Genomic DNA, 54,016 nt, shown 5'->3' with positions numbered 1-54,016 from the left:
GCGGGAAACGGACTGAGCCGGCTACCGGCCGACCGGTTCCGCCGGGGCTGGGATCCGGCCGCCTTCTCCCTCCTGGCGCTGCACTGCCGTGTCCTCGCCGAGCGCGGCGAGCAGCGTGTCGGCGGTATCGACGTTGCCCCGCCGCGCCGCGGTGAGCAACGCGTGGTGCGCGAGGTCCGGATCGGCGCCCGGCGGGATCACCAGCAGCGTCAGCCGGCGGCGCGCGCCGAGCCCGATCACGGTCAGGGTGGCGGCGTGCTGCGACCGAAACCCCTCGAGCCGGACGTCGCCGTGCTCGTCCCCGGACCGCAGCCGGCGTCGGACGGGCGGCCAGGCCGCGAGGTGGTAGGTGACCCGTTCGATCCGGCCCAGCCGGGCGGTCAGGGCGGGAAGCAGCGACGGCAGTTCGGCGGCCAGGTCCGGGGACCGGGGCCACCAGGCGCCGTCGACCCAGCCGGTGGCGGGTGCTTCCGGCTTGAGCCGCAGCCGCGGCGCGTGCCGGTGGGGTTCTTCGGCCGCCTGGGCGACGCGCATGGCGTGGGTGGTGTGCGGGACCGACTTCATGCCGGTGCTCCCGTCCCCGGCCGGAGGGCACCGGCCGGACTTGGGGCCGAGAACGACGCGGGCTTGAGCACCGGCGTGCGAAATGCTCTCGGACGTCTTCGATCCTGCTTCGGAGAAGCGGTGTTCCGTTCCGCGGGGCCGGTCGCGGGTCCACAGTGCCCTGTCCTTTTCGCACAGGACACTGCGGAGTTCCGGGGCGGCCGGCGGGTGAGGGGCTCAGCCGGAGAGCTTCACCTGGTTGCCGGCCGCGGTCACGCCACGGGCGAACCACGCGGTCTGCTCGGCCGGACGGCGTCCGGCCGGGTGAGGACGGCGCCGGTCAGGGTGCCCCGGCCGTCGTCGAGGCACTGCCGTCGGCGCTGACGGCGATGCCTTCGGCATTGACACTGGGAGTCCAGGCGAGCTCGTCGGTGGCGGCCGTCTTCAGGTGGTGATCGGGCCGGTGCGGGAGCTGTGTCATGCCTCCACGGTGGTCCGCCCGTGCCGCGCCGCCTAGAGTCGCGGGACCCTTGTCCGGGGGTCGTTCGGCGCGGCGGGCGTAGGCTCGTGTGGTGGATGACAGCCCGCAGCGCGCTCTGCCCGTCATCACGGTCTTCCTGGTCGACGACCACGAACTCGTGCGGCGCGGGGTCGCCGAACTCGTCGGCGACGAACCCGACCTGACGGTCGTCGGGCAGGCCTCGTCGGTGGCCGAAGCCCTGGCCAGGGTGCCCGCGCTGCGCCCGGACGTGGCGGTGCTGGACGTCCGGCTCCCCGACGGCAGCGGCGTGCAGCTGTGCCGCGACCTGCGCGCGGCGCTACCCGGTCTGCGGTGCCTGATGCTCACCTCCTTCACGGACGAGGGTTCGATGGTCGCCGCGGTGCTGGCCGGCGCCGAAGGGTATGTGATCAAGGACGTCAAGGGGCTGCAGCTGGTCGACGCGATCCGTCGGGTGGGGTCGGGTGAGACGCTGCTGGACGGCCGGGCAGTGGCCGCGCTGGTGGCCGAGCTGCGTGCGAAGACGGGGGCACCGGGTCCGCTGGCGGGGTTGAGCGAGCAGGAGCTGGTGCTGCTGGACCTGCTGGGGGAGAGCCTCACCAATCGGGAGATCGCCGAGCGGATGTTCCTGGCCGAGAAGACCGTCAAGAACTACGTGTCCCGGCTGCTGGCGAAGCTCGGGCTGGAGCGGCGGTCGCAGGCGGCGGTCCTGGTCACCGGGATCCACGGCGGGCAACGGCGTCCAGGCGGTTAACGACCGAACGGGTGCGCGTCGCTGATGACGACGTCTTCGAGCTGCGTCCGCTCGAGGGACGGCACGGCGGTGCCGTGGCCGAGGCGCAGCATGATCTGCGGCCAGAGCCCGCCGCCGAGCAGCCCGCGAAGTTCACGCCGGGTCGCCGGAATCGCCATCGCCCGGGTGGAGAGCGCCGCCGACAGCCCGGCGGCCGTGGCGGTGAGCAGGATCCGCTGCAGGGCCTGGCCGGCCTGGAGCCGGGCCAGGGTGGTGTCGCGCAGCGTGCCGATGACCACGACCAGCCGGCCGGGGTCGACGTCGAGGTCGGTTCCGCCGCCGGGACCGGGCGTGGCCGGCGGGACTTCCGTGCGGCGCATGATGGTGCGCAGCTGGGGCACCTGGTCGTCGGTGATGGTGGCCAGCCAGGCGCGTTCCACTTCGGCGGCCCGCCGGAGCTGCCGCTGCACGGCGTCGGGGATGACGGCGGCGGTGAACGGGCGCCGGTTGCTCTGCCGGTCGGCGATGGCCGCCACGAGTGCCCGGTCTTCCGGGGCGATCGTCTCGTAGCCGTTCGGCCGCACCACGGCGAGCAGGTCGGGCCGGTCCGCGGTGGGGAACAGGCGCGTATCGGCGTGGCTGCCCTGCGCCTTGATCGCCAGCCGGAGGTTCAGCAGGGCGGCTCCGCAGTCGAGGAGCCGGTCCCGCTGCCGGCTGTCGGTGCCGGTGGTGAGGGAATCCGAATACAGCTCGACGGCGTCCGGCGTGCACTGGAACCGCCACGGCCGCGCGTTCAACAGGGGCGGCGGCGCCGTGGCCGCGAGGAGCACGGATCGCATCTGGCTCGCGTTGAGATGCCCGACGGGCATGACACCGGTCTTCATGGACGGCTCCGCTCTCCGCGATCCTGGCTTGCGTCTCCACCGTTCGCCCGGGCGGCGGTCCGGCCAAGTGCCGAACGGCCTTCACCCGGCGGCGATGGTCGTCGGTTGCGAACCCGGTCCGGTTCACGCCGGATCCCGCCGCGGACCGGGCAGCTGTGTCACTGTGGAGCCATGCCCGCGGAACCGACGTCGGGCCGGGACCGGATGGACGCGCTGCCGGCGGCGGTCCTCGCCTTCTCCGCCGGTCTGGAGCTCGAGACCACGCTGCGCCGGATCGTCGCCGCGGCCACCGCGCTGGTCGGCGCCCGGTACGGCACGCTGGCCCTGCTCGACGAAGACGGCCGGACCACCGGGTTCGCCGCGGCCGGCGTCGACGACGGCACCCCGGTGCCGGCCGTCCTCGACGTCCCGCTCCTGGTCCGGGGCGCAGTCCTCGGCCGGCTGTCCCTCGGCGGCGAGCGGCCATTCACCGCCGACGACGAACGGGCGATCGACGCGCTGGCGGCGGCGGCCGGGATCGCGGTGGACAACGCACGGCTCTACGAGGAGAGCCGGGGCAGGCAACGGTGGCTGGAAGCCACCGGGGAGATCTCCGCCGAACTGCTGGGCGGCACCGAGGTCCGCGAGGTGCTGCGCCTGGTGGCGACCCGGGCCGCCGAGCTGACCGGCGCCGACCACGCCCTCATCGCGCTGCCGGAGTCGCCCGGTGGAGCGCTCGCCGTCACGGTGTGCGCCGGCCCCGACGCCGAGGTGCTGACCGGCCGCCGGATCCCGCTCGACGGGTCGACTTCGGGCGCCGTACTGCGTGACCACGTCCCGCGCAGCGTGCCGAGCCTGGCCTACGGCCTGGGTGTGGGCCTCGGGCCGGCGCTGGTGGTGCGCTTGCGCTCCGGCGAGTCCACCGCGGGCGTGCTCGTGGCGATCCGCGCTCCCGGCGCGGCGCTGTTCGACGAGCACGAACTGCAGCTGGTGTCCGCCTTCGCCGACCAGGCCGCGCTGGCGCTGCGGGACGCCGAAAGCCAGGCCGCCCGCCGCGAGCTGGACGTGGCGGTGGACCGGGACCGGATCGCCCGAGACCTGCACGACCACGTCATCCAGCGGCTGTTCGCGGTCGGCCTGGGGATCGAGGGCACCCGCCGCCGGGCGGACTCGCCAGCGGTCACCGCCCGGCTCACCCGGCACATCGACCAGCTCCAGGACGTCATCGAGGAGATCCGCAGCGCGATCTTCGCCCTGCACGGCCGGCCGGGAGCCGGCCGTGGCCTGCGGGCGCGCCTGCAGGACGCGGTCACCGACGGATGCGCCGACTCCGCCATCCGCACCACGGTCCGGCTGTCGGGAGCGTTCGACCGGGTGCCCGTCGGGCTGGCCGAACACGCCGAGGCGGTGGTGCGCGAAGCGGTCAGCAACGTCGTGCGGCACGCGCGTGCGGCGGAGCTGGCGGTCACCGTGTCCCTGGAGGAGGAGCTGGTCGTCGAGGTCTCGGACACCGGGATCGGGATGCCGGAAGCCGTGGCGCGCAGCGGGCTGCGCAACCTCGCGCAGCGTGCCGCGGAGGCGGGCGGGTCGTTGCGGCTCGAACGCCCGGACGGCGGCGGCACGTGTCTCACGTGGACGGTTCCGGTGCCGTGAGGCGCCGGTGCGGGTGTTCCGGCGAGCGGTGCTGGAAGGACAGGATCGCGGGGTTGCGGATCGTGCCGTCCCGGACTTCGATGGCGCGCCACACGGTTTCCTGATCGTCCCATGTGGAGTGTCCGGAAAGGACTGTACGCAGGTGGGGGAGCAGGGCTTCGCTGATCTCCCAGGTCGCGGAGTTCCACAGGTAGGACGGGCTGTGGTCGACGGCGTAGTAGGTGATGCCGTCGCCCACCGGGAAGGTCGGCCGGGTGAACGTGGTGGGTCGCGCCCAGCTGAAGCCCATGCCTTCGTCGCAGGAGACGTCGACGATCAGGCTGCCCGGGGCGAACGCGGCGAGGTCGTCCTCGATGAGGAAGGTCAGCGGCGCGTCGGTGTCCTGCAGCACGCAGTTGACGACGATGTCGTGCTCGGCGAGGAACCCGGCCAGCGGCACCCGGCCGTGGGCGGTGTGCGCGTGGCTGCGCCGGGGGTCGCCGGGGTTGTTCTTGTCGTGGTCGAAGTGGACCATCGTCGCAGAGTGGATCGGTGAGGCGACCGCGCTGAGGCCGCGGGCGGTGAGGACTTCGACGTCGTGGATGCCGTGGGCGTTCAGCGCGGTCACCGAGCCGCGTGCGGTCGCGCCGAAGCCGATCACCACCGCCCGCAGCCGGCGGCCGTAGTCGCCGGTCGAGCCGATCAGCTGCAGGGCGTGCAGGACCGAGCAGTAGCCGGCCAGTTCGTTGTTCTTGTGGAAGACGTGCAGCCCGAACGAGCCGTCACGCCGCCAGTGGTTCATCGCTTCGAAGGCGATCACGGTCAGCTGCCGGTCGATGGCCAGCTGGGTCAGCTCGGCGTCCTGCACGCAGTGCGGCCAGCCCCACAGCACCTGGCCCGGCCGGAGTCCGGCGACGTCTTCCCGCACCGGTTTGGCCAGCAGGACGACGTCGCACTCGGCGATGAGCTGTTCTCGCGTGCGCAGTCCCGCGACAGTGTTCGCCAGGTGTTCGTCGGGCACGCCGAAGGGTTCGCCGTAGCCGTGTTCGAGGTAGATGCGGTCCCGGAGATCGGCGTCGATCCGGTCGAGGTGGTGCGGGTGGATCGGCAGCCGCCGTTCGTTCTCTTTCCGAGAGTGCGCGACGACGCCGAGACTGAGCTGGTCCACGAGGGCCCCTTTGCTAGGACCCAGTCTTAACACACCCGGATCGGCCGTCGTGTACGCTGGGTGTTGTCCGAGAGCATTTCGTGCGCAAGTGGTCGAACCTGCGCCGTCCTCGGCCCCAATCCGGCGCTGCCAGCGGCCGGGGGCGGGAGCAACCGGCCTGCCGTCGGACCCCAAAACCACTCTCACCGAAGTGTGGCCGCGCTGAAGCCCGGGCACGTCGACTGGTTGCCCCGCATCGGTGCCCTGTCCGTCGCCCGGCCGTCGCCGCTCGCGTACCCGACGCCGCCCTCCGGCGGCACACCCGAAAGGAACTTCCGATCAGTACTCCCACCATGGACAGCTCGTTGTTCAGCCATCCCATCGCGGAGCAGCCTCGTCCCGGAACGCTCACCACACCGCAGGACAGCCGGTACGGGAGCTTGTTCCGCCAGCCGGTGTACACCCCGGCCCCTGCCACCGAAGACGAGGGCGAACACGCCCCGCGCCGTCGACCTGCCGCACCCGGCAACCGGGCGCACGACCCGTCCGGCCGCCGCACCCGCCGCTGACATCGGAAGAAGGTCAGACATGGACTTCGTGTCCCGTTACGAACAGCGAGTGAACCTCGTGGAGAACACGGTGAAGGAGAACTCGCCGCTGTCCGCCGAAGAAGCCCGCGCACTGGCGATCCGGCTGCTGCGGACGCTCGAAGAGATCCCCGAGAAGATGCGGTGACCGCACCGCGGTAGCCGGTGGTACCGCAGGAATCACCGAGACCAGGTCATGGTGACACTGGTGCCCTCGGTTCCCTTGTCGATCGTGGCGTGGTCGGCCAGCGTGTGGATCAGCGGGAGGCCACGGCCGTGCAGCACACCGTGGCGCGCGGCGGGTTGCCACCGGCCGTGGTCGGCGACGGTCACGGTGAGCCTCTGGTCGCGGCTGCGGGCGAGCAGCGAAAAGGTGCCGAGCTGCCCGGGGTAGGCGTGCACGACGACGTTGGCCATGGCCTCGTAGACCGCCAGCTGCAGTTCGGGAATCCGATCGGGACGCAGGCCGGCACGGGCGGCCCAGGCGGCGATCTCCTTACGCAAGAGGGCGAGCTGCGCCGGGTTCGCCGGTGCGGCGGGATGGCAAAGATCCGAGACGTCGGATTCGCTCGCGGCGGAGCCGGGAATGCTTTCGTCACCGGAATCGCCGGCTGGGGCACTCGGGGTGGGCATCGCGGATCAGCTGGCCGGGTAGGGCGTGCCCGGAGCGGGGACAGCGCCCTCCGTTATCGGCGCCATGTGTCCTTCTTCCGCGAGTGAGGCTGGTGCTTAGCTGCCCTTGGTCGGGATACCCAGCGATTCACTGTTCAAACGTCTGTGACCCACGGCTCGACAACAGCGTGGGCCGCTGCCGTGGCTGGGTGGAGTTCAGCCCGTGGGCGATGCTGAAGTCACAGATCAGGGGGCTGCCCGCCCCCGCTGGCCCGCGTGCTGCCCCGGATGACCGCCCGTGAGGCCGTCGGCGTCGAGCGGGACGGTGGCCGGCCCGGTGACCCGCGCGGGCGGCAGCGAACGGCAAGCAGCCGCTGGGCGCTGCCGGCCTGGATGGTCAGCTCAGGGGCATCGGCGGGAGACCACCACGGCGGGACCCGGCCGCAGTGGGCCGGGCATGGGATGGATCTCCGCGGGCGAGCAGGAACACCGGACACCGGCTACGCCCGTGTGCGAATACCGGCACTATGGTTCACCCTGGCGGCGGATGGGCATTTCTGCTCGTCGAGCAGGAAGGGGCGATGACCATGTCGCGCGCGGTGCTGGACGCGATCGCCGCCGACCCGGCGTTCGAGGCGACGGCGGCCCCGTACCTGGTGCTCGACCCGGACCTGCGGATCCACGCCGCGAACGCCGCCTACACCGAGGCGACCCTGACCGCGGCTACCGAGCTGGCCGGCACGTACCTGTTCGACGCCTTCCCGGACAACCCCGCCGACGCGGAAGCCGACGGTGTCGCCAACCTGTCCGGTTCGCTGGAACGGGTGCTGCGCCGCGGCCGCCGTGACTACATGGGGCTGCAACGCTACGACGTCCCCGACCCCGAGGACCGGTCCCGGTTCGTGCCGAAGGTGTGGGCGCCGCTGAACGTGCCGCCGCGGGACGCCGACGGACGGATCACGGGAATCCTGCACCACGTCGAGGACGTCACGGACCTCGACGCGGCGCTCGCCTGCGGCGGACCGGAAGGCTGGTCGCCGGACGAACCCCGCCGGTTATACGAGGTCATGCAGCTCGCGACGCGGTTGCGCCACGCCCACGGCGAGGTGCGGCGGGAGAACCGGCATCTGCGCGAGGCGCTGCGCACCCGCGGCGTCATCGAGCAGGCGAAGGGTGTCCTGATCGGTCAACGCGGCTGCGGCCCCGACGAGGCGTTCGCGATCCTCGTACGGCTGTCCCAGGACACCAACACCAAGCTCTACGACGTCGCTCAAGCCCTGCTGGACAGCGTCATCCGCGGGGACTAGCCGCGCCCTCGGCCGGACGAGCTCAGGAGCAGACCGCGGACGCTGGATGGCCCGACGCGATTTCGCTTAAGACCGGGGACGATGCAGTCGCCGGTTACGTGAGGTCGTCGGCGCGCCGGCGATCGGCGCTTGCCGCGGATCGGTGGCCGGCGGCCTTGCGACGGTGTTCCTGCGCGGCAGCGCCGTGGCCGTGGGCGGCCTCTTCGTGTCGCTCGGCGGCGCGATCGTGCGCTTGTGCCGCGCGTCGCAGGGCGGTCTGCAGGCGGGCACGCGCGGCCCGTTCCCGCTGCTGCGCCGCCTGGAGCGCAGAATCCGCCCTCTGCTTCCCAGCGTCGGCGTCGCCGGAACGCCGGCGGGCGGCGAGGTCTGCTCGCCGCCGGCGGAGGTCGCCCACGCGCTCCGCGGCGAGGCGCGCGGCCTCCGCGGCGACCGCGCCAGGATCGACCGAGGCGTCCACCCGACGACGATCCCACGTTTCCCGGCGCGGTGTCAGCAGCCGGGGCGAACGCGGTGCGACCTGGGCTTTGCCGCCGGGCGCACTGACACGTCTGCCCTGTTCGCGGCGAGTTACCCGGGTATTTACCGGCGAGTAGGAGTCGGGTGGGAGACATCCGGCCGAAGGGAGCACCATGACCAGCGCAGCACGCCCGGCCGGACCCGTGGGCGGGCAGCCCGTTCCCGCGAACGCGGCTCCGGCAGGCCCGCCGGCGAGGGATCTCGGTACGGCGGCTTCCGGACACGCCACGGGCGCAGAGACAAGCGTTGCGCTACATCACGTTCCTCGCGACCGACTCGCTCGCGAGCACGGCCTGGGAAGCAGCTCAACGGGGGAAGTTCCGCTGCGGCGGTCAACGCGGGTCGATGACCCGGTGCGAGCGGCGTTCCAGTTCCTTCGGGTCGCGGCCGAGCGTGCTGCTCCAGTGATGAGCACCGGCGCACAAACGCCGGGCGCGGTCCCGCTTCCGCTCAGCGAAGGCTTGGGGGGAGACCTGCGAGCGGAAGCGGGAGACTGAGGCCGGTACGGGGGTCGCCTCGCGGCGAAAGGCACTACACGGCTCCTGCGTGACCGGTATTCCGTGAAGGCAAGGGGTGAGGCCCGGGGACACCGCCGTACCGACACCCAGTACAACGCCGCGCCGTCACCGGTGTTCCCGGGCCGGGCCGCCCGTCCCCGTGACCTCCATCGCGTTTCGGACTTCGGCCGCTCGCGCGGAGTGCCTTGGCGGCCGCGTGGCTCGACCTGGTCTCCGGCCGGGCAGGGCTCGCAACTCCGGCGGCAAGAATCCTCCTCGCAGAAGGTGAAGGGCGCGCCCAGCACTTTGCCGGTGTACCGCCCGCTCCGCCGCCAACCAGCCGGACGGGGCACCAGGACGAACGCGCTCTCCGGCCGCGCGGAATGCGCCGCGGTGAGATGGTCCACGCCGCGGTCACCGGGGGTGGTCGCCGACGCCTTCGCCGCGCGGTTCGGCCCGTTGCGTCGCCGGCACGGGTGAACCTGGGACCACGGACGGCGGCCGTGGCCGTTTGGTCGCGGGCCCGCCGGGTACGGCGGTGGCTTGGCAGTCCGACGATCGAGGAGGTCGCTGTGGACCAGGATCAGGTAAGTGCCGTGCTGGCGACGGAAGGCCCGTTCGCGTCGGTGTTCCTCGAGGATTCGCACGACACCGAGGACGCGGGACGGCAGCTCGACCTGAAGCTGCGGGAGATCGCCGGGCGGCTGGGCGAGCAGGGCGTGGCCGAGGCGACGGCCGAGGCGGTCGTGAGCGCGATCCGGGACGGTGAGCGGCCGGTGGGCCGGGGAGGCCGCGGGGTGGTGGCCGCCGGTGGGCGTGTCCTGCTGGACCGGCGGCTCGCGGATGCGCCGCCGGCCCAGGTCGCCCGCGTCTCGGCGCTGCCCTATCTGCTGCCGTTTCTCTCGCACGGTTCGGCGGAGATCCCCTACCTGCTGGTGACCGTGGACAACCGGGGCGCGGATCTGGTGACCTACGACCGCGAGGGCCGGGAGGTCGCCACCGAGACGGTGACGGGTGAGGACGCGCCGCTGCACAAGGTGCGCGGCGGTGGGATGGCGCACCGCAACATGCAGGCCAACGTCGAGGAAACCCGCAGCCACAACCTGGAGGACGTCGCCGAGCGGGTCGCGGCGGTGCACCCGGGGCTGGTGCTGCTGGTGGGTGAGCAGCAGGCGCGCCGGGCGCTGCACGCGAAGCTGCCGGAGGCGGTCCAGGACGTCACCCGCGAACTGGAGGCCGGCAGCCGGGCGGCGGGGTCCTCGCGGGAGGACCTGGAGCAGGAGATCCGGACCGTGCTGGCCGATCAGCGGCTGAAGGAGCTGGACGAGCTCGCGGAGCGGTTCCGCATCGGGCTGGGCCGGGAGGACGGGCTCGCGGCGACCGGGCTCGCCGAGGTCGTCCGGGCGCTGGCCGAGGCCAAGGTGGACACGTTGCTGATCGGCGATCCCGGCGACGCCGAAGTCTGGGTCGGCCGCGACGCCGGCGAGATCGCGCTCGACCGCGGCGGGTTGACGGCCTTCGGGGTCGAAGACGGCCGGAAGCAGCGCGCGGACGAAGCACTGCCGTGGGCGGCGTTCGTCTCGGGCGCGTCGGTGACGGTCATGGACGAGCGGGTCGACCTGAAGGAGGGGATCGGCGCTCTCCTGCGGCACACCTGATCGTCCGGCCGGCTCAGTCCGGCGGCTCCTCGTGGGGCGGCGCCTGCCCCCGGACCTTCCTGTCCCAGCGGGTGCGGCAGGCCTACGAAAGCCTGGCCCAGCCGTGGCGACTGGCTGCCGAGCCGGCGATCGTCCCGGCGTCGGTGGTGGCGCTCCGGCGCGGCGTACTCGGTCGGTGCCTGGCCGCGGCTGTGCTGCCGGCGGAGGTGGGCATGGACGTCGCGGTACCGGGTACAGGTCACCGAAACGACCCTTGAGGAGGCGGGTATGACCGAGGACCAGCACAGCCGGGAAACCGCGGAGCAACACCCCGGCCCGGAAGAACAGCGGGGGCAGGAACAGCCACACCCGGGTTCGGGTGAAGCCATGGACCCCGCACCGGATCACGGTGAGGAGTCCTACCGCGGCAGCGGACGGCTCGAGGGGCGCCGGGCGGTGATCACCGGCGGCGATTCCGGGATCGGCCGGGCGGTGGCGATCGCGTTCGCCCGGGAGGGCGCGGACCTGGTGCTGTCGTACCTGAAGGAGGAGCAGGGCGACGCCGAGCGCACGGCGGAGCTGGTGCGCGAGGCGGGCCGGCGGGTGGTGCTGGTGCCCGGGGACGTCCGCGACGAGCAGCACTGCGCGAAGATCATCGAGACGGCGGTGTCCGAACTCGGCGGCATCGACGTGCTGGTGAACAACGCCGCCTACCAGATGGCGCAGGAGGAGGGGCTGCTCGGGATTTCGACCGAGCAGTTCGACCGGGTGCTGAAGACCAACCTGTACGCGATGTTCTGGTTGTGCAAGGCAGCCGTGCCGCACATGGACCGGGGGTCGGCGATCATCAACACCTCGTCGATCCAGGCGTTCCAGCCGTCGCCGGAGCTGCTGGACTACGCCACGACCAAGGCGGGGATCGTGAACTTCACCAAGGGGCTGGCGCAGGACCTGGCCGAGAAGGGGATCCGGGTGAACTCGGTGGCGCCGGGTCCGGTGTGGACGCCGCTGATCCCGGCCACCATGCCCGAGGAGAAGGTGGACTCCTTCGGCGAGCAGACCCCGATGGGCCGGGCCGGGCAGCCGGCCGAGCTCGCTCCGGCGTTCGTGTTCTTCGCGTCGCAGGAGTCCAGCTACGTCACCGGCGAGGTCCTCGGTGTCACGGGCGGCCAGCCGCTGACCTGACCGGGAACCGCTTCCGCTCGGCGAAGGGTGGGGGAGACCTGCGAGCGGAAGCGGTGGCTGAAGAGCCGGTACGGGGGTCGCCTCTCGGCGAGTGGCGCGACCCGGCTCCGGGGTGAACCGGTGGTCCGGGAGGGCGGAAGGGGTGAGGCCCGGGGGACTCCGCCGTACCGACATCCGTTACAACGTCCGGCGGGGCGCGGTGTTCCCCGCTGACGACGCCGGCCGGCGTGACGTGCGTCGCTCACGAGTCTCGGTGGCGTTCGCCGGCCGGGGCGAGGGCGCGCTCGTCGGCCCAGGTGGTGAGCACCGGTTCGATCGCCGCATACACGTCGGGGTCCAGGGGGAGGCCGAGGTGGGTGCTGTGGACTTCGACGTGGGTGGCGCAAGGGTCGAGGGAGGATTGCCACGGCACGATCGCGTCGCGGCGGGAGAACACCGACAGCGCGGGGACGTCGGCGGGCAGCGGGGCCGCGAGGGCGGCCACGTTGTCGTCGCGGCAGCGGCCGGTGAGGCAGTCGGCGGTCAGGAGCCCGGGCAGCCCGGCGGCGGAGAGCCGGGTGAGCAGGCGGGCGGCGCCGAGGACGACGGGGTGGGCGCCGAGCGGGTCCACTCGGGCTCATGGTTCCTCCGCGCGGATCGGCGACCGTCAGCCGCGCATACCCCGGCCCGTTCCCGACAACCCCCACGATCCTGGCGTTGTTTCCGCCGGGCGGCCGCGGGTACTTGCGGCGGATGGCAGGAAGACGCGACGAACTCCAGCGGATCGCGGCGGAGAACTTCGGCTGGTCGCAGCTGACCGGCGAGCAGCTGGCCGCGATGGAGCACGTGATGGCCGGCCACGACGTGCTGGCCGTGCTGCCCACCGGGGCCGGCAAGTCCGCGATCTACCAGGTGCCCGCCCTGCTGCTGGACGGCCCGACCCTGGTGGTCTCGCCGCTGATCGCGCTGCAGAACGACCAGATCGAGGGCATCGAGGAGAGCCGTGCCCCGGCCGCGGTCGCGCTGAACTCAGCGCAACGCGCGGCCGAGCGCAAGCACGCCTGGGAGGCGCTGCTGACGGGTCAGGCCGAGTACCTGTTCCTGTCTCCGGAGCAGCTGGCCTCCGACGAGGTGCTCGACGCGGTCGCCGAGCTGGGGGTCTCGTTGTTCGTGGTGGACGAAGCGCACTGCGTCTCGGCGTGGGGCCACGACTTCCGGCCGGACTACCTGCGCCTGGCGCCGGTGATCGACCGGCTCGGGCACCCGCGGGTGATCGCGCTGACGGCGACCGCGGCGCTGCCGGTCCGCACCGACATCGTCGCCCGGCTGGGGCTGCGCGACCACCGGGAGGTGCTCGCGAGCTTCGACCGGCCCAACCTGCGCCTCGGCGTCGACCCGCTGCCGAACGACGACGACCGGCACCAGGCCGTGATCACCCGGACGCGCGCGCTCACCGCGGACCCCGCCACCCGCCCCGGGCTGGTGTACGTCACCAGCCGCAAGGACGCCGAAACCTACGCCCAAGAGCTCGCCGCGGAGGGCGTCCGCGTGGCGGCCTACCACGCTGGGATGAAGGCGGCCGACCGCGAACGGGTCCACGAGCGGTTCTCCGGCGGCGACCTCGACGTGGTGGTGGCCACCTCGGCGTTCGGCATGGGGATCGACAAGGCCGACCTGCGGTTCGCGCTGCACGCGGCGGCACCCGAGTCTCTCGACACGTACTACCAGCAGATCGGCCGCGCCGGCCGGGACGGGGAACCGGCGGAAATCACGCTCTACCACCGGCCGCGCGACCTGGGCCGGCAGAAGTTCCTCACCGCGGCGAAGGCGCCCGAGCAGGCGCTGGCCGAGGTCGCCACCACCCTCGCCGGACACGACGAGCCCCTGAAGCCCGCCGAGCTCGGCAAGCAGGTGGACGTCTCGGCCGCCCAGCGCACGCGGGCGGTGAACCTGCTGGAGCAGACGGGGGCGGTCGGCGTCACCGCCGACGGCCGCCTCGAATACCAGGACGCCGAGGTGGACCCGGGCGAGGCCGTCGAACGGGGTGTCGAGGTTGCCGAAGCCCATCAGCGGCTGATCCGGTCGCGGATCGAGATGATGCGCGGCTACGCCGAGACCACCGGGTGCCGCCGTCAATTCCTCCTGGGCTACTTCGGCGAGCAGCTGGAGCAACCGTGCGGCAACTGCGACACGTGCATCGCCGGCACCGCCGAAGCGGCGTCATCCGACAGTGTCACCTTTCCGGTCAACAGCGGGGTCGAGCACGCGGAGTGGGGCCGCGGCGTCGTGATGTCCGCGGACGGCGACACGGTGGTCGTCGTGTTCGACGACCACGGCTACAAGACGCTGTCGGCGCCCGCGGTTCTCGAGCACGGCCTGCTCACCGCGGTCGACGGGGATTGACCGGCGGCCGCGCGGGTAGCCGGAGGCCATGACGGACGACGGCGGACCGGCCGGCAGTCCGCGAACGAAGGCGGTGCGCGATGACCGACTACCTGGCCGTCTACCTGCGCGACCAGCTCGCCCTCGGCGTCACCTGGCGGGCTCTGGCGCGTCGCGCCCGCGACAACAACAAGGGTACCGAGCTCGGTGCGGCGTTGGCGGAGGTCGCCGACGGGATCGCGGAGGACGTGCGCACGTTCGAGGCGATCATGCGCACGCTCGGGGTGCGGCCCAACCGGGCCAAGCTCGTCCTGGCGGCGGCCGGGGAGCGGTTGGGGCGGCTCAAGCGCAACGGCCGGTGGGTGTCGTACTCGCCGTTGAGCCGGTTCGTGGAGCTGGAGGGGCTCGCGATGGGGATCGAGGGCAAGAAGATCCTGTGGCACACGCTGGGCGAGCTGGCCGGGTTGCGGGAACGGCTGCCGGGTACGGACTTCGACGAGCTGCTCGCTCGCGCCGCCCGGCAGCGGCAGACCTTGGAGCCGTTCCGGCGTGAGGCCGGTATGCGAGCGTTCGCAGCAAGGACGTGACCTTCGGCCGCGGCCGGTGGTCACGGCCGCGGTCGCCACCGGGTCCAGGACCGGCGGTCCGTGCGCTCACCGGTCGCGGCGGCGCAGCGGTGGCACCGGAGCAGCCGCTGGTCGGTCGTGTCGGCCAGCCAGCGGGCGTCCGGCCACCGCACGTGCGGGAAGCGCCGCAACCCGGCCTTGCGCAACGGGATCCCGCACAGGGTCTGGTTGGTGCCGATCCGCCAGGCGTGCACGGACCCGCGGGGTGCGCGCACGCCTTCCTCGTCGAGCCACTGGTCCGATGCGGCCACGGCCGGGTCGCGGCGGCCGGCCATTCAGGGCCGGCCGCGCTTGGGGGTCTGCCCGGCGACGCCGTGCCGCAGCGGGGTGGTCCCGTCGGCCGACGTCGCTTCGCCGACGGGTGAGCCGGCGGCGGTGTCGCTCGACGGCGGCGCGGCCGCGGGATCCCCGGGAGCCGGCTCGGCCCCGTGTTCGAGTTCGTCGAGGCGGGCGCGCAGAACCTGCAGCACTGGTACCCGCTGGCCGTGCCGGTCCTCGTGCTCGACGAGGGTCCGGAGCTGTCCTTCGTCCAGGGAGCGGATGCGGTGGCGCAGCGCGCCGAGCGGGGTCTGGTCGTAGTCGGGCAGGGGCAGTTCGGTCATCGTCGTTCCTTTCACCGGCCGCGGGGGTCGTCGGTTTCGCCCTGGTCGTCGGGCTGGGTGGCACTGGCGGCGACTTCGAACGGGGATGGCGCGTCTTTCGGGTGGCCCTTGGTGATGTGCGCTTCGGCCCGCATCCGCTCGATCATGTGCGGGTAGTGCAGTTCGAACGCGGGGCGCTCGGAGCGGATGCGGGGCAGCTCGAGGAAGTTGTGCCGCGGCGGCGGGCTGGTGGTCGCCCATTCGAGCGAGTTGCCGTAACCCCAGGGGTCGTCCACGTCCACCGGTTCGCCGTAGCGATAGGTCTTCACGACGTTCCAGATGAACGGCAGCACCGACAGGCCCAGCAGGAACGCGCCGATGGTGGAGACTGTGTGCATCCAGGTGAAGTTGTCGCTGGAGAGGTAGTCGGCGTAGCGGCGGGGCATGCCCGCGTCGCCGAGCCAGTGCTGGATGAGGAAGGTGGTGTGGAAGCCGATGAAGGTGGTCCAGAAGTGCCATTTGGCGAGTCCTTCGTCGAGCATCCGGCCGGTGATCTTGGGGAACCAGAAGTAGATGCCGGCGAAGGTGGCGAAGACGATGGTGCCGAAGAGTACGTAGTGGAAGTGGGCGACGACGAAGTAGCTGTCGTGGACGTGGAAGTCCAGCGGTGGTGAGGCGAGGATGACCCCGGTAAGCCCGCCGAGGAGGAAGGTGACGAGGAACCCGACCGACCACAGCATCGGTGATTCGAAGCTCAGCTGCCCTTTCCACATGGTGCCGATCCAGTTGAAGAACTTGATCCCGGTCGGCACGGCGATCAGGAACGTCATGAAGGAGAAGAAGGGCAGCAGGACCGCCCCGGTGGCGAACATGTGGTGGGCCCACACGGCCACCGAGAGTGCGGTGATCCCGATGGTGGCGAACACCATCGTCTTGTAGCCGAAGAGGGGTTTGCGGCTGAAGACGGGAATGATTTCGGTGACGATCCCGAAGTAGGGCAGGGCGACCACGTAGACCTCGGGGTGGCCGAAGAACCAGAAGAGGTGCTGCCACAGGATCGCGCCGCCGTTTTCGGGGTCGAACACGTGCGCGCCGAGGTGCCGGTCGGCCAGCAGCGCGAACAGCGCGGCGGTGAGGATCGGGAAGGCGAGCAGGATCAGCACCGAGGTGAACAGGATGTTCCAGGTGAAGATCGGCATCCGCCACATGAGCATCCCGGGGCAGCGCAGGCACACCACGGTCGTGATCATGTTGACCGCGCCGAGGATGGTGCCGAGCCCGGTGACGATGAGGCCGGCGATCCAGAGGTCGCCGCCGACGCCGGGGGAGTGGATGGCGTTGGACAGTGGGGTGTAGGCGGTCCAGCCGAAGTCGGGTGGGCCGCCGGGGGTGGCGTAGGCGGAGAGGACGACCAGGCCGCCGAAGAGGTAGAGCCAGTAGGAGAAGGCGTTGAGCCGGGGGAAGGCGACGTCGGGTGAGCCGATCTGCAGGGGCAGGACGAAGTTGGCGAAGCCGAAGAGGTTGGGGGTGGCGTAGAGCAGCAGCATGATCGTGCCGTGCATGGTGAAGAGCTGGTTGTACTGCTCCGGGGAGAGGAACTGCAGGCCGGGGCGGGCCAGTTCGCCCCGCATGAGCAACGCTGTCAGGCCGCCGATCAGGAAGAAGGCGAACGACGTGGTCAGGTAGAGCACGCCGATGGTCTTGTGGTCGGTGGTCCGGATCGTCTTGAGGATCGCCGAGCCGCGTGGGGCGCGCCAGGCCGGGCGATGCGGAATCGGCGTCGGCCGGGCGACGGTGTCGGTCACGGGAGTCCCTCCGGGAAGGTCGGCGTCAGTCGCACGTACCCGAGCCGGCCGCCGATACACCGGTATCACGGGGTTGATCCCCGCGCGTGCCGGGTAGCCGGGCCCCGATGCGCGGCGGAGGAGCGGCGATGGACCGGCTGAGTCACGAGGCGCGGCGGTTGCGGGCGATCGAACGCGGCCTGCTGGCCACCGACGCGCCTTGGGTGCGAGAGGTGTTCGGCGAAGTCACCCGGCCCCGCCGCCGGAGCTGGCTGGTCCTGTGCGCGGTACTGGACGTGCTCGCGGTGGGCCTGGTCGTGCTCGGCGTGGTCGCGGTGCTCCCGCTGGCGTTCGCCGGGTTCGTGCTGATGAACGTGGCGGCCTGCGCACACCTCGAACGCGCGCGGCGGCGACCGGTTCGCGGTGCCCGCGCAACGCCGCGCGATCAGGCCTGACGGCGGTCAGGACCGGACGCCCTGGGCGACGAAGCGTTCGACGCCTTCCCCGACAACTCCGCCGACCCCGAGGCCGACGGGGTCGAAACCTGTCCGGCTCGCCAGGCCCACCCGGCAGACCGGATGCACGCACACCCGCGGCAGCTCACCGGGCCCTGCACGCGGTGTCCCGGCTGGGCCAGGCCCACCGGGAGGCGCTGCACGAAAACCGGGAACTGCGCAAAGCCCCGCTCACCTGCGGGGCCATCGAACAGGCCAAGGAATTCTGATCGGGCAACGCGGCCGCACCGGACGACGAAGAACGCCGGGACAGCGAAGCGCGCTGAGGACGCCGTCGGCGGTGGCCACGGGGACCAAGGAGCCCCGGTCGTCGGCTTCGGCCTGCCGCGACCCGGGTAACCGGTATCGATGACGACGTCATGGCGGGAACGGCTGCGCGCAACGGGCGCGGCGGTCACCGGGCGGTTCCGGCGGGCCCGGTGGTCTGTCGCGCAGACCGCGGTCGCGGTCGGTGTCTCCTGGTTCATCGCGCACGACCTGCTCGGCCACCCGCAACCCTTCTTCGCGCCGATCGCGGCCGCCGTCTCGCTGTCGGCCAGCGACATCCTGCGGGGCCAGCGGGCGCTGCAGCTGATGAGCGGGGTGGCGCTGGGGATCTTGCTGGGCACCGGGGTGGAAGCGCTGGCCGGTACGAGCGCTCCGGCGTTCGCGCTGGCCGCGCTCCTGGCGGTGTACGGCGCCTTGGCCTTCGGCGGCGGCCCGTTCGACCAGGGCCTGATGTTCGTCAACCAGACGGCGGCGTCGGCGATCTTGATCCTCGCGCTGCACCGGCCGGGATCCGGGACCGAACGACTGGTGGACGCGCTGATCGGTGGTGGCGTCGTGGTGGTGATCGGGGTGCTGCTGGTGCCCGCCGACCCGCACCGGCTGCTCGGGAAAGCCACCGGCGACCTGTTCGCCGAATTGCGCGACGCGTTGTGCGGCCTCCGGCTCGACGGCCCGCCGTCGGCCGCCGACGACGACCGGGAACTGGCGGCCGGCCAGCGGATCCACGCGCGGCTGGCCGCACTCGACCAGGCACGGGGGACCGCCAGGCAGGTGGTGCTCGTCGCTCCGCGTCGCTGGAAGGCGCGGGCGAGCGTCCACCGCGTCATCTCCCGCAGCCGGCACTTGACGTTGCTGGCCAACGCGGTCCTCACCCTGGTCCGCGTCACCCGGGCCGCCGTCGATGCGGGAGAGGGACTGCCGCGTCCGCTGGGGGAGGCGATCGCCGAACTCGCGCGGGCCTGCGACGTCCTGGCGACCGGCGGCAGCCGGGATCGCGCGGTCGCGGCGGCCACGCGAGCACGGGACCTCCTCGACCCGGCGCGGCACGCCGGTCCCGGCTACCGCGGCGTCGCGGTGTATGCGGTACGGGCCTGCGCACGCGACCTGGTGGCCGCCGTCGGAACGTGACGGGGATTCCTCGTCAAGACGCGAGCGCGATGGCGGCGTCGGGTTCGACGACCCGGAAGCTGAAGCTTTCCTCCAGGTAGAGCGTGACCGTCTCGGCGCTGGGACTACTTCTGCTCGGCCGGGGCGCCGTTCATCATCTTGAGCATCGGCAGGCCGCCGGTGCGGGCGAAGCGGACCAGCAGTATCCCGGCGAGCAGCAGGAAAGCGATGTTCAGCCACGTCGTGTAGTTCCACGAAATCCCGCGGTCCAGCGCGGTGGCGTCCCGTGCCGTCGGGGTGAGCCCGGTGACGCCGAAGAGCAGTTCGACGGCGTAGCCGGCCACGACCATCGCGGCGTAGAACGTGCCGAGCAGCACCAGCATCATGCGGACGCCGTAGTACTTCCGGTAGATGTTGAGGATCGGCAGGATGAGCAGGTCGGCGAAGAGGAACGAGACGACGCCGCCGAAGCTGATCCCGCCGTTCCACAGCACCGCCGCCAGCGGAACGTCCCCCACCGAGCAGACGAAGGACAGGATCGCCACCACCGGCCCGATCAGCGGTCCCCACACCGCCGACAGGACGGGGTGGCCTTCGAAGAACAGGGCGTGCCACCACGAGTCCGGCACCCACGCCCCGACCGCGCCGGCGATGAGCAGCCCGGCCACCAGATCGCGCAGGATCGCCGCCCACTCCATGACGAACACGTGGGCCACGGCGGTGAAGCCCTCGCCGGACCCCAGCCGGGACAGGAACGACCCCCCGCGCCGGACGGACATGTCCATGGCCGCGTGGCCTTCCATCGACCCGGCCAGGCCCCGCTCGGCCTGTTCGCGCGCCGCATCGAGCAGCCGTCGCCGCACGAACAGGCGGAACAGCACGGCCAGCGCCACGATCATGAGGGGGCCGCCGACGAACTCGGCGACGGTGAACCGCCACCCCAGCAGCAGAGCGAGGATGACGCCGAGTTCGGCGACGAGGTTGGTGGAGCCGATTTCGAACGCCATCGCCGCGGTGAAGTGCGCGCCCTTGCGGAACAGCGAGCGGGCCAGCGCGACCGCGGCGTAGGAGCACGACGACGAGGCCGCACCCAGTCCGGCGGCGACCGCGAGGGTGCGCGGGCGGTCGTCACCGAGCAGCTCCGCGACGGTTTCCTTGCGCACCACGGCCTGCACGACCGCGGACAGCGCGAAGCCCAGGATCAGGGCCCACAGGATCTCCCAGAGCATCGAGCCCGTCATGGCCAGCGCCCGGCCGATCGCGGTCCACATCGCGTCAGTGCGACCCGGTGACGACGTGGATGACCGCGGCCGTGTCCTCGTCGCCGTGCTCGTCCTCGGTGGTCATGCTTGGGCGGTACCCGGTTCCGGCGCGCCGAAACTCATTCTCGTGCGGCATGGGTTCGACCTCCTCGTCAATCGATCCAGACGGTCTTGGCGTTGACGAAGGCGCGCGGTCCGAAGCCGGCCAGCTCGCGGCCGTAGCCGGAGTTCTTGACGCCGCCGAACGGGACCTCCGGCGTCGACTCGGTGAACTTGTTGATATAGATCATCCCGGTCTCGACTTCGGTGACGAACCGCCGCTGTTCGGCTTCGTCGCGGGTCCAGGCGCTGCCGCCGAGCCCGAAGGCCGAGTCGTTGGCGATGCGGATGGCGTCGCCGGCGTCGCGGGCGGTCCAGAGCAGCGCGACCGGGCCGAAGAACTCCTCGCGGTGGCCGGGGGAGCCGTCGGGGATGTCCGTGAGCACGGTGGGCTCGAAGTAGTGGCCGGGCCGGTCGATCGGGTGGCCGCCGGTCAGCAGGCGAGCGCCGGCCGCGACGGTGTCCGCCACCTGCTTGGCCAGCGTCTCGACGGCCTCCGGCGAGGACAGCGGGCCGAGGTCGGTGTCCTCGGCCATCGGGTCACCGATGCGCAGTCCCTCCAGTTCGGACACCAGGCGGCGGGTGAACTCCTCGGCGACCTGCTCGTGGACGATGAAGCGCTTGGCGTTGATGCACGACTGGGCGTTGTTGAGCATCCGCGAGGTGACCGCGCCGTCGACGGCGGCGTCCAGGTCGGCCGACGGCATGACGATGAAGGGGTCGCTGCCGCCGAGCTCGAGCACGCTGGGCTTGATGTTCTGCCCGGCGCGGGCACCGACCTGCCGTCCGGCGGGCTCGCTGCCGGTGAGGGTGACGGCGCGGACGCGGTCGTCGTCGATGATCGCTTCGATCTTCTTCGAACCGACGAGCAGCGTCTGGAACACGCCTTCGGCGAAGCCGGCGCGGCGCAGGACGTCCTCGATGGCCAGCGCCACCTGCGGCACGTTGGACGCGTGCTTGAGCAGGCCGACGTTGCCGGCCATCAAGGCCGGGCACGCGAAGCGGAACACCTGCCAGTACGGGAAGTTCCACGGCATCACCGCGAGCACCGGGCCGAGCGGTTCGTACCGGGTGAAGACGTTCGCGTCATCGTCACCGACGTCGTGGGGTTCGTCGGCGAGCAGGACTTCGGTGTGGTCGGCGAACCAGCGGCAGCCCTTCGCGCACTTGGCGACTTCGGCCTTGGCGGAGGCCAGCGTCTTGCCCATCTCGAGGGTGGCCAGCCGCGCGAGGGTGCCGGTTTCGGCTTCGAGGATGTCCGCGGCGCGCCGCAGCCGCTCGGCCCGCTCGGCGAACGACGTCCGCCGGTGTTCGTGGAACGCGGTGACCGCGCGGGCGATCTTGCGGTCGACCTGGTCATCGGTGAGCTCGTCGAAGGTGCGCAGGGTTTCCCCGGTGGCCGGGTTGACGGACGCGATGGCCACGGGGGCCTCCTCGGATCGGGTGCGGTTCGCGCTTCGGGTTCCCTCGGGCGTCGAGCGGAAACCGTGCGTTTCCCGGGCGTTGCCGCTCAGCCGTTCCGAAGTCGGGAACGCGAGGTCTTGTCGTGGGCCGGAAGACCACCGGGGCCCGATCGCCGATGGGAGCCCGGCGGGCACAAGGACTCTCGAAGACAGGACTTTGCGTTCTCGTGGCTGCTTCCGGTGCGTGGCTACGGTGTTTCCGACCGCAGAATTCCCGAAACCGACCGGACGTGTCCGAGGTGAGCCGTGATGACCAGAGTGATCTTTCTCCTCGCGGGTGTCGCTGCTCTTCTGCTCCTTTGGCGCGGTCTAGTCACCTTCCCGACGTACGCCGTGGTCGCGTGGGCGGCCATGAGCGTGATGATCGGCATGGGCGTCTGGCAGCGGGCCGACGATGCGCGCGGGATGACGCGGATCCCACCGCCGCGGGCGGGCGTCGCTGCCGCCGGGGCCGCGTTTCTCGCCGGTGTCCTGAGTGCCGAAATCCTGGCGTGGTCCGGGCTCGTCGTCGGTTCGGGAGTCCTGGCCGTCCTGGCGGCGGCCGGGTGGTGGGCCGGACGGCGAGTGCTGTGCCGCGGGCCGGTGGTCAGCGTCCGGACGACCGTGCCCGGCGCGGCCATCGACGAGCTGTGCCTGGTCTGGCGCCGCAGCGACGATGAACTGCGGCGCGTGCCGGACGACGACCCGGAGCGGGCAAAGCTGGCCGTGGTCCGGCAGCTCCTGCTGGAGGAGCTGGAGCGCCGCGATCCGGCGGGGTTCCGCCGGTGGCTCGACGACGGCGCGATGGCGGGCACCGACCCCCGGCCCTTCCTGCACCCGGACCACCGTTTCGCCGAACCCGGTTCCGCCGCGGCAAGCTGAGCGGCCGGCGCGATGCCGGGGCTTCGGCGCTTTCGGGTTCGCCGTGCACGAGGTGGATCGTTCCGGGCGGTTCGCCGGCGCAGGCCCAGCGGACCAGGTCGTCGGCGTCGGCGTGGGCGCGGGTGCCGGCCGTGGCGGATCGACTCCGCCGAACCGGCGTCGCCGCTCAGCAGGAGCTGTGCATGAGAAGGTCGAAGGCCCGTGTCTGGTGGGCGTTCGCTTGGCCGAGCTCGTGGTCCAGCCTGTTCAAGGCGGCGAAGTCCTGTGCGTCCATCGCCTTCAGCCAGTCGTGCATGCCTTGGTCCATCAGTTCGGTGGAGCGGCGCATCTCGGAATCGGCTTCGCGCAGGCAGCCGGGAACGGTCCGGCCGGCCAGTGCCTTCTCCAGCTCGGCATTGGTGTCGTGCACCTTCTTGAGCGCATTCCGGCACTGCGGCACGTTGGCCGGTCCGCATTCGGCCGGGATGCCGGCGATGGCCGTGCCGACCGCGTTTGCCGCGGGCGCCATGGCGGCGAGGTAGGCGCCGGCTTCGATGCCGGGGGTCCCGGTCGCTGGTGGTTCGGTGACCGGGGCCGGTGTCGTGCCGGGCGGCGCCGGGGTGCCCGGGTCGCCGCCGCACGCGGCGCTTGCGGCAGCCATTGCCGCAGCCAGGATGATCGCAGCCGATTTCCGCATGGTGCCGGCTCCTTCCGCAGCGGCGGGTGGGGTTTGGCTCAGGTGTCCAGTGGCCGGGGCGCGGCGGAGCGGGCCACGCTCGACAGGGTGAAGACGAGGGACAGGCCGATCACGAGGTTGAGGAGCGCGGTGGTGAGCCGGGCGTCGAGGCCGGTGGCCAGGCTCAGCGGCATGACCACGCCGATGGCCGTGACGAGCACCATGATCCACCCGAAGAAGACCAGGGCGCGGGGTGTGGTCACCAGGAGCAGGTGCAGCAGGCCGGTCGCGGCCAGGGCGAGGGCGGCGGCGCCGAGGGTGTAGGTCAGGGTGTTCGCGCCGCCCCAGGTTCCTTCGCCCTTCGGTGCGAGGATCGGGACGTGCACGATGCCTCGCGCGGTCAGGATTCCGACCACGGTCACGAGGACGGCCACGATGGCGCTGGCCGCTCCGCCGGCCCACAGCCGGCCGGCGTTGACGGCCGGGCGGTTTTCGACGTCGGGGTTGTTCATGGGCCTTCCTTTCCGGGTGGGTTCCGGCGACGGTCGCGCTGGAGGCGGAAGCCGACGCCGCCGGCGGCGAGCAGGACGGCGCCGGCGACTTTCCCGTCATCCCGGCAGTTTCGCCGCTGGGTGACGCCACGGGCAGGGCCACAGGGTGGCCGGTCGCGGGACTTTCGGCATCGATCGGGGACAAGGTCGTGGTGGCGTGGACGGTTCCGCATCGGAGCGCATCGTGGGTTCTGGTGACACGTTGTGGGCATCACCGCCAACCCGGCCGAGACCCGAACGTCATCCACGCAGCACCCGGCCGGGGTTCGGCGGCCGAGCTGTTCGCACTGTTCGCTCCGTCGGTCGCCGAACGCGCCGAAGCCCTCACGCACCGACCGGGATCACCGCGGCGGGGCCGACCACCGGATTCCGCGTTCGACCAGCCGGCCCAGCAGCTCGTCCAGCTCCATCCGCGGCAGGTCCGGGAACGTCAGCCGGCTGTCGTCAGCATCGGTGCTGGCGGGGGCGAGCGGGTTCGTGATCAAGGACATCAAGGGTATGGACCTGGTTTCGGCGGTCAAGGAGGTGGGGGCGGGCAAGTCTCTGCTCGACGCGCACGCGGCCGAGAACTACGTCTCCCGGCTGCTGACCAAGCTCGGGATGGAGCGGCGTACGCAGGCCGCCGTGCTGGCCGCCGAGCTGCGCAGCCAAGATCGGTGAGGACGGACCAGCCTGCTCAGTCGGCCGGGTTCTCGTCGACGTCGAGCCGGTAACCCGGTACCAGCCGGGCCTGCCCCGGAGTGAACTCGACCCAGACCGAGCCTGGCCGCAGGTCGGGGGTGCGGTCCACGACGATCCCGGCTTGCCCGTCGAACTGGCCGCTGTGCGCGTGTACGTGCAGTCCGGCGGGGAATCCGCCCGCCCGGGCCGGTCCGGGCTCGCGGGTGCGATGAGCGAAGGTCATGTCGCCCTCCTCTCCGAGGAGAATGGTGGCGGGCTGTTGCCGGCTCTTCGATGGTGCCGCTCTTCGGGGCGACGGAATCAGGGCCGAAAGCCAAGACCCGCGAGGTCGTTCCTCCCCGGCCGGCGGAGTCGTTGGGCCACGGCCCGGTGGGGGCGGTGGAACCGGTCAGAGCCGTTGCCGCGCGGCGGGCGTGCTGGTGAGCGGTCCGCAGTGGCGCGTTTGCCCGGCAGCGTGGCGGTAGCCGCCCACGGAGCTTGCTGGACCTGTCGCCCGGCGAAGCGTGTCCGAACTCCGACGGCGGCCTGTACGCCTACGCCCGGCACGAGTTCGGCGACTTCGCCGGCCGGCAGACGGTCGTGCAGTTGCCGCCCGCCGGTCTCGTGCCATTCGGTCAAGGCGGCGCCAACAGGGCCCGGAGGCGTCCTACCAGTGCCACGCAGTGGGCTGTGGCCCCCTGTCGGAGTAGGAGAACCCGACGGCCACCCCGTGATCGTTGATGTCGACCGCCTCGCTCGAGGTGTTTCCGGGCAGTGCGCCGAGGTCGTGGACGCGTCCCGACTGATCCCACAACGCAGCGTGCGAGCCGGTCGCGGTCGCCGCCACTCCGACGACCGTGCTGCGCGCATCAAGCGCGTTGCCACGACTCCACCCACCACCTTGCAGTGGAGGCAGTTCGATCGCGTTCCCCTGCTCATCCCAGCGCACTCCGCGCCGTTGATCCCACTGCTCACCGAAGGAGACCTCCCCGAGTGCCACGCCCGCGTTGTTGATCTCCTTCGCGCTTGCGGACAGCCCCCCAGCGGGAATGCCGAGCTCGGTCAGCACGCCGTCGCGGTCCCAGCGAACCGGCTGGGAGTGTGCATCAGGGCCTTCGACGTGACCAACCGTGATCCCACGGTCGTTGATGTCGAAGGCGGCGTTCCACCGGTATCCCCAGTCCGGAAGCGCGGTCCGCACACCTGACGGACTCCACCTCGACGCCCCCACCTTCCAGTTCTCGTCCGTATCGACACCAACGATCACGCCGCGCTCGTTGATCGCATTGGCCGAGCCGGAGAACCCGGTCGGCGACGAGTCCAGCTTGGTCACCTGTCCGCGCTGGTTCCACGTGACCGCATGGAACCAGCCGTCGGGGCCGACGCTCGTGCCGACCACGATCCCGTGCTCGTCCAGATCGTTGGCGGACGTGTTGATGCCGCCCAGCCCGGCGAGTTCGACGATCCGGCCGTCAGGATCCCAACGCAGGGCTCCGGTGGTGGCGTTCCCAGCATCGAACGAACCGGTCACGACACCTCGATCGTTGATGGCCCTGGCCACGGCCGACGAACCTCCGGGCGGTGGGAGCAGTTCGACGACCTTGCCGTGCCGATCCCACTTCACCGCCACAGAACCGGAGTCGACAATGTTGTAGCCGACAGCCGTCCCCTGGTTGTTGATCGCCAGGGCCTCACCCGCCACCGCCCCCGGCAGCAGCGCAAGCTGCGTCACGGGTCGTTCGGCGACCGCAGTGCCGGCGACGAATGCGGGCAGCAACGTGATCACCGCGGCCACGCTGCCGTAGCGCATGAAGGAGCGTCTCAGGCTGTTGCTCATGGTGAACTCCTCGATTGCACCGTTTCACATCGAGCGACGTTTCCGTCTCGACGCGCGCACCGACAGAGGCGGAGGGCCTTCGGCGGCAGGACGAAGTGCAGTCGCGGAACTGGCGGTGGGCACTGGCATCCGCATGGGGCACTCCTTGGAGCCGGCGCTACGGCCCGGCGGCCGTCAGGACGAGCGGATTCCCCCGTGCGGCAGCGGTTCTCGCGAACTCCCGGCCGTCTCCGCCGATGATGGGGCCCATTGGTGCCCCGACCGGTGACGTTCGGCCCCTGCCCGGCCGCGCGGCCGGTTCCACGCTGAGGATCGCGCAAGTCCGTCTCGACGGCGCGAAGGACCCCCATGCCGGTTTGCCCGGTCGTCGCCCGACGGCCGGCGACCGATCCGAGGAGAGCACGATGGCCAGACCCGGTCCGGCGACCGCCGGTTCACTCCTGGTTCCCGCTCCGGTCGGCAGGCTCGCGATCGAGCGGTTCGAACCGCTCGTCGGCGCGCAGGCCTACCACCGCCTGCTGGAGCGGTTCGCCCGCGGGCGGGAGTTGCTCGGCGACCACGTCATGTGGCACGTGAATTCGACCGCGCGCGGTGGCGGCGTGGCCGAGATGCTCCATTCGCTGCTGGCCTACGGGCGCGGTGCCGGTGTCGAGCAGCGGTGGCTGGCCGTCGCCGGCACTCGCCCCTTCTTCGCGGTGACCAAGCGGCTCCACAACAACCTCCACGGCGCGCTGGGAGACGGGCTGCCACTCGACGAGGACGCTCGCGAGGCGTACGACGCGTTCACCCGTGCCGCGGGCGAGGAGCTCGCGAACCTGATCTCGCCGGGGGACGTCGTGCTGCTGCACGACCCGCAGACGGCAGGGATGATTCCCGTCCTGACGGGGCTCGGTGTGCCCATTGTGTGGCGAAGCCACGTCGGCATCGACCACGCCACCCCGCTCGCCCGCCGGGCGTGGGAGTTCCTGCGCGGATACGTCGCCCAGGCCGACGCTTACGTCTTCTCCCGTCGCCAGCACGTCTGGGCCGGTCTGGACACGGCGAAGACGGCGCTCATCGCTCCCTCGATCGACGCTTTCTCGGCCAAGAACCAGGATCTCCCCGGAGAGCGCGTGGCCGCGATCCTCGCCGCGGCGGGAGTGCAGGACACCGTGTCCGCGGCGGACCCGGTGTTCGCCCGGCTGGACGGCGCGCCGGCCCGGGTCGAGCGCCGTGCGCAGATGACGGAAACCCGGCGGCTGCGCCCGGACGACGCGGTGGTGCTGCAGGTTTCGCGCTGGGACCGGCTCAAGGACCCGCTCGGGGTGATCGACGGGTTCGTGCGGTACGTGCTGCCCCGGACGGCCGCGCACCTCGTGCTGGCCGGCCCGTCCGCGGCGGAGGTCGCCGACGACCCCGAAGGCGCGGACGTGCTCGGCGAGGTGACGGCGTCGTTCGCCAAGCTCCCCCGGCCGGTCCAGGACCGCGTCCACCTGGCGACGCTGCCGATGGCCGACCCGGAGGAGAACGCCGCGATCGTCAACGCGTTGCAGCGCCGCGCGCAGGTGGTGGTGCAGATGTCGATCGCCGAAGGGTTCGGGCTCACGGTGGCCGAGGCCATGTGGAAAGCACGCCCGGTGGTCGCCACCCGGATCGGCGGGATCCAGGACCAGATCGAGGACGGGCACAGTGGCCGCCTCGTCGCCGCCCGCGACCTGGCTGCCTACGGCGACGCGGTGACGGACCTCCTGGCCGAACCCGCTCGCGCGGCCGAGCTGGGCGAGCGGGCCCGGGAACGGGTGCGGCGCGACTACCTGGGGACCCGGTCCTTCCTGCAGTACATCGCCCTCTACGAGCGGCTGGTGACCGGACGCGGGGTGCCGGCGGAGGTGTCGTCGCCGTCCGGATACGCGTAGCCCGACGGCCGGTCAGGGCTTCGGCATCGCGCAGGCGGGTCACCCCGAGGACCATCGACCCACCGCATGAGGACCGACGACTCTACGTACCCGTGGCTCCTCCCGCGAAACTGCCCGCATGCGGACCTACGAGATCCAGGTCGGGAACCGGAACGAGCAGCCGACCGCAGTCGCCGATGCCGTTCTGGACGTGGCGGAACTCGGGCCCTGGCTGGGCCGGCAGTACGGGGCGATCGCCGGTGTCCTGGCCGCTCATGGCACAGCGCCGGCCGGCCCGCCGTTCGCGCGTTACCGCCCGGAGCCGGGCGGCCGGTTTCACGTCGAGGCCGGCTTCCCCGTCGCCACCCCCATCGAGCCCGTCGACGGCGTCCGGCCGTCGACCCTGCCCGCGGGCCCGGTCGTGGAAACGGTCCACGTCGGGTCGTACGAGACGATGGAGCCTGCCTACGGCGCGCTCGCTTGCTGGGTGCACGAGCACGACGGTGAGCTCGCCGGCGCGGCGTGGGAGGTCTACCTGACGTCCCCGGACGCCCAGCCCGACCCCGGTACGTGGCGCACCGAAGTCGTCCAGCCGTACCGGATCCACTGAGCCGTCCCGATCCGGTGCCGCGCGAGGCGCTCTCAAGTCGCGGGAGATCGATTCCGGGGATGGTGTGGAGGCCACCGCGCACGGCAGCGACCGGCGCGTGCCAAGCCCGGACACCGAGCTCGTCCGCCGGCCTTCGGGTATTCCGCCGAAGAGACGGCAGCTGGTGGCCCGGCCCTCCCGGCGCCGGTGCGGTAGGTGCCGGAGCCCGCCGTGACGGCACGGGAACGGCAGAGCCGATGGTCTCCTGCGGGGGTGACCGAGGGCCCCCGGGCCGGTGGCGTTCGCCAGCGGCGGCGGCCAACCGGCCGCGATTTGCTGGCCACACCGGAAAATCAGCGACTCCGAAGGCCGTCGTGGCACACCGTCGCCCGCCGGCAGCGCGACCACGACGAGCCGGATGTTCCAGTGGCGCCATCGAAACGGCGCCCGAAGAAACTGAGGAGGAACCATGCAGGAGAAGCGCTGGCACGTCGAAGTGCACATCGACGAAGACGACGACGGCCGGACCCGGGCCACGGCCCGGCTCCACACCAGCGACGACACCCGGGTCTCCGGGACCGGCGTCGCGCGGCTCAACCCCGCCGACACGGACGTGCCCGAGATCGGCGACGAGCTGGCCGCGTCGCGTGCGTTGAGCGATCTGGCCCACAACCTGCTCGAATGCGCCGCCGGAGACATCGAAGCACTCACCCGCAAACCGGTCCGGCTCGACCACTGAGCTCGATGTGGTCCACCGGGGCTCGTGCGCGCTCGCGGACCGGGGCGGTGTCGCGGGGAACCGACGACGAGAGCCTGGAGGCACGGTGAGCGTGCTCGCAGGAACCCGCTCCGAGCGCACGCTGCGGACGTCGGCCCCGCGATGACCCCGACGACGCCGGCGCACTGCACCGGTGCTGTCTCGACGCGGCGAGCGGGCTCGCGCTCACCGCGGCGAGGTCGGCCCGGCTCGAGGGCCGAGCGCACGGGCGAGGACGCTCTGCCGGCACCATGGAGGACGCCCGCTGACGGTGGAGGTGAGGCGCGATGCCCTGGCCGTCCTTTCTGAAGCCGGCTCACGCGGTCGTCAACCCGATCGCCCTTCGCCGTGCCGGGCGGGCGGGTTCGCTTGCCGTCGTCATGCACAAGGGGCGCCGAAGCGGGCGCGTCCACCGCACTCCTGTCCGGGCGTTCCGCCGCGGTGACGTCGTCGCCATCGGAGCCAACTTCGGAGCAGCTTCCGAGTGGGTGAGGAACATCCTGTCCGCAGGTGGATGCGAGATCCTGCTCAGAGGTGAGCTCCTCCGGCTCACGGCGCCTCGGCTGGTGGGTATCCGCGAACTGCCACCGATCTTCCCTCGCTGGTACTACTGGGGATTGCGCTGGGTGGTCCGCACACAAGACTGCATGGTCATGGACGTCGCGGACCGGGAGTGAGTTCCGGTCGGCCCACGCCGGATTGGTGCGGAAGCTCGACCGGCGGTGCTCAGTCCAGCAGCACCGGCAGTGACTCGACACCGTACACAAGGGACAGTTTCCGGAAGGACAGCTTCTCCACCGGAACGGCGAGCCGCATCGACGGGAAGCGGCGCACCAGCGCCGGGTAGGCGGCGCGGAGCTCGCGGCGGGCGAGTTCGGCGCCGAGGCACCGGTGCATGCCGTACCCGAAGGCCAGGTGCGGGGTGGCCGGGCGGGTGGGGTCGAGGCGTTCCATCGCGGCACCGAGCACGGCGTCGCGGTCGGCGGCGCTCAGGGAGCAGAGCACGATGTCGCCCTGACTGATCGTGGTCCCGGCGATGTCGACGTCGGTGCGGGCGAATCGCGGGAACGCCAGCTGCACCACGGACAGGTAACGCAGCAGTTCCTCGACGAGCGGCTCGACGGCGTCCGCCTCGTCCCGCATCCTCGTGCACAGCACCGGATCTCTGAGCAGAGCCAGCGCCCCGAGCGCGAGCATGCTCGCGGTGGTTTCGAACCCGCCGGTCAGCAGTCCGTCGGCCAGCCCGGCGAGCTCCTCGTCGTCGATCTCGTCGCCGTGTTCGGTGACGAGTCTGCCGAGGAGCCCGTCGGTCGGTGCTGCGCGCTGTCGGTTGACCAGGTCGCGGAGGTAGGCGAGGGATTCGCCGAGCGCGCCCAGCGACGCACCGGCGCCGCCGAACACGTCGAACCGGGCGACGCTCAGCCGCTGGAAGTCACCGCGATCTTCATAGGGGACACCGAGGAGTTCGCAGATCATCAGGGACGGGATGGGCAGCGCGAACTCCTTCACGAGATCGACCGGTGCTCGCGCGGCCGCCATGCGGTCCAGCCGGTCCGCCACGATGGCGTCGATCCTCGGCGCGAGCTGGTTCAGCCGGCGCACGGTGAACTCGGGGGTGAGCAGGCGCCGCAGCCGGGTGTGGTCCGGTGGGTCGCTGAAGCCCAGGCCGCCGGGATCGCTTTCCGCGCTGATGCCGACCGTGCCGAGGTTGGCGAAGTCGTTGCTGAACGCGGCCGCGTCACCGAGTACGGCTTTCGCCTGCTCGTAGCCGGTGACCAGCCAGACGGTCACACCGAGCGGCAGCGGGAGCCTGCTGACGGGCTGTTCTTCCCGCAGCCGGCCCAGCTCGGGCACCGGGTCCAGGCCGGTCCGCCGGAGCGGGAACACGACCGAGCGGGGAAGGAAGCGCAGCCGCGAGAAGTCGAGGCCCTTCCGGCGCATCCTGCTGAGGTAGCCGCGTCCGATCCAGGAACGGATCCGGGAAAGACCGGTCTGGAGCACCAAGGGAACCTCGCGGGCGGGTGAGAGGGAAGATCCGGACCGGCACAGCCTCGTACCGCGTGGACGACCGAGGCAGGGGCCCAAGGTCCTTCGGGCTCACGACCGAAGTCCTCACCCGCGGGAGAGCAGGTAGCCGATGACGTCGGTCGCGGAGTAGCCGGTCGCTCCCGCCGGCAGCAGGTGAGGCAGGAAATCGAGGTCCTGGCCGAGGGTGACCAGCGGGGTCTCCTGGTAGCCGTCGCGGCGGCGCCGGCCGAGTCCGACGGTCGCGACCAGTCCGTTGCACAGGCAGCGGCGGCCGATCGTGTCCTCGGCCTGTCCCTGCTTGGCGACGTAGTCGGCGACCGGCTCGGCGGGGCAGCGGTAGCCGATCCTGCCCTGCGGGGTTTGGTACGGGGTGCGCAGATACCCGAGATCGCACAGCCGGGGTCGGGCAGCGTAGGTCTCCTCGTCGGCCAGGGTCCCGGGAAGGCGGGCGAGCTTGAACGGGAAGCCGGCCGGTGAGGCGTGGGGGTCGTTGTGTACCTCGAGCGTGCCGCTCGTGGCGCGGTCGAGTAGTCGCCGCTTGAGTGCCGGGTCGATGCCCGATTCGTCGGAGAGCGCGAACGCGGTGCCGACCTGGATGCCGGCCGCGCCGGCGGCTCGGGCGGCGGCCAGGCCCTGCGGGCTCGCGAACCCGCCGGCGAGCCAGAACGGCAGCCCGGTCGCGGCCACCTTGGCCACTTCGATGTCGTCGCGCGGGCCGTACACCGGTTCCCCGGTGCCGGACAGCTGCATCCGGCCGCGCGGCGGCGCGCTGTGCCCGCCCGCGACCGGGGTCTCCAGGACGAACCCGTCCGGGCGCGTCCGCGCGTCCCGGCCGAGCCGGGTCGCCAGGACCGCCGAGGAGATGATGGCCAGCAGCTTCGGCCTGCGCAACGGCCCGGTGTCGGGCAGCAGCGAGGTGGGGTCGAAGCGGAGGGTGTGCCGCTGGTCCGAGCCGGCGACGGCGACGGGGAAGTCGACCGGGGCGGACCGGGCGAGCGCGTCGAGCAGGCCGGGCAGTTCGGTCGGGATGCCCGCGCCGACCAGTACGTAGTCCACTCCGGCGAGCATGGCGCCGTACGCGGCGGCCGGGGTCGCGAGCTGGATCTTCTCGAGGTAGTTGATCCCGATCGGACCCGGGTGACCCTCCTTGGCGAGGAACACCTCGGCGAAGTTGCCGACGACGGTCAGCGCGGTGGCGGCGGGGCGGGCCGGGATGCCCAGCCGCGCCACGGCGCGGAACGGCCGTCCCGGGTCGATCCCGCCCGGGACGAAGTACCGGTGGAGGATCCGCTCGACGAGGTCGGGCTTCGGGAAGTGGGCGAGGGCGCGGCGGAGGTGGCCGCCGGGGTCGCCGAGCTGCAGGTTCCGGGCCAGCAGCGTGTCGAGCGCGACCCCGGAGACGACGCCGAGCTGTCCCGCTGCGGCGACGGTACCGGCCAGCCGCCAGCCCGACACCGCGACTCCCATGCCGCCCTGGATGATCGGCGGGTGAGCGGGTTCGGTCATGAGTGCGGCTCCTCCCGGTCGGCCCGCCGCATCCGGCACGCCGACCACTGATCGGCACCAGGAGGTCCGGCGGTCGGCGCCGAGCCGCCGACGAGCCACCGCAGCACAGTGCTCGGGGAAGGTGCATTCCGCAACGAGATCAGCCTCTTCTCTCCGGTGGTACCGATCAACCCGGCCGGCCCGACCTTCTCGGCGGCGACCGGTCGCCGGAAGGGTCGCAAGTCCTCAGCTCGCGTCGAAGGTCCCTTCGCCCCGCGGTCGCGGACGCGTTGCCGGCCGGGCTCAGTGGTCGCGGGAGGCGGCCATGCCGGCGCGGCAGGCGCGGACGAGCTGGCGGGTGGCGTGGGTGGCGGGGGTGTCGCCGCAGGACGGGCAGCGGACGGAGATGTCGCCGGCGAGCTGGTCGATGGCGACGTTCAGGGTGAGCAGCCGCTCCCCGGCGTCGGCGACGGCCTGCGGGGCCAGGTGCGGTTCTGCTGCCGGGCGGGGTGGGTCGTCGGCCGAAGCGTGCCCCTCGCGCTCATCGGCGACTCCCGGGTACGGCTGTCGTGGTCCGGCCGCAGGCCGCCGCCAGAGCCGGGAGCTGCGGCCGGAAGTCCTCGCCGGGAGGGTCTTCCGGCCGCAGCCCGCACGTCCGCACGGCCCGCATCCTCGACTTCATGAATTCCGTGCTGCCCGGGCTCGCGCGCCTGCGCCAGTACCGGCGCGACTGGCTGCGCGGGGACGTCGTCGCCGGCGTGACGGTCGCGGCCTACCTCGTGCCGCAGGTGATGGCCTACGCCGAGGTCGCCGGGCTGCCGCCGGTCGCCGGACTGTGGGCGGCGCTCGGCCCGCTCGCGGTGTACGCGCTGCTGGGTTCGTCGCGGCAGCTGTCGGTCGGGCCCGAGTCGACCACGGCGCTGATGACCGCGGCGGTGCTGATGCCCCTTGCCGCGGGCGATCCCGGCCACTACGCGGCCCTGGCGGCCGTACTCGCGATCATGGTCGGCTGCCTGTGCCTGGTGGCCGGGCTGGCCCGGCTCGGGGTGCTCGCCGAGCTGCTGTCGAAGCCGGTGCTCACCGGGTACCTGGCCGGGATCGCGGTGCTGATGGTCGCGGGCCAGCTCGGGAAGGTGACCGGCGTGCCGGTCGGCGGTGGCGAGTTCGTCGCGCAGATCCGGTCCTTCCTGGCCGGGCTCGGGCACGTGCATTGGCCGGCCGTCGGGCTCGCCGCGGGCGTGCTGGCCCTGCTGTTCCTCCTGGAACGGCTCGCCCCGTGGGCGCCGGGGCCGTTGGTCGCGATGGTCGTGGCGGCCGCGGTCGCATCCGGGCTCGCGGGCCTCGACGTCGTCGGCGCGCTGCCCGCCGGCCTGCCGCCCGCCGTCTCCGGGGTGTCGGCGGCCGATGCCGGGCAGCTGGTGCTGCCGGCGGTGGGGATCGCGATCGTCGCGTTCTCCGACAACGTGCTGACGGCCCGGGCGTTCGCGGCCCGGCGGGGCGAAGAGATCGACGCCGACCAGGAGCTGCGCGCGCTGGCCGCGGCGAACGTGACCGCCGGGCTGCTGCACGGGTTCCCGGTGAGCAGCAGCGGCAGCCGGACCGCGCTCGGCGCGGCGGTGGGCGGCCGCACCCAGCTGCACTCGCTGGTCGCGCTGGGGACCGTGGTGCTCGCGGTGCTGTTCGCCCGGCCGCTGCTGGCGGCGTTCCCCAAGGCGGCGCTCGGCGCGCTGGTGGTCTTCGCCGCGTGGCACCTCGTCGATGTCGGCGAGCTGCGGAGGTTCGCGCGGTTCCGGCGCAGCGAGCTCGTGCTCGCGTTGCTCACCACGGCCGGGGTGCTCGGGCTGGGCGTCCTCTACGGCGTGCTGGCCGCGGTCGGACTGTCCATTCTGGACCTGCTGCGCCGGATCGCCCGGCCGCACGACGGGATCCTCGGCACGGTGCCGGGCTTGGCGGGCATGCACGACGTCGACGACTACCCGGCCGCGACGACCGAGCCCGGCCTGGTCGTCTACCGCTACGACGCGCCCCTGTGCTTCGCCAACGCGGAGGACTTCCGCCGTCGCGCACTGGCGGCGGCGGACGGACAGGCACGGTGGTTCGTGCTGAACGCGGAGGCGAACGTCGAGCTCGACGTGACCGCGGCCGACGCCCTCGATCGCCTCCGGGAGGAGCTGGGCCGGCGCGGGGTGGTGTTCGCGATGGCGCGGGTGAAGCAGGACCTGCGGGACGACCTGGTCGCGGCGGGGCTGGTGGCGAAGGTGGGGGAGGAACGGATCTTCCCGACCCTCCCGACGGCGGTGGCCGCCTACCGGGGCTGGGCCGCGGCCGGGCGTTGACCGCGTCCCCGGTGCCGGGACGAACGATCGCGGCGACCAGGCGCGGCGCGCCGTGCCGCAGGCCCGGGGGCCCGGGCCGGTGGCTGCTGACCGGAGGAAGATCTTGGACGGCAAGGAAAAGGCTGTCATCGAACGCTTCGCACGCGTTGGTTCATGGCTTCCAGCTCCACCGCCGCAGCTTCCAGCAGTTCTTCGGTGAGGTCGGACATCGCGCGGCACAACGCGAGGTAGCCGGCGACCCTGGCCGAACCGGCGGGCTGGGCGAGTCCCACTCCGGAAAACTCGTGCCCGTCGGGAGTACGCAGCACGAGCTGGGCCCTGGTGCGGCCCGGACCGTGATCGACTGCTGCGGAGAACCGCCAGGATTCGGGTGTGCTCATGTCCGGTGTCCCGTTCTCCCCCGGACCTCCGAGAGTGGCACTGCCGCCGGATGGGGTGAAGGGCCCAAAGTCCCCGGCAACGTTTCGGTGACGAAGGTCCTCGCGGTTCGGGCCATCCTCCCGCGTCGCCGGCCCCCTTCCCCGAGGTCTCCTTGTCTTGCGACCCCGATGTCGCGGAGAGGAGAGAACGATGACTGCCCTGGTGCCGGGCTCACGCCTGGCGTTGCCGAGCATCGCGGCGTGGCTGGAGAACCCCTGGCCGTTCGCCGAGCACAACCCGGTCCGGATCGAGGAGTCCACTGAGGACGGACGGTACCTCGTGCGGGCCGAGCTGCCCGGTTTCGACCCGGAGAAGCACGTCTCCGTGACCACGCACAACGGGCTGCTGACCATCTCCGCCGAGCGTGAGGCGAAGGAGACCGCCGAAGGCCGTAGTGAGTTCTACTACGGCACCTTCAGCCGCACGGTCAGCCTGCCGGCCGGGGCGGACCCGGCGAAGGTGAAGGCGACGTACACCGACGGCATCCTCGAGGTTTCGATGCCCGTTTCGGAGCACCCGCGCGACAAGCACGTCAAGATCCAGGTCACCAAGAACTAGGTGACCCTCCGCGGTGGGCGCGGCCCTCGGTCGGCCGCGCCCACCCTCGTGCCCGAGGAGATGCGATGACCCGGGCCTTACTCGCGCACGGTGACGTGGTGCTCGTGCGCTGGGGCCGACCGCTCGTGCGGACGGTGAGCAGGCGTCGGCAGGGACGAATTCCGCCGGATCGGGGGACTTTCTGCTCCGGTGCCGGTCCAGCGGCCAGGGCGACCATGACCGAAGGCGGAGCATCCGGCTCCGCGACGGGACAGACCGCGATGACCGCCGCCGCACCGGCCGCGCCGACGTCCGGCCGGCCGGCGTCCTCGCCCGCGCGGTGAGCCGGGCGGTGGCGCGGTGTCGTCGGCGCGCGCCGGCCAGAACAGGAGGACTCCGATGACGTACGTACGCGACCTGGCCGAGATCCGGCTCGCCGACGACGAGACCGTCGGCGGCAAGGGTGCCAACCTCGGCGAGCTGATCTCGGCCGGGTTTCCCGTGCCGGGCGGTTTCGTCATCTCGCGTGACGGCTACTGGGCCGCGCTCGAGAAGGCGGGCGTCCGTTCCGAGGTGGCCGACCTGCACGCCAAGGCACTGGCCAACGTCGACGACGCGGGCTTCCTGGCCGAGCAGTGCGACCGCATCCGCGACCTCGTCCGGCTCGCCGGGCTCACCGGCGAGCTGCGGGAGGAGATCGCCGAGGCCTACCGCGAGCTCGGCGCCTCGAAGCCGGTCGCCATCCGCTCGTCGGCCACCGGCGAGGACGGCGCCGAAGCCTCGTTCGCCGGGATGAACGCCACCTACACCAACATCTGGGGTGACCACGCCGTCGCCGAGCACGTCATCGACTGCTGGACGTCGCTGTTCAGCCCGCGGGTGGTCAGCTACCGGGCCAGCCGCGGGTTCACCGGCGAGCCGGCGATCGCCGTCGTCGTGCAGCGCATGATCCGCTCCGAACGCTCCGGCGTCGTCTTCACCGCCGACCCGCGCTCCGGCGACCGCGACCGCGTGGTCATCGAGGCCGTGTTCGGCCAGGGCGAGGCGATCGTCAGCGGCGCCGTCGAACCCGACACCTACGTCGTCGGCAAGAAGGACCTGCTCGTCCACTCGGTCCGGATCGGGCGGCAGACCCACAAGATCGTTGCGGACGAGGGCGGTGGCGACGTCACGGTCCAGCTGCCGGAGCCCGCGGGCGGGCGCCGCGTGCTGAGCGAGACCGTCGTGCTGGAACTGGCCCGGATGGCCATCCGCGTCGAAGAGCACTACGGCGTCCCGCAGGACATCGAGTTCGCGATCGCCGACCACCAGATCTTCCTGGTGCAGTCCCGCCCGATCACCACCCTGCCGCCGCCGGCGCCGGCGGCCACCACGGCGTTGGTGACCGGGCTCGGTGCGTCGCCGGGCGAGGGCAGCGGTGCGGTCCGCGTGCTGCGCGACCCGGTCGAGGCGAAGCACCTGCGCGACGGGGAGGTCCTGGTCGCGCCGATGACCAACCCGGACTGGGTGCCGGCGATCCGGCGGGCGGCCGCGGTGGTCACCGACGGCGGCGGCATGACCTGTCACGCGGCGGTCGTCGCTCGCGAGCTGGGGGTGCCGGCGGTGGTCGGCACGGGTGACGCGACCCGCGTCCTGGCCGACCGCAGCCTGGTCACCGTCGACGGCACGCAGGGCGAGGTGCGCTCCGGCGCGGCCAAGCACGAAGCCACCCGTGCGGCGCCGGTCGTGACCCCGGTCGCGCCGGAGGCCATCGGCACCAAGCTGTACGGCAACCTCGCCATGCCCGAGCACGCCGAGGAGGTCGCCGCGCAGGCGGTGGACGGCGTCGGCCTGCTGCGGGCGGAGTTCCTGCTCACCGAAGCACTCGGGGGCAGGCATCCGCGCGACTTGCTCGCCAAGGGCGAAGAACGGTCCTTTGTGGACAACATGGCGGAGTCGCTGCTGAAGATCACCAAACCGTTCGGCACCCGTCCGGTCGTCTACCGCGCGACCGACCTGCGGACCAACGAGTTCCGCGGCCTGGCCGGCGGCGAGGCGTTCGAGCCGGTGGAGAGCAACCCGATGATCGGCTACCGCGGCTGCTACCGGTACGTGCGCGAACGCGATCTGTTCGCCCTCGAGCTGGAGACCCTGGCGCGGGTGCGCGAGCAGTCGCCGAACCTGCACCTGATGATCCCGTTCGTGCGGACGAAGTGGGAGCTGGAGGAGTGCCTGGAGCTGGTCGACGCGAGCCCGCTCGGCCGGCAGCGCGGCCTGCACCGCTGGGTGATGGCCGAGGTGCCCTCGGTGGTGCACTGGCTGGGCGAGTACGCCGGGATGGGCATCGACGGCGTGTCCATCGGCAGCAACGACCTCACCCAGCTGATGCTGGGCGTCGACCGCGACTCGGCGGTCTGCGCGGAGCTGTTCGACGAGAGCGACCCGGCGGTGCTGGACGCCATCGAGCGGATCGTGCGCATCGCGCGGCATCGCGGGATCACGTCGTCGTTGTGCGGCCAGGCGCCGTCCACCAAACCCGGCTTCGCCGAGCACCTGGTGCGCTTCGGCATCACGTCGATCTCGGTCAACCCGGACGTCATCGGCAGCGCTCGCGCGGCGATCGCGTCGGCCGAGCGCCGTATCCTGCTGGAGGCCACCCGATGAGTGCGGCGATCGAAATCCACGGCCTGCGGAAGTCCTTCGGCCACACCACGGCGCTCGACGGACTCGATCTCACGGTCGAGACCGGTGAGGTGCACGGCTTCCTCGGCCCGAACGGCGCCGGGAAGACCACGACACTGCGCCTGCTCTTGGGGCTCCTGCGTGCCGACGGTGGCGAGCTGCGGCTGCTCGGTGGCGACCCTTGGCGCGACGCCGTCGCGTTGCACCGGCGCCTGGCGTACGTGCCGGGGGAGGTGTCCCTGTGGCCGAACCTCACCGGCGGCGAGGTCATCGACCTGCTCGGGCGGCTGCGCGGCGGCCTCGACCCGGTGCGCCGCAAGCGTTACCTGGACCGGTTCGAACTCGACCCGCGGGTCAAGGGCCGCGCCTACTCGAAGGGCAACCGGCAGAAGGTCGCCGTGGTCGCCGCGCTCGCCTCGGACGTCGAACTGCTGCTGCTCGACGAGCCGACCGCGGGGCTCGACCCGCTGATGGAGGAGACCTTCCGGGAGTGCGTCCGCGAGGAACGCGACCGGGGCCGCACGGTCCTGCTTTCGAGCCACATCCTGGCCGAGGCCGAGGCCCTGTGCGACCGCGTCAGCATCATCCGCGCCGGCAAGCTCGTGGACTCGGGCAGCCTCGACGACCTGCGTCACCTCACCCGCACCACCATCACCGCCCGGCTCGCCGGACCGCCCGACGGCCTGGCCCGGCTGCCCGGGGTGCACGACTTCGTCCTGGACGGCTCCGACGTCCGGCTGACCGTGGACACCGCCGCGCTGTCGCCGGTGCTCGCCGCACTCGGCCGGTGCGGGGTGCACGGCCTGGTCAGCCGTCCGCCGACGCTCGAAGAGCTGTTCCTGCGCCACTACCGCGGCGAGCCGGAGGCGGTGCCGGTATGAGCGGCGCGTTCACCGGCACGGGCGCGCTGATCCGGCTGGCGCTGCGACGTGACCGGATCCGGCTGCCGGTGTGGATCGTCGTCTTCGCGGCGACAGCGGCCTCCGCCGCCGCCGCGACGATGGCGGTCTACCCGACGGCGGCCGATCTGCGGGCGGCAGCGGACAGCATCAACGGCGTTCCGGCACTGCTCGCCCTGTACGGTCCCGTGCACGAGCCGACCCTGGGCGCGACCTCGGTGTTCAAGCTGACCGCGTTCGGGGCCGCGCTGGTCGGGCTGGTGATGATCTTCACCGCGGTCCGCCACACCCGGGCCGAGGAGGAGGCCGGACGTCGCGAACTGCTCGGCTCGGCCGTGGTGGGCCGGTACGCGGGGCTCGCCGCCGGGCTGGCCGTGACGGCGGGTGCCAGTGTCGTGCTCGGCGTGGCCACCGCGGCGGCCCTCGCCGCGACCCGGCTGCCGGTCACCGGCTCGCTGGCCTTCGGCCTGTGCTGGGCGGCCGCAGGCCTGGTGTTCGGCGGCGCGGCGGCGGTGACGGCCCAGCTGACCAAGAGTGCCCGGACCGCGTCGGGCCTGGCCGTGCTCCTCCTGGTCGCCGCCTACTTCCTGCGCGCGGCCGGCGATTCGGCCGGACCCCGGTGGCTCTCGTGGGCCTCGCCGATCGGGTGGAGCGAGCAGGTCCGCCCGTACGCGGGCGACGTCTGGTGGGTGCTCGCGCTCCCGACCGTCATGGCCGTGCTGCTCGGCGGGGTCGCGATCGCGCTGGCCCGGGTCCGCGACCTCGACGCGGGCCTCCTGCCCGACCGCCCGGGCCCCGCCGGGGCAGGGCGGTCCCTGCGGAGCACCTGGGGCCTGGCCTGGCGGCTCAACCGCGGCACGCTCGCCGTGTGGACGAGCGCGTATGTGCTGCTCGGGCTCGTGTGCGGCAGCCTGGCCGGCAACGTCGGCTCGATGCTGACGAACTCCCAGGCCCAGGCCATGATCACCGCCCTGGGTGGCGAGAAGGGGATCTCCGACGCGTTCCTCGCCGCGGAGCTGGCGGCGGCCGGCGTGATCACCTCGGCCTACGTGATCGCCGTAGTGGCCCGGCTCCGGGCCGAGGAGCGGGCCCTGCGCGTCGAGCCGCTGCTGGCCACGGCGGTGGACCGGCGTCGGCTCCTCGGCGGTTGTCTCGTCTTCGCAGCCGGGGCGCCCGCGGTGTTGCTGGGCGCGCTCGGGCTGGCGGCCGGACTGACGAACGGCGCGTACCTCGGCCGGATCGGGCCCGAGGTGGCCCGGCTCGTCGGCGCGGCGCTCGCGCAGCTGCCCGCGGTGTGGGTGCTCACCGGGATCGCGACCGTCGTGTTCGGCCTGTTCGGCCGCGCGCTGACCGCGGCGTGGGCCGCGCTGGTGGCGTTCCTCCTGCTCGGCGAGTTCGGCGCGCTGCTGAAGCTCGACCAGTGGGTGCTCGACCTGTCGCCGTTCACCCACTCGCCGAAGCTGCCGGGCGCGGCGGTTCAGGTCGCGTCGTTGCTCTGGCTCACCGCGCTCGGTGCCGCGCTGATCACGGCGGGCGTGGCCGGATTCCGGCGGCGGGACATCACCGGCTAGCACACGAACGGAGGAGCCGATGTCCGAGGGATCCCGTGCGCCGCGCCTCCGTGACCTCGGGCATGCCGGGTTCCTGGCGCAGCCGGCCGCCGAAGGTGGGCCCGGGCCGGTGTCTCGCCGTTCCGCGCGGAGGACGTCGCTCGCGCGCTTCCTCCGGTCCGGCCGGTCGAGTCCGGCCGCGCCGACGGCCGGCTGGGTGCGGAGGGGGCGCCGTTCGGTGGTGTGCGCGGGCCCGCCGGGGGCCCGGTTCGCGGGATCCGCCGGACGCTGAACGGGCGGGGCTCACCGGAAGGCCTCAGCGGCCCAGTGGCGGCCGCGGAACGGGAGGAGCGAAGATGAAACGACTGTCCCGGGTGGCCGCGGCGGCCGCGCTGGCGGTGGCGATGTCCCTCGGTGTCTCGGCGGGGCCGGTGTTCGCGGCGGAGACCGAGCCGCCGGCTTCCGCCGCGCCGGTGGCGAGTTCCCCGGCACCGTCCGTGCCGGAGACGCCGACGACAAAACCAGGGCCGACCTCGAAACCAACGCCGGCACCGACGTCGAGACCGTCGCCGACGCCCGAACCGTCACCCACGTCGGTGAAGCCGTCGAAGACCGCGGTGAAGGACCCGCCCTCGCCCGAACCGGCGCCGACGTCGGCGTCCGGTTCGGTGGCTCCCACCACCCCGGCGTCGACCACATCGGTTTCCACGTCGACCACGTCGACCGCTGCCGCCGCTGAGAACCAGCCCGACCTGCGGCTCACGGTGGCGTTCGGTCAACCGTCCTACCGGCAGAACGACCCGGTCTGGGTGCGGGTGTCCGTGGTGAACGCCGGCACCGGCACGGCCACCGGCGTTCGGCTGACCGATTCCGGCACCTTGACGTCCCACACCTGGAACGGGTTCACCGGCATGTACCTCGTCCTGGCGCCGGGGCAGGCTGCCGAGGGCAGTACCTGGGCGTACATCGCCGACTTCACGGAGGATGTGGTGCGCCTGCAGGTCGAGGTCACCTCCGACGAACCCGACGCGGAGCCTGCCGACAACTCGGTCACGATCACGGCTCCGCTGACGGTGGTGCGCGGCGGCTTCACCGGGATCGCCTACGGCGACCACAACCGCAACCACGTGCTCGACCCGGGTGAAGTACTTCCCGGCCTGCACATCCAGGCCTTCGGTGAGGTTTCCGGCTGGTCCGCCGAGACGGTGACCGACAGCCGGGGCCGGTTCGCCTTCCACGACCTGCTCGCCGGTACCTGGCACGTCTACCCCAGCTCTCCCGACTGGACGTTCACCTACCCCGCCGTGGCGGTGGACGGGGTGAGTGAACCCGAAGTGGTGCTTCGGGGCGAGTACGACATCACCGGGTGGCTCACGGGATCCGCCAGGCTGTCCGCGCCGGCTTACGCCGAGGGCGACACGGCCCGGATGTTCGTCACGGTGGCCAACAGCGGCCGCGGTCCGGTGCCCGGCCTGACCGCGTACTGCTGGACGAACGACTACGCACAACCGATCGGCCTGGGTGAGCTGGATCCGGCCGGTCCGGGCGCCACCGTCCAGGCCGCGTCTTCGCGGACCTTCGAGATCACCATCCCGGTTCGGCAGGTAGCCGCCATCGCCGGCTACCTGGAGGTCTACTGCCGCGTCCAGCCTCGCGGTGACTACGCCGCGGTCGAGGTGTCGGCGACCGCTCGGGTCCCCGGCGCCCGGGCGATCAAGTCCGTCGGGTACGTCGTCACCCCCAGCTACGGCTGCGGGTGTCATCCGCAGTACGACCCGGTTCCGGGAGTGAAGGTGTACCTGCGCAACCAGGTGACCGGAGCGATCGTGGCGCGTGCGGTGAGCGGCTCGGACGGGACCGTGGTGTTCTTCGACCTGCCTGCCGACCGCTACGACGTCGGCATCGTCGGTCCGTGGCAGGGGCAGTGGGGCCGGACACCGATCTGGCTCGCTCGAGGCGGTGACGACGGCACCTACTACCGGAACTGGATCGTGATCGTGCCCGGGCCGGACCAACCGGACCCGGACGCGGTCCCGCCCTCCGGCAACGGGAAGCTGCCCGCTCGTCCCGCACCCGCCCGATCGGTCGTCGCGGGGCCGGGAACCGGACGCCTCGCCTCGACCGGCGTGGACGTCGGCTGGCTCGCCATGGGCGGGCTGCTGACCTTCGCCGCCGGTGCGTCCCTGGTGCTCGGCAGCCGGCGTCGGCGGAATTGACGGACCGGTCCGGCGGTGGAGTCGCGCGCGAGCAGGCGAGGGCGCGTCCGATCCGGCCGAAGCCGTTGCTCCCGAGCCGTACCGTCCTCTGCTTCTCCCTGTCGAAGCCGCTTTCGCCGATGGTTCTCCCGGGGGCGCGGATCGTAGGGCCCAAGGTCCTTGCAGCTCAGGAAGAACGGCCGCTTCGTCCGGCGCGTGAGAGGAGTTCGCTGAAGGTGCAGGGGACTGCGGAAGGAGCGGTGATGACGGAAACGACCGCGAAAGGCCGGATCGTCGTCGGTGTCGATGGTTCCGACGCCGGCACGGCCGCCCTCGTGTGGGCGGCCGGCCAGGCGGCGGCCAGCGGCGCCGAATTGGACGTCGTGGCGGTGTGGCTGCACGACGCGATGCTCGATGACGCGTCCGTGAACCGGACCCTCGAAGAGGCACGCCGGGTGCACGTCCACGAATTGGAGAAGCTCGTCACCGCGGTGACGAAGGACTTCACCGGGGTGACCGCCCGGTGCTCGGCGCCCGACGGCGATCCCGCCGGGGTCCTGACCGATCGGGCGAAGGACGCGACCATGCTGGTGGTCGGCAGCCACGGCAAGGGCAAGGTGCGTGCGGCGCTCGCCGGCTCGGTCAGCAGCGCCTGCCTGCGGCACGCAAACTGCCCGGTGGCGGTGATCCCGCCGCCCGCGCGCACGCCGGACAGCCCGCTCGGCCGGCGGCTGGCCGAGGTCACCCGGGAAAAGGCCTGAAGTGACCACCATCGCCGAGCGGCCCGCGGAAGTCCCGGACGCCGCGGATCCGGCCGGGACGCCGCTGTTGCGCGTGCGGGGCCTCACCAAGAAGTTCGGGCCGGTACAGGCCTTGGCCGGAGTCGACCTCGACGTCCCGGCCGGGCAGGTGACCGCGCTCGTCGGCGACAACGGCGCCGGCAAGTCCGTGCTGATCAAGTGCATCGCCGGCATCCACGTCCCGGACGCCGGCGAGATCACCTGGCAGGGCCGGGGAGTGCGGATCCGCACCCCACGGGACGCCGCCGCGCTCGGCATCGAGACCGTGTACCAGGACCTGGCGCTGTGCGACAACCTCGACATCGTGCAGAACATGTTCCTGGGCCGGGAAAAGGTCCGGCACGTGTCGCTCGACGAGGACCGGATGGAGCTGGCCGCGAAGGAGACCCTGCACAGCCTCGGTGTGACGACGGTGACGTCGGTTCGCCAGCCGGTCGGCTCGCTCTCCGGCGGCCAGCGCCAGGCGGTGGCGATCGCGAAAGCCGTGTTGTGGCATTCGAAACTGGTGATCATGGACGAGCCGACGGCGGCGCTCGGCGTGCAGCAGACCGAGGTCGTGTTGCAACTGGTCGGCCGCCTCGCCGAGCGCGGGCTCGGCGTGGTCGTGGTGTCGCACAACATGAACGACGTCTTCGACGTCGCCGACCGCATCGCCGTGCTGTACCTCGGCCGGATGGCGGGTGTGTTCGCCACCGGCGAGCTGACCAAGGAAACGGTCGTCGACCTGATGACCGCGGGCCGTTCCGACCGCTGGAGCGTCCCGGTGCGAACGAAGGGAGTCGCGTCATGATCGGCTGGTGGATCGCCGCCGCGGTCGTCGTCGTCCTGCTGGCGCTGTCGATCCGGATCGTCAAGCAGTACGAGAAGGGGGTGCTGTTCCGGCTGGGCCGGGTCGTCGGGGTCCGTGAGCCGGGGCTGCGGTTCATCATCCCGGTGATCGACGTGCTGCGCCGGGTGTCCTTGCGGATCGTCACGATGCCGATCCAGTCGCAGGGCATCATCACGCGCGACAACGTCAGCGTCGACGTCTCGGCGGTGGCGTACTTCCGCGTGGTGGACGCGACGAAGTCGGTGGTCGCGATCGAGAACGTCTACGCGGCGATCGACCAGATCGCCCAGACGACGCTGCGGAAGGTCGTCGGCCAGCACACCTTGGACGAGACGCTGGCCGAGACCGACAAGATCAATTCGGACATCCGGCAGATCCTCGACGTCACCACCACCGAGTGGGGTGTCGACGTGACCTTGGTGGAGCTGAAGGACATCCAGCTGCCGGAGTCGATGAAGCGGGCCATGGCCAAGCAGGCCGAGGCCGAGCGGGAGAAGCGAGCCAAGATCATCAACGCCGAGGGTGAAGCCCAGGCCGCGGCGGCGCTCGGCTCGGCGTCGGACACGATGATGGCGCACCCGCTGGCGTTGCAGCTGCGCAACCTGCAGACGCTGATGGAGATCGGCGTCGACCACAACAGCACGGTGGTGTTCCCGGCGCCGCTGATGAGCACGATCGGGGAGCTGGGCACGTTCCTGGCCCGCGAAGCGGCCGCCGCCGCTCCGGCGGCGGTGTCCAACGGCGAAGCGGCGGTTCCAGCGCCTCGCTGAAGGGATGGCTCGTGATGGCCACTTGGCGGAACTTCGAGTTCCGCCGGGTGGCCATCACGGCTTTCGGGCGGTTCGGGCCACCTGCGTGGCGAGCACCACGAGCCCGGCGAAGCAGGCGTAGGCGTTGATGCGCTCGAACCAGCCTGGGAAGGCGACCGCCGACAGGAACCGCCCCGGGCTCACCGGGCCAGCCAGCGCGTCGCCCCTCGCAGGCCGAAGGCCATCGAGTCCCAGCCGGCGCCCGCGTGGACCGGCAGTCCGGTGCGGAACCGGCCCGGGACATACGTGCCGAGGGCCTTCTTGCCCAGCCGCCAAACGGCCGACGTGCCGACGCGGTAGCTGCCGAGCGCGTCCGGGTCGACGGCCACCGGGCGGGCGGGGTCGCCGGTGACGGACAGCGGAACCTGCGCGAAGGTCGCCTTGTCGAACATCTCCAGGACGCACATGCTCACCGGTTCGAACCCCGGCCCCGGCAGGTGCACGCCGGCGTCGGCGGCGATCTGCCCGGCCACCGCCTGGGCCTGCAGCAAGGCCAGGAACGCCTGCTTGACCGGGAAGTCGCCGGCGTCGCCCGGGGCGTAGACACCCGGGTGCCCGAGGACTTCGCGCTTGCTCTCCTCGCAGACGAGGAATCCGCGGTCGTCGGCCGGAAGTCCTTCGAAGCGCTGCGCGGCGACGTACGGCGGGAACGCCACCAGCAGGTCGAACTCCTGCGAGGTTCCGTCGGTGAAGGCCACCTCGAGCTCGCTGACCTTGTCGGGCTCGGCGCCCGTGCGGCCCTCGATACCGCGGGCCGCGAACTCCGTGGCGACGACGTCGTGCAGCTTGGGCCCGAACGCCTGCACGTAGCTCTTCTCGAAGGTGGTGAAGGCGATCTGGACGTTGTCGCGGACCTCGCGGCGGCGCAGCCAGGTGTCGAGCATCAGCGCGATCTCGTACAACGGCCCGGCGCACTTGTTGCCCGGCGGCACGAGGAAGAGGACCTGCTGCAGCCGGCCGTGCCGGGCGTGCTGCGCCACCCACTGCAGTTGTTCGCCCAGTGCGTGCAGCTGCCCCGGTGCCCATACGGTGCGCGCGTACTCGGCCAGGCCGGGCACCTCCTCGGGGCGCATCGCGGCGCCGGTGGCGATGACCAGGTGGTCGTAGGGAATCGGCTCCCGGGAGGTGTGCACGACACCGCGGTCGGTGTCGACGCCTTCGGCCGTGGCGATCCGGGCGTCGATCTCCCGGCGCCGCAACGGTTTCGCGAGTGGTACGTGCAGCGGCGCCTCGGCCGCGCCGAAGGGCAGGTAGATGCTGTTGGGCCGGAACAGGAAGTCGTCCCGGTCGGAGACGAGGGTCAGCCGGACGCGGTCGGGGTTCGCCAGCGCGCGCAGAGCGAACGCGGTTTCCAGCCCGGCGAACCCGCTGCCCAGGACGACTACGTGGGTGGGGGACATGAGTCTTCTCCGATGCTCCGATGGGGTCGGCGGACGCCTTCACGATGCGCCCGCACGGGGGAGTGGCGGGAGAGTCCTCGGCCGCGCGGGCGAAGGACTTCCGGCCTTTTCGCCCGCTTCGCCGTCGTAGCGCGGTCGCGGTGAGCAGCGCGCCCGCGTCGGCCGGCTGCGCTCAGCGGGCAGTCAGTGGGCGATGTCGACGACGACGCGCCGGACCTGGTCCTGCGGGCCGAGCTGGGTGAACACGCGGAACGGCAGCTTCGCCCGGACGCCGGCGGCGAACGTGCTGAGCCCCTCGAAGGAGCCGGCGAAGCGCACGGCCCGCAGGGACGGCCAATCCGGGGTGCTGACGAGGGTGTCGCCGACCGCGGCCAGTACCCGGCCGGGCTGGTGCCCGGAATCGTCGGTGCCGAGCGCGGGCGCCCGGACGACGATCTGCAGGGCCGCGCCGCCGGGCACCGGCAGCGGGTCGCCCTTCGGGTCGGTGGTCACCACCGGCTCGTACCGGACGGCGAAGCCGACCGCCGCCGGGCCGTTGACGTCGAAGACCACCCGGTCGAAGCAGGCATGCCGCCCGGCTCGCACGAGGTAGAGCGCGTCCCGGCTCATCGAGTCCGCGTCACGCGCGTCCGTGCGCCAGCCGGCGGTTTCCCGGCACACCGGTGGCACCGGGATGGCCGTCGGCGCGGGCGTGGTGGTCGGGGCCGTGGTGGTCGGGGCCGAGGTGGTCGCCGGTGCCGGCGTCGGCGCCGGGAGCACCGACGCCGGGGGTGACGTGCTCGCCGGCGGCGCCGCGGCCCGGTCGCTCCCACACCCGGCGACCGCCAGGCCGCACACCAGCGCGACGAGCGCCACCTGCCCGCGCGGGGTCATCTCGTCCTCGCCAGGGCGTTGCGGCGGCGTTCGTACTCTTCCTGGTCGATCTCGCCGCGGGCGAACCGTTCGTCGAGGATCCGCCGGGCCGTGTCGGCCGGCGGCGGCTGCGGTCCCCGCCGGGCGAGGACGACGGCGAGGGTGACGACCGCGGCCAGGACCAGTGCCATCAGCACGAGCATGCCGATGCCGCCGGCCCAGCCCAGGTGGGGATGGTTCCAGTACGGCATGGCCGGCCTCCTTTCCCGGTGGGCCCGGAAGTGTTCGAGTGGCTGCAGCACGTCGGCGAGGTCGCGGCGCCGCAGCCGAGGATCAGGTCGAGGCCGTCCGGGTCGGTTTCGGGCAGGCGCCGTCCGGGACTGCTCGGTCCGTCATCGGCTGTCCTCGTCGTCGGGGTGGCTTCCCGTTCGACCTTGACACCGCGGACCTCGTCGCCGGGAGGGCCGGAGTGCCTTCGCTCCGGGGACTTTCGGTGCCCGGGCACCGGGCCGGCCCCGGCCGGCGCGAGCGATTCCTCCGGTGTGCCGGTGGTCGGCAGCGGATGCGCTCCGGGCCGCTGCCGCATTCCGGTGACGAAAGTCCCCGGCGCGAGGGTCCAACGACGCCATCCGCCGGCGCGCGCGGAAACGTACCGTCGGTCCCGAACCGAGCCGGTCCGAGGTGGCCGGTGCACGACCCCAGGCGTTGGAGGGTGATTCTCCTGCTCACCGGAATCGATCGTGATCACGGCCTGCGCAGCGGGCTGACCGGCTACCTGGCGGCGGTGAGCGCCGCGGTCGGGGTGGGGGAGGAGTCCTGCACGGTGGACCTCGACGCCCCGGCTTCGGCGTACATCGCCCTCGACGTGCGGCTGCCCCGCCACCCGGGCCGTGACATGGCGCTGCTGTGGGACGAGCGGCACGGCTGGGCGTTCGCCATGGAGACCCATTCCGGCGAGGACCTGCTGGTGCTGGCCTACCTCGGCGGCGAGCTCGTGCCCGGACCGGCCCGGGTCCGCGGCTTCGTCGCGGCGGTCCGGTCCGCGGGTGGTGCGCCCTGTACGCCCGTGCCGCCGGATCTGTGCGGTGGCCGCGGCGAACTCCTGGATCGCCTGCGCCGCCACCGGCGGACTTTTCCGTACCTGTCCCGGACGGGGTGATCTTGTGTCCACAGCCGAGACGCCGGGCTGGACGCCCGCCGAGACCGAGGTGCTGGTCCGGTCGATGATGCGGGCGCCGTCCGTGCACAACACGCAGCCCTGGCTGCTGGAGGCCGCCCCGGGGGAGCTGTCGGTGCGCGAGCGCTCCGAACCGGCGCTGCCGCACCACGATCCGCAGGGCCGTGACCGAGCCGCGTCCTGCGGCGCGGCGGTGGCGAACCTCGAGCTGGCGGTCCGCACGCTGGGCCGGTCCTGCGTGGTGGCGTTCCTGCCGGAGGACGAGCAGCCGGACCTGGTGGCGCGGGTCGCCGTCGGCGAACCGGCCGCCCCGGCGATCGAGGAACTCCGCTGCTACGGGGCCATCGCCCGCCGGGCCAGCCACCGCGCGCCGTTCGAAGGCGTGGCCGTGCCCGAGGCCGTGGTGCGGCGGATCGTCGCGGCGGGCGGGGCGCCCGGCGTCGAAGCCCGTCGGGTCCACGAGGTCGCCGCTCTCGCCCGCTTGCTGCACTTCGCCGCGGACACCTTCCGGCAGGACGGCGCCTACCAGCGTGAGCTGTCGTTGTGGATGATCCGGGACGAGCTAGCCCACCGGCACGGCGTCGGTATCCCCGTGAGCAGGATCCCGGCCGGTTCGGTGCCGTGGGCGGGCCTGGTCCGCCGCGCGACCGAGATCCCCGAAGCGCCCGAACTCGAGCGCCGGCTGGCCGGGGAGACGCTCCTGGTCTTCGTGACCGTGGACGATTCCCGGCTCGACCACGTCCGGGCCGGATACGCGATGGAGCGTGCCTGGCTCGCGGCGGTCGACCTCGGCCTGGCCGCCGCGGTGCTGACGCAGCCGCTGCACCTGCCGGAGGTGCGCTCGGCGCTGTGCGAAGACCTCGGGCTCACCGGTTTCCCCCAGGTCCTCCTCCGCATCGGCTACACCGCGGAAGCGGATCCGCCGAGCCCGCGGCGGGCGGTGGACGAGGTGCTGCGCCGCGGGCCTTAGGGCCTGCCGCCGTGGACCAAGGACTCTGCCTCCGGCGTGCCCGCGGGTCGACGATCGTGGTGGGAGAACGGAGTCCACGATGACGACCAGTGTGCGGAAACGCAGACCCCCCGTCCGGACCCGGCGCGCCGGCTACCTCGTCGGTGTTGTGCTGAACGGCGTCCTGCTGGTCCTGGTGAACGCCTGGCCCGGCTGGGACGTCCTGCCGTTCCTCACCCCGGCGTTCCCGAGGGTGCTCGGCCTGGTCGACCTCGCGCTGGTCGCGGGGCTGGTCACCGGCCTGGTCCAGCTGTGGCAGGACCCCGAGTGGCTCGTCGCCCTCGACGGCGTCGTGACGACGTGCGCGGGGCTGGCCGCCCTGGCGCGGTTGTGGCAGGTCTTCCCCTTCGACTTCACCGGCAGCAGCTTCGACTGGGCGTTGACGGCGCGGATCGTGCTGGTCGTCGGCCTGGTCGGCTCGGTGATCGGACTGGCGGCCCAGGCGGCCGGCCTGATCCGCGCCGGGCTACGGCGACCACGCTGACGCCGGTTACCCCGCCACAGCGCGGTTGCGGGCGCTCCCCGCGGCCGGGGACGGTGGCCAGGGCCCGAAGTCACCGGAACCACGGCTGGGGAAACAGCCTCAAGGCCCACTGAACGGGGACTGTCGCCCCTGTGGCGCGATCACCCCTTCCGGCGATGCTGGGCCCACGTTTCCGAGCGACCCGGAGGGCGGGAGTGATGTACACCAGGATGCGGTTGACCCGGTTGCGGCACAGTCTCCTGCCGGGTGACGGCCCGCTGGTCCGCCCGTCGGACCGGCTGCAGGCCAGGCTCCTCGCCCTGGTGATCCTGCTGTCGCTGGCGGCAGCGGTGGGAGCGGTGCTGTTCGGTATCGGCGCCTGCTCGGTCGCGGCGGCCAAGTCCCGCGAGCAGACGGCCACGCGCTACCCGGTGACGGCAGTCCTGCTGGCCGACGGTCCCCGGCCGGTCTCCACGGGCCGCGGTGGAACGCCGTTCGGTTCCGGCCCGACGCGGGCGACGTGGTGGACCCACGATGGGCAGCAGCGAGTGGGCGAGGTGGACGCGGCGGCGGGAACGGTCGCGGGTCATGAGGTCGGGATCTGGGTGGACGACACGGGCAAACCGGCGGAACGCCCGCTGACCATGGCGGCAGCGGTCATCGGCGCCCCCTTGGGCGCGGCAGCTCTCTGGGCAGTGGCGGTGTCGTTGCTCGTGTTCCTCTACCGCGGTGCGGTCCACGTGCTGAACCGCCGCCGATTCACGGAATGGCAGCGGGAATGGTCCGCACGCCAAACCGGCAGCACCCGCCGCGACGACCAGCGTCCGACTGGCTCCTGATGGAACGCGGCTCCCGGTGCGGCGAGTCGGTACGGGCCGGCTTGCCGTACTCGGCGCAGCTGCGGTCTGTTGCACGAACACGCTTCCCGTTCGCGTCCCTCCTTGGACACAGTATTACCCACCGATCGCGAAACGCGATCTTGGGCGGGCTTTCATCCCGAGTAAATTACATATCCCGAATCCGGCCGTAGACGCCGTGGATACCGTTCCCCGTCCTTGACAGTGGCCAGGCCGGCGAGTTTAGTTCACTGTCCAGACGAAGTGGTCCACCGAGGCGCTGCCGAACCCGCACTTTCTCCCCGAAATCAGGCCATGCACACGGGCGTGCGTGGTGGGCGGGGCGTCACCGAGGAGGCAATCGTGCAGGATCGCCACTCATCACCCGCGGATGATCCGGCCGCCGGCTGTTCGCGGTTCTCCCGTCGGATGTTCCTCGGCGCAGGCGCAGGCCTTGCTGCCGGGGCGACGTTGGGACTGCCTGGGTCGGCGTTCGCGGACACGGGAAAGGTCCCTGGAGAGACTCCGTTCGGGCCCGTTGTCGTGGCGAACCCGGGAGGACGGGCGTCCTACGCCCGGGCCGTGCGTCTCACCGCCGGGCGGCCTGCCGGGATGTCGCGGACGCTGCTCGCGACGTTCCAAGGGGGAGGCGGTCCGGGTTTTCCGCTGTACCGGAGCGACGACGATGGTCGTACCTGGGAGAAGCAGGGCACTGTGCCCGACGCCGATGAGGCCACCGGACTGTCCCTTCATCCGTTCCTGTACGAACTGCCCAGGGCGTTCGCCGGCCTGCCCAAGGGCGCATTGCTCTTCGCCTGCAACTGGCTGGAGAGCTTCACCAGCACCAACATCCAGCTTCACGCCAGCACGGATGGCGGCCTCACCTGGCAGTTCCTGAGCACGGTCGCCCGGGGCGGACCGCCCGACACGACGAACGGCGCGACGCCGGTGTGGGAGCCTTTCCTGCTGCTGCACAACAACAGGCTGATCTGCTACTACTCCGACCAGCGAGATCCGGGCTTCGGTCAGAAGCTCGCCCACCAGACCAGCACGGACCTGCGCACGTGGGGTCCCGTGGTCGACGACGCGACCGGAACGACGTACCCCGAACGACCGGGCATGACCACCGTGGCCAGGCTGAACCGGGGCCTGTGGATCATGACCTACGAATTCGGGGCGCCCGACGACCCCGGCAACCCCGATCAAGACAATTACACCTACCACGTGCACTACCGGATCGCGAAGGACCCGGAGTCGTTCCGGTTCGCCAGGGACACCCCGCTCCTCGACCAGGATGGCGATGCGCCGAACGGAGCGCCCGTGGTGTCGTGGACGGACTCGGGTGGGCCGAACGGAACGATCATCGTCTCGGACAACGACAATCAGGACTTCTTCGTCAACCGCCACCTCGGCAACGCCGGGAGGTGGACGCGGCTGTCCTCGCCCATGCCGGCCGGCTACAGCCGGTTCGCCCTTCCCCTCGACGGTCTCCGGGGCCCTCGAAAGCGTGGCCTGGTCTTCGTCATCACCGGAGCGCAGTACGGAAAATCCGCGCCGGTCGAGGCAGGCATCATCGCGGTGGACGACTGCGAGAACGCGGGCGCGACCGCCTCCTGACCACCACTGACGCCCGCAACCGGCTCATCGGCTGCACCTACGACATCCTCGGCAGCCGGCCCGGTCGACGGCCGAGTCACTCGGCTCGGCCGAGCCTGCGGTCGACGAACCGGAGTTTCTCCTGGACGGCCGGTGACAGCGCGAACGGGTACAGGTCGTCCTTGCCCATGCTGCGGTTGAGCTGGTTCAGCGCCCGCGACAGCGGGACCCAGGTGGCCATCAGGGCATCGAAGTCACGCGGGTGGTCTTCGGGGTCCGCGTCGACCTGGGTGCCCGGGTGCGGCGCGATCGGCGTGCCGGCGACGAGCACACCCAGTGCGGCGGCGGTCTGGACCGTGTCGCGGATGTGCAGCAGGTGGGCGAACGTCTCCGCCCAGTCCTCCCACGGGTGCGCGGCCGCGTAGTGGCTGACGTGGGTCTCGGCCCAGCGGGTGCCGGGCTCGCTCGCGTAGTGCGTCGCCAAGGCTTCCCGGTAGTCGGCGCGCTCGTCGCCGAAGACGCGCCGG

General features: G+C 72.1%; 58 protein-coding genes and 2 pseudogenes (2 of these 60 cut by a window edge). 32 read left to right on the top strand and 28 right to left on the bottom strand.

Features of this window, described 5'->3' with window-relative positions:
* Positions 1-16, top strand: partial view of a hypothetical protein gene (locus ACWEGE_RS05385; protein ID WP_449659193.1) — the 3' portion only. Its footprint begins 152 nt before the window's first position; the window shows 16 of its 168 coding nt (coding positions 153-168); its start codon lies off the left edge, out of view; it ends in the stop codon at positions 14-16.
* Positions 17-21: 5 nt separating this feature from the next.
* Here ACWEGE_RS05385 and ACWEGE_RS05380 read toward each other — a convergent pair whose 3' ends face one another.
* The gene (locus ACWEGE_RS05380) at positions 22-564 is read right to left on the bottom strand and encodes a DUF5994 family protein (protein ID WP_449659192.1); all 543 of its coding nucleotides are present in this window, start codon (positions 562-564) and stop codon (positions 22-24) included.
* 319 nt (positions 565-883) lie between these two features.
* A complete protein-coding gene (locus tag ACWEGE_RS05375) occupies positions 884-1,024 on the bottom strand; it encodes a hypothetical protein (protein WP_449659191.1) in 141 nt (46 codons plus the stop codon).
* Positions 1,025-1,115: 91 nt separating this feature from the next.
* Between ACWEGE_RS05375 and ACWEGE_RS05370 the strand changes: the two genes are divergently transcribed.
* Positions 1,116-1,796, top strand: a complete 681-nt coding sequence (locus ACWEGE_RS05370) for a response regulator (RefSeq protein WP_449659190.1) — start codon at positions 1,116-1,118, stop codon at positions 1,794-1,796.
* Here ACWEGE_RS05370 and ACWEGE_RS05365 read toward each other — a convergent pair.
* Positions 1,793-2,659, bottom strand: a complete 867-nt coding sequence (locus tag ACWEGE_RS05365) for a hypothetical protein (RefSeq protein WP_449659189.1) — start codon at positions 2,657-2,659, stop codon at positions 1,793-1,795. The two genes, ACWEGE_RS05370 and ACWEGE_RS05365, sit on opposite strands and share 4 nt — an antisense overlap.
* Before the next feature lie 171 nt (positions 2,660-2,830).
* Between ACWEGE_RS05365 and ACWEGE_RS05360 the strand changes: the two genes are divergently transcribed.
* Positions 2,831-4,291: a GAF domain-containing sensor histidine kinase gene (locus tag ACWEGE_RS05360; protein WP_449659188.1), complete on the top strand. Its 1,461-nt coding sequence runs from the start codon at positions 2,831-2,833 to the stop codon at positions 4,289-4,291.
* Here ACWEGE_RS05360 and ACWEGE_RS05355 read toward each other — a convergent pair.
* Positions 4,266-5,438, bottom strand: a complete 1,173-nt coding sequence (locus tag ACWEGE_RS05355; RefSeq protein WP_449659187.1) for a N(5)-(carboxyethyl)ornithine synthase — start codon at positions 5,436-5,438, stop codon at positions 4,266-4,268. The genes ACWEGE_RS05360 and ACWEGE_RS05355 overlap by 26 nt on opposite strands.
* Positions 5,439-5,770: 332 nt before the next feature.
* Here ACWEGE_RS05355 and ACWEGE_RS05350 point away from each other — a divergent pair, with 332 nt between their 5' ends.
* Positions 5,771-5,986 carry a hypothetical protein gene (locus ACWEGE_RS05350; RefSeq protein WP_449659186.1) on the top strand — a complete coding sequence of 72 codons (216 nt, stop codon included), beginning with the start codon at positions 5,771-5,773 and terminating at the stop codon, positions 5,984-5,986.
* Positions 5,987-6,005: 19 nt separating this feature from the next.
* Positions 6,006-6,152: a DUF6307 family protein gene (locus ACWEGE_RS05345; protein WP_206796230.1), complete on the top strand. Its 147-nt coding sequence runs from the start codon at positions 6,006-6,008 to the stop codon at positions 6,150-6,152.
* Positions 6,153-6,184: 32 nt separating this feature from the next.
* On the opposite strand, the gene ACWEGE_RS05340 is transcribed toward ACWEGE_RS05345, so the two are convergent.
* On the bottom strand, positions 6,185-6,637 hold the full coding sequence (locus tag ACWEGE_RS05340; protein WP_449659185.1) for an ATP-binding protein: 453 nt from the start codon (positions 6,635-6,637) through the stop codon (positions 6,185-6,187).
* 560 nt (positions 6,638-7,197) lie between these two features.
* Here ACWEGE_RS05340 and ACWEGE_RS05335 point away from each other — a divergent pair.
* The gene (locus ACWEGE_RS05335; protein ID WP_449659184.1) at positions 7,198-7,923 is read left to right on the top strand and encodes an ANTAR domain-containing protein; all 726 of its coding nucleotides are present in this window, start codon (positions 7,198-7,200) and stop codon (positions 7,921-7,923) included.
* A 94-nt stretch (positions 7,924-8,017) separates the two neighbouring features.
* Here ACWEGE_RS05335 and ACWEGE_RS05330 read toward each other — a convergent pair whose 3' ends face one another.
* Positions 8,018-8,380: a hypothetical protein gene (locus ACWEGE_RS05330; RefSeq protein ID WP_449659183.1), complete on the bottom strand. Its 363-nt coding sequence runs from the start codon at positions 8,378-8,380 to the stop codon at positions 8,018-8,020.
* Between the two features lie 1,128 nt (positions 8,381-9,508).
* Here ACWEGE_RS05330 and ACWEGE_RS05325 point away from each other — a divergent pair.
* The gene (locus ACWEGE_RS05325; protein ID WP_449659182.1) at positions 9,509-10,594 is read left to right on the top strand and encodes an Rv2629 family ribosome hibernation factor; all 1,086 of its coding nucleotides are present in this window, start codon (positions 9,509-9,511) and stop codon (positions 10,592-10,594) included.
* 267 nt (positions 10,595-10,861) lie between these two features.
* Positions 10,862-11,758, top strand: a complete 897-nt coding sequence (locus tag ACWEGE_RS05320) for an SDR family oxidoreductase (RefSeq protein ID WP_449659181.1) — start codon at positions 10,862-10,864, stop codon at positions 11,756-11,758.
* A gap of 241 nt (positions 11,759-11,999) precedes the next feature.
* On the opposite strand, the gene ACWEGE_RS05315 is transcribed toward ACWEGE_RS05320, so the two are convergent.
* Positions 12,000-12,368: a hypothetical protein gene (locus ACWEGE_RS05315; RefSeq protein ID WP_449659180.1), complete on the bottom strand. Its 369-nt coding sequence runs from the start codon at positions 12,366-12,368 to the stop codon at positions 12,000-12,002.
* 122 nt (positions 12,369-12,490) lie between these two features.
* Between ACWEGE_RS05315 and ACWEGE_RS05310 the strand changes: the two genes are divergently transcribed.
* A complete protein-coding gene (locus ACWEGE_RS05310; protein ID WP_449659179.1) occupies positions 12,491-14,140 on the top strand; it encodes a RecQ family ATP-dependent DNA helicase in 1,650 nt (549 codons plus the stop codon).
* An 80-nt stretch (positions 14,141-14,220) separates the two neighbouring features.
* Positions 14,221-14,706 (top strand): hypothetical protein, encoded by a 486-nt coding sequence (locus ACWEGE_RS05305; protein WP_449659178.1) that lies wholly within the window; start codon positions 14,221-14,223, stop codon positions 14,704-14,706.
* A gap of 20 nt (positions 14,707-14,726) precedes the next feature.
* Here the strand turns inward: ACWEGE_RS05305 and ACWEGE_RS05300 are convergent, their stop codons facing one another.
* Genes ACWEGE_RS05300 through ctaD form a run of 3 tightly spaced genes read right to left on the bottom strand, consistent with a single transcriptional unit; the run spans position 14,727 to position 17,131 of the window.
* Positions 14,727-14,996, bottom strand: a complete 270-nt coding sequence (locus ACWEGE_RS05300) for a hypothetical protein (protein ID WP_449659177.1) — start codon at positions 14,994-14,996, stop codon at positions 14,727-14,729.
* Between the two features lie 24 nt (positions 14,997-15,020).
* Positions 15,021-15,347 carry a hypothetical protein gene (locus ACWEGE_RS05295; RefSeq protein ID WP_449659176.1) on the bottom strand — a complete coding sequence of 109 codons (327 nt, stop codon included), beginning with the start codon at positions 15,345-15,347 and terminating at the stop codon, positions 15,021-15,023.
* A gap of 11 nt (positions 15,348-15,358) precedes the next feature.
* Complete coding sequence (gene ctaD, locus ACWEGE_RS05290) at positions 15,359-17,131, bottom strand: aa3-type cytochrome oxidase subunit I (protein ID WP_449659175.1); 1,773 nt, start codon at positions 17,129-17,131, stop codon at positions 15,359-15,361.
* 128 nt (positions 17,132-17,259) lie between these two features.
* Here ctaD and ACWEGE_RS05285 point away from each other — a divergent pair, with 128 nt between their 5' ends.
* Both ACWEGE_RS05285 and ACWEGE_RS05280 read left to right on the top strand, forming a co-directional pair.
* Entirely contained in the window at positions 17,260-17,565 is a 306-nt protein-coding gene (locus ACWEGE_RS05285; RefSeq protein ID WP_449659174.1) for a DUF3040 domain-containing protein, read from the top strand.
* Positions 17,566-17,973: 408 nt separating this feature from the next.
* Positions 17,974-19,020, top strand: a complete 1,047-nt coding sequence (locus tag ACWEGE_RS05280) for an FUSC family protein (protein ID WP_449659173.1) — start codon at positions 17,974-17,976, stop codon at positions 19,018-19,020.
* Positions 19,021-19,124: 104 nt separating this feature from the next.
* Here ACWEGE_RS05280 and ACWEGE_RS05275 read toward each other — a convergent pair whose 3' ends face one another.
* The 3 genes from ACWEGE_RS05275 to ACWEGE_RS05265 are packed head-to-tail and all read right to left on the bottom strand — an operon-like array spanning position 19,125 to position 21,784.
* A complete protein-coding gene (locus tag ACWEGE_RS05275; RefSeq protein ID WP_449659172.1) occupies positions 19,125-20,270 on the bottom strand; it encodes a permease in 1,146 nt (381 codons plus the stop codon).
* A 4-nt stretch (positions 20,271-20,274) separates the two neighbouring features.
* Entirely contained in the window at positions 20,275-20,397 is a 123-nt protein-coding gene (locus ACWEGE_RS05270) for a hypothetical protein (RefSeq protein ID WP_449659171.1), read from the bottom strand.
* A 16-nt stretch (positions 20,398-20,413) separates the two neighbouring features.
* A complete protein-coding gene (locus ACWEGE_RS05265; protein WP_449659170.1) occupies positions 20,414-21,784 on the bottom strand; it encodes an NAD-dependent succinate-semialdehyde dehydrogenase in 1,371 nt (456 codons plus the stop codon).
* Positions 21,785-22,072: 288 nt separating this feature from the next.
* Here ACWEGE_RS05265 and ACWEGE_RS05260 point away from each other — a divergent pair, with 288 nt between their 5' ends.
* Positions 22,073-22,684, top strand: coding sequence for a hypothetical protein (locus ACWEGE_RS05260; RefSeq protein WP_449659169.1), 612 nt, complete (start codon positions 22,073-22,075; stop codon positions 22,682-22,684).
* 31 nt (positions 22,685-22,715) lie between these two features.
* Here the strand turns inward: ACWEGE_RS05260 and ACWEGE_RS05255 are convergent.
* The 4 genes and pseudogenes from ACWEGE_RS05255 to ACWEGE_RS05240 all read right to left on the bottom strand — a co-directional run.
* A pseudogene (locus ACWEGE_RS05255) lies at positions 22,716-22,799 on the bottom strand (MBL fold metallo-hydrolase RNA specificity domain-containing protein); the annotation flags it as partial.
* Positions 22,800-22,850: 51 nt separating this feature from the next.
* A complete protein-coding gene (locus ACWEGE_RS05250; protein ID WP_449659168.1) occupies positions 22,851-23,360 on the bottom strand; it encodes a hypothetical protein in 510 nt (169 codons plus the stop codon).
* 38 nt (positions 23,361-23,398) lie between these two features.
* Positions 23,399-23,851 (bottom strand): DUF6069 family protein, encoded by a 453-nt coding sequence (locus ACWEGE_RS05245; RefSeq protein WP_449659167.1) that lies wholly within the window; start codon positions 23,849-23,851, stop codon positions 23,399-23,401.
* Positions 23,852-24,231: 380 nt separating this feature from the next.
* Positions 24,232-24,375, bottom strand: coding sequence for a hypothetical protein (locus ACWEGE_RS05240; protein WP_449659511.1), 144 nt, complete (start codon positions 24,373-24,375; stop codon positions 24,232-24,234).
* Here ACWEGE_RS05240 and ACWEGE_RS05235 point away from each other — a divergent pair.
* Positions 24,341-24,550 (top strand): annotated as a pseudogene (locus tag ACWEGE_RS05235) (DNA-binding response regulator); the annotation flags it as partial. The gene ACWEGE_RS05240 and the pseudogene ACWEGE_RS05235 overlap by 35 nt on opposite strands.
* Positions 24,551-24,566: 16 nt before the next feature.
* Here ACWEGE_RS05235 and ACWEGE_RS05230 read toward each other — a convergent pair.
* Positions 24,567-24,794 carry a hypothetical protein gene (locus ACWEGE_RS05230; protein ID WP_449659166.1) on the bottom strand — a complete coding sequence of 76 codons (228 nt, stop codon included), beginning with the start codon at positions 24,792-24,794 and terminating at the stop codon, positions 24,567-24,569.
* Between the two features lie 423 nt (positions 24,795-25,217).
* Positions 25,218-26,387 carry a hypothetical protein gene (locus tag ACWEGE_RS05225; RefSeq protein WP_449659165.1) on the bottom strand — a complete coding sequence of 390 codons (1,170 nt, stop codon included), beginning with the start codon at positions 26,385-26,387 and terminating at the stop codon, positions 25,218-25,220.
* 404 nt (positions 26,388-26,791) lie between these two features.
* On the opposite strand from ACWEGE_RS05225, the gene ACWEGE_RS05220 reads away from it, so the two are divergent.
* The 4 genes from ACWEGE_RS05220 (at position 26,792) to ACWEGE_RS05205 (ending at position 30,284) form a co-directional block, all read left to right on the top strand.
* Positions 26,792-28,282 (top strand): glycosyltransferase, encoded by a 1,491-nt coding sequence (locus ACWEGE_RS05220; RefSeq protein WP_449659164.1) that lies wholly within the window; start codon positions 26,792-26,794, stop codon positions 28,280-28,282.
* Positions 28,283-28,400: 118 nt separating this feature from the next.
* Positions 28,401-28,871 (top strand): GyrI-like domain-containing protein, encoded by a 471-nt coding sequence (locus ACWEGE_RS05215; protein WP_449659163.1) that lies wholly within the window; start codon positions 28,401-28,403, stop codon positions 28,869-28,871.
* 448 nt (positions 28,872-29,319) lie between these two features.
* A complete protein-coding gene (locus tag ACWEGE_RS05210; protein ID WP_449659162.1) occupies positions 29,320-29,589 on the top strand; it encodes a DUF1876 domain-containing protein in 270 nt (89 codons plus the stop codon).
* 305 nt (positions 29,590-29,894) lie between these two features.
* Positions 29,895-30,284 carry a nitroreductase/quinone reductase family protein gene (locus ACWEGE_RS05205; protein ID WP_449659161.1) on the top strand — a complete coding sequence of 130 codons (390 nt, stop codon included), beginning with the start codon at positions 29,895-29,897 and terminating at the stop codon, positions 30,282-30,284.
* 49 nt (positions 30,285-30,333) lie between these two features.
* Here the strand turns inward: ACWEGE_RS05205 and ACWEGE_RS05200 are convergent, their stop codons facing one another.
* Positions 30,334-31,548, bottom strand: coding sequence for a cytochrome P450 (locus ACWEGE_RS05200; protein ID WP_449659160.1), 1,215 nt, complete (start codon positions 31,546-31,548; stop codon positions 30,334-30,336).
* A gap of 171 nt (positions 31,549-31,719) precedes the next feature.
* Positions 31,720-33,141, bottom strand: a complete 1,422-nt coding sequence (locus ACWEGE_RS05195) for a nitronate monooxygenase (RefSeq protein WP_449659159.1) — start codon at positions 33,139-33,141, stop codon at positions 31,720-31,722.
* Positions 33,142-33,800: 659 nt separating this feature from the next.
* On the opposite strand from ACWEGE_RS05195, the gene ACWEGE_RS05190 reads away from it, so the two are divergent.
* A complete protein-coding gene (locus tag ACWEGE_RS05190) occupies positions 33,801-35,456 on the top strand; it encodes a SulP family inorganic anion transporter (RefSeq protein ID WP_449659158.1) in 1,656 nt (551 codons plus the stop codon).
* 125 nt (positions 35,457-35,581) lie between these two features.
* On the opposite strand, the gene ACWEGE_RS05185 is transcribed toward ACWEGE_RS05190, so the two are convergent.
* Entirely contained in the window at positions 35,582-35,836 is a 255-nt protein-coding gene (locus ACWEGE_RS05185; protein WP_449659157.1) for a dsRBD fold-containing protein, read from the bottom strand.
* Between the two features lie 190 nt (positions 35,837-36,026).
* Here ACWEGE_RS05185 and ACWEGE_RS05180 point away from each other — a divergent pair, with 190 nt between their 5' ends.
* From ACWEGE_RS05180 to ACWEGE_RS05165, 4 genes are all read left to right on the top strand, one after another.
* Complete coding sequence (locus tag ACWEGE_RS05180; RefSeq protein ID WP_449659156.1) at positions 36,027-36,434, top strand: Hsp20/alpha crystallin family protein; 408 nt, start codon at positions 36,027-36,029, stop codon at positions 36,432-36,434.
* A 378-nt stretch (positions 36,435-36,812) separates the two neighbouring features.
* Positions 36,813-39,056: a phosphoenolpyruvate synthase gene (gene ppsA / locus ACWEGE_RS05175; RefSeq protein WP_449659155.1), complete on the top strand. Its 2,244-nt coding sequence runs from the start codon at positions 36,813-36,815 to the stop codon at positions 39,054-39,056.
* Positions 39,053-39,955 (top strand): ABC transporter ATP-binding protein, encoded by a 903-nt coding sequence (locus ACWEGE_RS05170; RefSeq protein WP_449659154.1) that lies wholly within the window; start codon positions 39,053-39,055, stop codon positions 39,953-39,955. Before ppsA ends, ACWEGE_RS05170 begins: the two co-directional genes overlap by 4 nt.
* Positions 39,952-41,544 (top strand): ABC transporter permease, encoded by a 1,593-nt coding sequence (locus ACWEGE_RS05165; protein WP_449659153.1) that lies wholly within the window; start codon positions 39,952-39,954, stop codon positions 41,542-41,544. Before ACWEGE_RS05170 ends, ACWEGE_RS05165 begins: the two co-directional genes overlap by 4 nt.
* A gap of 295 nt (positions 41,545-41,839) precedes the next feature.
* On the opposite strand, the gene ACWEGE_RS05160 is transcribed toward ACWEGE_RS05165, so the two are convergent.
* Positions 41,840-42,241 carry a hypothetical protein gene (locus ACWEGE_RS05160; protein WP_449659152.1) on the bottom strand — a complete coding sequence of 134 codons (402 nt, stop codon included), beginning with the start codon at positions 42,239-42,241 and terminating at the stop codon, positions 41,840-41,842.
* Between the two features lie 46 nt (positions 42,242-42,287).
* Here ACWEGE_RS05160 and ACWEGE_RS05155 point away from each other — a divergent pair, with 46 nt between their 5' ends.
* The 4 genes from ACWEGE_RS05155 to ACWEGE_RS05140 all read left to right on the top strand — a co-directional run bounded on the left by ACWEGE_RS05155 (position 42,288) and on the right by ACWEGE_RS05140 (position 46,117).
* Positions 42,288-43,739 carry a hypothetical protein gene (locus ACWEGE_RS05155; protein WP_449659151.1) on the top strand — a complete coding sequence of 484 codons (1,452 nt, stop codon included), beginning with the start codon at positions 42,288-42,290 and terminating at the stop codon, positions 43,737-43,739.
* A 242-nt stretch (positions 43,740-43,981) separates the two neighbouring features.
* Complete coding sequence (locus tag ACWEGE_RS05150; protein WP_449659150.1) at positions 43,982-44,479, top strand: universal stress protein; 498 nt, start codon at positions 43,982-43,984, stop codon at positions 44,477-44,479.
* 10 nt (positions 44,480-44,489) lie between these two features.
* Positions 44,490-45,308 (top strand): ATP-binding cassette domain-containing protein, encoded by an 819-nt coding sequence (locus ACWEGE_RS05145; RefSeq protein WP_449659500.1) that lies wholly within the window; start codon positions 44,490-44,492, stop codon positions 45,306-45,308.
* A complete protein-coding gene (locus ACWEGE_RS05140) occupies positions 45,305-46,117 on the top strand; it encodes a slipin family protein (protein ID WP_449659149.1) in 813 nt (270 codons plus the stop codon). The genes ACWEGE_RS05145 and ACWEGE_RS05140 overlap by 4 nt, the downstream gene beginning before the upstream one ends.
* A gap of 54 nt (positions 46,118-46,171) precedes the next feature.
* Here the strand turns inward: ACWEGE_RS05140 and ACWEGE_RS05135 are convergent, their stop codons facing one another.
* The 4 genes from ACWEGE_RS05135 to ACWEGE_RS05120 all read right to left on the bottom strand — a co-directional run bounded on the left by ACWEGE_RS05135 (position 46,172) and on the right by ACWEGE_RS05120 (position 48,659).
* On the bottom strand, positions 46,172-46,300 hold the full coding sequence (locus ACWEGE_RS05135) for a hypothetical protein (RefSeq protein WP_449659148.1): 129 nt from the start codon (positions 46,298-46,300) through the stop codon (positions 46,172-46,174).
* Positions 46,297-47,556 (bottom strand): NAD(P)/FAD-dependent oxidoreductase, encoded by a 1,260-nt coding sequence (locus tag ACWEGE_RS05130; protein ID WP_449659147.1) that lies wholly within the window; start codon positions 47,554-47,556, stop codon positions 46,297-46,299. The genes ACWEGE_RS05135 and ACWEGE_RS05130 overlap by 4 nt, the downstream gene beginning before the upstream one ends.
* A gap of 183 nt (positions 47,557-47,739) precedes the next feature.
* On the bottom strand, positions 47,740-48,429 hold the full coding sequence (locus ACWEGE_RS05125) for an AMIN-like domain-containing (lipo)protein (protein WP_449659146.1): 690 nt from the start codon (positions 48,427-48,429) through the stop codon (positions 47,740-47,742).
* On the bottom strand, positions 48,426-48,659 hold the full coding sequence (locus ACWEGE_RS05120) for an SHOCT domain-containing protein (RefSeq protein WP_449659145.1): 234 nt from the start codon (positions 48,657-48,659) through the stop codon (positions 48,426-48,428). The genes ACWEGE_RS05125 and ACWEGE_RS05120 overlap by 4 nt, the downstream gene beginning before the upstream one ends.
* Positions 48,660-49,120: 461 nt before the next feature.
* Between ACWEGE_RS05120 and ACWEGE_RS05115 the strand changes: the two genes are divergently transcribed.
* The 5 genes from ACWEGE_RS05115 (at position 49,121) to ACWEGE_RS05095 (ending at position 53,510) form a co-directional block, all read left to right on the top strand.
* A complete protein-coding gene (locus tag ACWEGE_RS05115) occupies positions 49,121-49,567 on the top strand; it encodes a DUF6292 family protein (protein WP_449659144.1) in 447 nt (148 codons plus the stop codon).
* Positions 49,568-49,571: 4 nt separating this feature from the next.
* Positions 49,572-50,555: an Acg family FMN-binding oxidoreductase gene (locus ACWEGE_RS05110; RefSeq protein ID WP_449659143.1), complete on the top strand. Its 984-nt coding sequence runs from the start codon at positions 49,572-49,574 to the stop codon at positions 50,553-50,555.
* Between the two features lie 79 nt (positions 50,556-50,634).
* Positions 50,635-51,078 carry a hypothetical protein gene (locus ACWEGE_RS05105; protein ID WP_449659142.1) on the top strand — a complete coding sequence of 148 codons (444 nt, stop codon included), beginning with the start codon at positions 50,635-50,637 and terminating at the stop codon, positions 51,076-51,078.
* Between the two features lie 197 nt (positions 51,079-51,275).
* Positions 51,276-51,896, top strand: a complete 621-nt coding sequence (locus tag ACWEGE_RS05100) for an Rv1733c family protein (protein WP_449659141.1) — start codon at positions 51,276-51,278, stop codon at positions 51,894-51,896.
* 579 nt (positions 51,897-52,475) lie between these two features.
* Entirely contained in the window at positions 52,476-53,510 is a 1,035-nt protein-coding gene (locus tag ACWEGE_RS05095) for a sialidase family protein (RefSeq protein ID WP_449659140.1), read from the top strand.
* Between the two features lie 76 nt (positions 53,511-53,586).
* Here ACWEGE_RS05095 and ACWEGE_RS05090 read toward each other — a convergent pair whose 3' ends face one another.
* Positions 53,587-54,016, bottom strand: partial view of a zinc-binding metallopeptidase family protein gene (locus tag ACWEGE_RS05090; protein WP_449659139.1) — the final stretch only. 554 nt of this gene lie beyond the right edge of the window; only the last 430 of its 984 coding nucleotides appear in the window; its start codon lies beyond the right edge, outside the window; its stop codon occupies positions 53,587-53,589.

Source organism: Amycolatopsis sp. NPDC004747 (assembly GCF_053601335.1).
The sequence above is the reverse complement of the archived record's forward strand: the minus strand, read 5'-3'. Positions and strand labels throughout refer to the sequence as shown.

Bases quoted from the DNA above. Each gene is read 5' to 3' on its own strand.
- ACWEGE_RS05220 (WP_449659164.1), top strand. From the start codon at position 26,792: ATGGCCAGACCCGGTCCGGCGACCGCCGGTTCACTCCTGGTTCCCGCT.
- ACWEGE_RS05100 (WP_449659141.1), top strand. From the start codon at position 51,276: ATGTACACCAGGATGCGGTTGACCCGGTTGCGGCACAGTCTCCTGCCG.
- ACWEGE_RS05205 (WP_449659161.1), top strand. From the start codon at position 29,895: ATGCCCTGGCCGTCCTTTCTGAAGCCGGCTCACGCGGTCGTCAACCCG.
- ACWEGE_RS05200 (WP_449659160.1), bottom strand. From the start codon at position 31,548: ATGCGCCGGAAGGGCCTCGACTTCTCGCGGCTGCGCTTCCTTCCCCGC.
- ACWEGE_RS05305 (WP_449659178.1), top strand. From the start codon at position 14,221: ATGACCGACTACCTGGCCGTCTACCTGCGCGACCAGCTCGCCCTCGGC.
- ACWEGE_RS05245 (WP_449659167.1), bottom strand. From the start codon at position 23,851: ATGAACAACCCCGACGTCGAAAACCGCCCGGCCGTCAACGCCGGCCGG.
- ACWEGE_RS05375 (WP_449659191.1), bottom strand. From the start codon at position 1,024: ATGACACAGCTCCCGCACCGGCCCGATCACCACCTGAAGACGGCCGCC.
- ACWEGE_RS05340 (WP_449659185.1), bottom strand. From the start codon at position 6,637: ATGCCCACCCCGAGTGCCCCAGCCGGCGATTCCGGTGACGAAAGCATT.
- ACWEGE_RS05210 (WP_449659162.1), top strand. From the start codon at position 29,320: ATGCAGGAGAAGCGCTGGCACGTCGAAGTGCACATCGACGAAGACGAC.
- ACWEGE_RS05365 (WP_449659189.1), bottom strand. From the start codon at position 2,659: ATGAAGACCGGTGTCATGCCCGTCGGGCATCTCAACGCGAGCCAGATG.
- ACWEGE_RS05120 (WP_449659145.1), bottom strand. From the start codon at position 48,659: ATGCCGTACTGGAACCATCCCCACCTGGGCTGGGCCGGCGGCATCGGC.
- ACWEGE_RS05275 (WP_449659172.1), bottom strand. From the start codon at position 20,270: ATGTGGACCGCGATCGGCCGGGCGCTGGCCATGACGGGCTCGATGCTC.
- ACWEGE_RS05125 (WP_449659146.1), bottom strand. From the start codon at position 48,429: ATGACCCCGCGCGGGCAGGTGGCGCTCGTCGCGCTGGTGTGCGGCCTG.
- ACWEGE_RS05280 (WP_449659173.1), top strand. From the start codon at position 17,974: ATGACGACGTCATGGCGGGAACGGCTGCGCGCAACGGGCGCGGCGGTC.
- ACWEGE_RS05130 (WP_449659147.1), bottom strand. From the start codon at position 47,556: ATGTCCCCCACCCACGTAGTCGTCCTGGGCAGCGGGTTCGCCGGGCTG.
- ACWEGE_RS05180 (WP_449659156.1), top strand. From the start codon at position 36,027: ATGACTGCCCTGGTGCCGGGCTCACGCCTGGCGTTGCCGAGCATCGCG.
- ACWEGE_RS05345 (WP_206796230.1), top strand. From the start codon at position 6,006: ATGGACTTCGTGTCCCGTTACGAACAGCGAGTGAACCTCGTGGAGAAC.
- ACWEGE_RS05250 (WP_449659168.1), bottom strand. From the start codon at position 23,360: ATGCGGAAATCGGCTGCGATCATCCTGGCTGCGGCAATGGCTGCCGCA.
- ACWEGE_RS05185 (WP_449659157.1), bottom strand. From the start codon at position 35,836: ATGAGCACACCCGAATCCTGGCGGTTCTCCGCAGCAGTCGATCACGGT.
- ACWEGE_RS05195 (WP_449659159.1), bottom strand. From the start codon at position 33,141: ATGACCGAACCCGCTCACCCGCCGATCATCCAGGGCGGCATGGGAGTC.
- ACWEGE_RS05215 (WP_449659163.1), top strand. From the start codon at position 28,401: ATGCGGACCTACGAGATCCAGGTCGGGAACCGGAACGAGCAGCCGACC.
- ACWEGE_RS05285 (WP_449659174.1), top strand. From the start codon at position 17,260: ATGGACCGGCTGAGTCACGAGGCGCGGCGGTTGCGGGCGATCGAACGC.
- ACWEGE_RS05150 (WP_449659150.1), top strand. From the start codon at position 43,982: ATGACGGAAACGACCGCGAAAGGCCGGATCGTCGTCGGTGTCGATGGT.
- ACWEGE_RS05140 (WP_449659149.1), top strand. From the start codon at position 45,305: ATGATCGGCTGGTGGATCGCCGCCGCGGTCGTCGTCGTCCTGCTGGCG.
- ACWEGE_RS05350 (WP_449659186.1), top strand. From the start codon at position 5,771: ATGGACAGCTCGTTGTTCAGCCATCCCATCGCGGAGCAGCCTCGTCCC.
- ACWEGE_RS05270 (WP_449659171.1), bottom strand. From the start codon at position 20,397: ATGCCGCACGAGAATGAGTTTCGGCGCGCCGGAACCGGGTACCGCCCA.
- ppsA (WP_449659155.1), top strand. From the start codon at position 36,813: ATGACGTACGTACGCGACCTGGCCGAGATCCGGCTCGCCGACGACGAG.
- ACWEGE_RS05320 (WP_449659181.1), top strand. From the start codon at position 10,862: ATGACCGAGGACCAGCACAGCCGGGAAACCGCGGAGCAACACCCCGGC.
- ACWEGE_RS05360 (WP_449659188.1), top strand. From the start codon at position 2,831: ATGCCCGCGGAACCGACGTCGGGCCGGGACCGGATGGACGCGCTGCCG.
- ACWEGE_RS05295 (WP_449659176.1), bottom strand. From the start codon at position 15,347: ATGACCGAACTGCCCCTGCCCGACTACGACCAGACCCCGCTCGGCGCG.
- ACWEGE_RS05380 (WP_449659192.1), bottom strand. From the start codon at position 564: ATGAAGTCGGTCCCGCACACCACCCACGCCATGCGCGTCGCCCAGGCG.
- ACWEGE_RS05310 (WP_449659179.1), top strand. From the start codon at position 12,491: ATGGCAGGAAGACGCGACGAACTCCAGCGGATCGCGGCGGAGAACTTC.
- ACWEGE_RS05335 (WP_449659184.1), top strand. From the start codon at position 7,198: ATGACCATGTCGCGCGCGGTGCTGGACGCGATCGCCGCCGACCCGGCG.
- ACWEGE_RS05165 (WP_449659153.1), top strand. From the start codon at position 39,952: ATGAGCGGCGCGTTCACCGGCACGGGCGCGCTGATCCGGCTGGCGCTG.
- ACWEGE_RS05105 (WP_449659142.1), top strand. From the start codon at position 50,635: ATGACGACCAGTGTGCGGAAACGCAGACCCCCCGTCCGGACCCGGCGC.
- ACWEGE_RS05230 (WP_449659166.1), bottom strand. From the start codon at position 24,794: ATGACCTTCGCTCATCGCACCCGCGAGCCCGGACCGGCCCGGGCGGGC.
- ACWEGE_RS05170 (WP_449659154.1), top strand. From the start codon at position 39,053: ATGAGTGCGGCGATCGAAATCCACGGCCTGCGGAAGTCCTTCGGCCAC.
- ACWEGE_RS05260 (WP_449659169.1), top strand. From the start codon at position 22,073: ATGACCAGAGTGATCTTTCTCCTCGCGGGTGTCGCTGCTCTTCTGCTC.
- ACWEGE_RS05190 (WP_449659158.1), top strand. From the start codon at position 33,801: ATGAATTCCGTGCTGCCCGGGCTCGCGCGCCTGCGCCAGTACCGGCGC.
- ACWEGE_RS05225 (WP_449659165.1), bottom strand. From the start codon at position 26,387: ATGAGCAACAGCCTGAGACGCTCCTTCATGCGCTACGGCAGCGTGGCC.